This window comes from Cellulomonas soli (genome assembly GCF_052036975.1).
GTDB lineage: Bacteria > Actinomycetota > Actinomycetes > Actinomycetales > Cellulomonadaceae > Cellulomonas > Cellulomonas soli_A.
Genome location: NZ_JBQIAR010000001.1, coordinates 341,803 through 397,868 on the forward strand (window position 1 = coordinate 341,803; position 56,066 = coordinate 397,868).

The 56,066-nt window shown below is 73.5% G+C and carries 56 protein-coding genes and 1 riboswitch (2 of these 57 only partly in view); of the genes, 36 read left to right on the forward strand and 20 right to left on the reverse strand.

All coding sequences use genetic code 11. From position 1 onward, the window contains the following. Together ACTHAM_RS01605 and ACTHAM_RS01610 are read left to right on the forward strand one after the other, a co-directional pair. On the forward strand, positions 1–682 hold the 3' portion of the coding sequence (locus ACTHAM_RS01605; protein WP_440684011.1) for a glycerophosphodiester phosphodiesterase. Its footprint begins 80 nt before the window's first position; only the last 682 of its 762 coding nucleotides appear in the window; the start codon falls outside the window, past its left edge; it ends in the stop codon at positions 680–682. A gap of 162 nt (positions 683–844) precedes the next feature. Continuing rightward, the gene (locus tag ACTHAM_RS01610; protein WP_440684012.1) at positions 845–2,083 is read left to right on the forward strand and encodes an EAL and HDOD domain-containing protein; all 1,239 of its coding nucleotides are present in this window, start codon (positions 845–847) and stop codon (positions 2,081–2,083) included. A gap of 9 nt (positions 2,084–2,092) precedes the next feature. Here the strand turns inward: ACTHAM_RS01610 and ACTHAM_RS01615 are convergent, their stop codons facing one another. Next, positions 2,093–2,512: a hypothetical protein gene (locus ACTHAM_RS01615; RefSeq protein WP_440684013.1), complete on the reverse strand. Its 420-nt coding sequence runs from the start codon at positions 2,510–2,512 to the stop codon at positions 2,093–2,095. A 152-nt stretch (positions 2,513–2,664) separates the two neighbouring features. On the opposite strand from ACTHAM_RS01615, the gene ACTHAM_RS01620 reads away from it, so the two are divergent. Beyond that, complete coding sequence (locus ACTHAM_RS01620) at positions 2,665–3,348, forward strand: pentapeptide repeat-containing protein (RefSeq protein WP_440684014.1); 684 nt, start codon at positions 2,665–2,667, stop codon at positions 3,346–3,348. Positions 3,349–3,365: 17 nt separating this feature from the next. On the opposite strand, the gene ACTHAM_RS01625 is transcribed toward ACTHAM_RS01620, so the two are convergent. The 4 genes from ACTHAM_RS01625 to ACTHAM_RS01640 form a co-directional block, all read right to left on the reverse strand. Then, positions 3,366–4,007: a histidine phosphatase family protein gene (locus tag ACTHAM_RS01625; protein WP_440684015.1), complete on the reverse strand. Its 642-nt coding sequence runs from the start codon at positions 4,005–4,007 to the stop codon at positions 3,366–3,368. Positions 4,008–4,073: 66 nt separating this feature from the next. Beyond that, on the reverse strand, positions 4,074–4,487 hold the full coding sequence (locus ACTHAM_RS01630; RefSeq protein ID WP_440684016.1) for a superinfection immunity protein: 414 nt from the start codon (positions 4,485–4,487) through the stop codon (positions 4,074–4,076). Between the two features lie 109 nt (positions 4,488–4,596). Next, a complete protein-coding gene (locus tag ACTHAM_RS01635) occupies positions 4,597–7,932 on the reverse strand; it encodes a fibronectin type III domain-containing protein (RefSeq protein WP_440684017.1) in 3,336 nt (1,111 codons plus the stop codon). A gap of 138 nt (positions 7,933–8,070) precedes the next feature. Continuing rightward, complete coding sequence (locus tag ACTHAM_RS01640; RefSeq protein WP_440684018.1) at positions 8,071–9,636, reverse strand: helix-turn-helix domain-containing protein; 1,566 nt, start codon at positions 9,634–9,636, stop codon at positions 8,071–8,073. Between the two features lie 163 nt (positions 9,637–9,799). Here ACTHAM_RS01640 and aceA point away from each other — a divergent pair, with 163 nt between their 5' ends. From aceA to ACTHAM_RS01655, 3 genes are all read left to right on the forward strand, one after another. Continuing rightward, positions 9,800–11,113, forward strand: coding sequence for an isocitrate lyase (gene aceA, locus ACTHAM_RS01645; RefSeq protein WP_440684019.1), 1,314 nt, complete (start codon positions 9,800–9,802; stop codon positions 11,111–11,113). A gap of 80 nt (positions 11,114–11,193) precedes the next feature. Continuing rightward, positions 11,194–12,870, forward strand: a complete 1,677-nt coding sequence (aceB, locus tag ACTHAM_RS01650; RefSeq protein ID WP_440684184.1) for a malate synthase A — start codon at positions 11,194–11,196, stop codon at positions 12,868–12,870. 92 nt (positions 12,871–12,962) lie between these two features. Then, positions 12,963–13,574 (forward strand): GNAT family N-acetyltransferase, encoded by a 612-nt coding sequence (locus tag ACTHAM_RS01655; RefSeq protein ID WP_440684020.1) that lies wholly within the window; start codon positions 12,963–12,965, stop codon positions 13,572–13,574. Between the two features lie 67 nt (positions 13,575–13,641). Here the strand turns inward: ACTHAM_RS01655 and ACTHAM_RS01660 are convergent, their stop codons facing one another. Beyond that, positions 13,642–14,403, reverse strand: coding sequence for an IclR family transcriptional regulator (locus ACTHAM_RS01660; RefSeq protein WP_440684021.1), 762 nt, complete (start codon positions 14,401–14,403; stop codon positions 13,642–13,644). 155 nt (positions 14,404–14,558) lie between these two features. On the opposite strand from ACTHAM_RS01660, the gene hutH reads away from it, so the two are divergent. From hutH to ACTHAM_RS01690, 6 genes are all read left to right on the forward strand, one after another. Continuing rightward, positions 14,559–16,115 (forward strand): histidine ammonia-lyase, encoded by a 1,557-nt coding sequence (hutH, locus tag ACTHAM_RS01665; RefSeq protein WP_440684022.1) that lies wholly within the window; start codon positions 14,559–14,561, stop codon positions 16,113–16,115. Positions 16,116–16,203: 88 nt separating this feature from the next. Beyond that, the gene (hutU, locus tag ACTHAM_RS01670) at positions 16,204–17,865 is read left to right on the forward strand and encodes a urocanate hydratase (protein ID WP_440684023.1); all 1,662 of its coding nucleotides are present in this window, start codon (positions 16,204–16,206) and stop codon (positions 17,863–17,865) included. Then, entirely contained in the window at positions 17,862–19,082 is a 1,221-nt protein-coding gene (locus tag ACTHAM_RS01675; protein WP_440684024.1) for an allantoate amidohydrolase, read from the forward strand. The genes hutU and ACTHAM_RS01675 overlap by 4 nt, the downstream gene beginning before the upstream one ends. After that, a complete protein-coding gene (locus tag ACTHAM_RS01680; RefSeq protein ID WP_440684025.1) occupies positions 19,079–20,461 on the forward strand; it encodes a formimidoylglutamate deiminase in 1,383 nt (460 codons plus the stop codon). Before ACTHAM_RS01675 ends, ACTHAM_RS01680 begins: the two co-directional genes overlap by 4 nt. After that, positions 20,458–21,651 carry an imidazolonepropionase gene (hutI, locus tag ACTHAM_RS01685; protein ID WP_440684026.1) on the forward strand — a complete coding sequence of 398 codons (1,194 nt, stop codon included), beginning with the start codon at positions 20,458–20,460 and terminating at the stop codon, positions 21,649–21,651. Before ACTHAM_RS01680 ends, hutI begins: the two co-directional genes overlap by 4 nt. 61 nt (positions 21,652–21,712) lie before the next feature. After that, positions 21,713–22,552 (forward strand): SDR family oxidoreductase, encoded by an 840-nt coding sequence (locus ACTHAM_RS01690; protein ID WP_440684027.1) that lies wholly within the window; start codon positions 21,713–21,715, stop codon positions 22,550–22,552. A 408-nt stretch (positions 22,553–22,960) separates the two neighbouring features. On the opposite strand, the gene ACTHAM_RS01695 is transcribed toward ACTHAM_RS01690, so the two are convergent. Continuing rightward, positions 22,961–25,519: a hypothetical protein gene (locus ACTHAM_RS01695; protein WP_440684028.1), complete on the reverse strand. Its 2,559-nt coding sequence runs from the start codon at positions 25,517–25,519 to the stop codon at positions 22,961–22,963. 453 nt (positions 25,520–25,972) lie between these two features. Here ACTHAM_RS01695 and ACTHAM_RS01700 point away from each other — a divergent pair, with 453 nt between their 5' ends. From ACTHAM_RS01700 to ACTHAM_RS01715, 4 genes are all read left to right on the forward strand, one after another. Then, the gene (locus ACTHAM_RS01700; RefSeq protein WP_440684029.1) at positions 25,973–26,968 is read left to right on the forward strand and encodes an endo alpha-1,4 polygalactosaminidase; all 996 of its coding nucleotides are present in this window, start codon (positions 25,973–25,975) and stop codon (positions 26,966–26,968) included. A 13-nt stretch (positions 26,969–26,981) separates the two neighbouring features. Then, a complete protein-coding gene (gene map, locus ACTHAM_RS01705) occupies positions 26,982–27,743 on the forward strand; it encodes a type I methionyl aminopeptidase (protein ID WP_440684030.1) in 762 nt (253 codons plus the stop codon). 55 nt (positions 27,744–27,798) lie between these two features. Continuing rightward, positions 27,799–28,683, forward strand: coding sequence for a metallophosphoesterase family protein (locus ACTHAM_RS01710; protein ID WP_440684031.1), 885 nt, complete (start codon positions 27,799–27,801; stop codon positions 28,681–28,683). 93 nt (positions 28,684–28,776) lie between these two features. Next, complete coding sequence (locus ACTHAM_RS01715) at positions 28,777–30,189, forward strand: lactate/malate family dehydrogenase (RefSeq protein WP_440684032.1); 1,413 nt, start codon at positions 28,777–28,779, stop codon at positions 30,187–30,189. A gap of 90 nt (positions 30,190–30,279) precedes the next feature. Here the strand turns inward: ACTHAM_RS01715 and ACTHAM_RS01720 are convergent, their stop codons facing one another. The 3 genes from ACTHAM_RS01720 to ACTHAM_RS01730 all read right to left on the reverse strand — a co-directional run bounded on the left by ACTHAM_RS01720 (position 30,280) and on the right by ACTHAM_RS01730 (position 32,044). After that, positions 30,280–30,609 carry a hypothetical protein gene (locus ACTHAM_RS01720; RefSeq protein WP_440684033.1) on the reverse strand — a complete coding sequence of 110 codons (330 nt, stop codon included), beginning with the start codon at positions 30,607–30,609 and terminating at the stop codon, positions 30,280–30,282. 247 nt (positions 30,610–30,856) lie between these two features. Continuing rightward, entirely contained in the window at positions 30,857–31,030 is a 174-nt protein-coding gene (locus ACTHAM_RS01725; RefSeq protein ID WP_440684034.1) for a hypothetical protein, read from the reverse strand. Between the two features lie 651 nt (positions 31,031–31,681). Beyond that, positions 31,682–32,044 (reverse strand): hypothetical protein, encoded by a 363-nt coding sequence (locus ACTHAM_RS01730; protein ID WP_440684035.1) that lies wholly within the window; start codon positions 32,042–32,044, stop codon positions 31,682–31,684. A gap of 347 nt (positions 32,045–32,391) precedes the next feature. Between ACTHAM_RS01730 and ACTHAM_RS01735 the strand changes: the two genes are divergently transcribed. The 3 genes from ACTHAM_RS01735 to ACTHAM_RS01745 are packed head-to-tail and all read left to right on the forward strand — an operon-like array spanning position 32,392 to position 33,238. Beyond that, on the forward strand, positions 32,392–32,685 hold the full coding sequence (locus ACTHAM_RS01735; protein WP_440684036.1) for a hypothetical protein: 294 nt from the start codon (positions 32,392–32,394) through the stop codon (positions 32,683–32,685). Then, on the forward strand, positions 32,682–32,924 hold the full coding sequence (locus ACTHAM_RS01740) for a hypothetical protein (RefSeq protein WP_440684037.1): 243 nt from the start codon (positions 32,682–32,684) through the stop codon (positions 32,922–32,924). The genes ACTHAM_RS01735 and ACTHAM_RS01740 overlap by 4 nt, the downstream gene beginning before the upstream one ends. Before the next feature lie 56 nt (positions 32,925–32,980). After that, entirely contained in the window at positions 32,981–33,238 is a 258-nt protein-coding gene (locus tag ACTHAM_RS01745) for a polymorphic toxin type 50 domain-containing protein (protein WP_440684038.1), read from the forward strand. A gap of 231 nt (positions 33,239–33,469) precedes the next feature. Here ACTHAM_RS01745 and ACTHAM_RS01750 read toward each other — a convergent pair whose 3' ends face one another. Both ACTHAM_RS01750 and ACTHAM_RS01755 read right to left on the reverse strand, forming a co-directional pair. After that, positions 33,470–33,622, reverse strand: coding sequence for a hypothetical protein (locus tag ACTHAM_RS01750; RefSeq protein ID WP_440684039.1), 153 nt, complete (start codon positions 33,620–33,622; stop codon positions 33,470–33,472). Between the two features lie 381 nt (positions 33,623–34,003). Then, positions 34,004–34,525: a hypothetical protein gene (locus ACTHAM_RS01755; RefSeq protein ID WP_440684040.1), complete on the reverse strand. Its 522-nt coding sequence runs from the start codon at positions 34,523–34,525 to the stop codon at positions 34,004–34,006. 94 nt (positions 34,526–34,619) lie between these two features. On the opposite strand from ACTHAM_RS01755, the gene ACTHAM_RS01760 reads away from it, so the two are divergent. From ACTHAM_RS01760 to ACTHAM_RS01780, 5 genes are all read left to right on the forward strand, one after another. Next, complete coding sequence (locus ACTHAM_RS01760) at positions 34,620–35,141, forward strand: N-acetyltransferase family protein (protein WP_440684185.1); 522 nt, start codon at positions 34,620–34,622, stop codon at positions 35,139–35,141. Further along, on the forward strand, positions 35,138–35,656 hold the full coding sequence (locus ACTHAM_RS01765; protein WP_440684041.1) for a low molecular weight protein-tyrosine-phosphatase: 519 nt from the start codon (positions 35,138–35,140) through the stop codon (positions 35,654–35,656). Before ACTHAM_RS01760 ends, ACTHAM_RS01765 begins: the two co-directional genes overlap by 4 nt. 155 nt (positions 35,657–35,811) lie before the next feature. Beyond that, positions 35,812–36,093, forward strand: a complete 282-nt coding sequence (locus ACTHAM_RS01770; RefSeq protein ID WP_440684042.1) for a hypothetical protein — start codon at positions 35,812–35,814, stop codon at positions 36,091–36,093. 128 nt (positions 36,094–36,221) lie between these two features. Continuing rightward, on the forward strand, positions 36,222–36,395 hold the full coding sequence (locus tag ACTHAM_RS01775) for a YegP family protein (RefSeq protein ID WP_440684043.1): 174 nt from the start codon (positions 36,222–36,224) through the stop codon (positions 36,393–36,395). A gap of 93 nt (positions 36,396–36,488) precedes the next feature. Beyond that, the gene (locus tag ACTHAM_RS01780) at positions 36,489–37,664 is read left to right on the forward strand and encodes a pyridoxal phosphate-dependent aminotransferase (RefSeq protein WP_440684044.1); all 1,176 of its coding nucleotides are present in this window, start codon (positions 36,489–36,491) and stop codon (positions 37,662–37,664) included. A 13-nt stretch (positions 37,665–37,677) separates the two neighbouring features. Here the strand turns inward: ACTHAM_RS01780 and ACTHAM_RS01785 are convergent, their stop codons facing one another. Then, complete coding sequence (locus ACTHAM_RS01785; protein ID WP_440684045.1) at positions 37,678–38,013, reverse strand: hypothetical protein; 336 nt, start codon at positions 38,011–38,013, stop codon at positions 37,678–37,680. 180 nt (positions 38,014–38,193) lie between these two features. On the opposite strand from ACTHAM_RS01785, the gene ACTHAM_RS01790 reads away from it, so the two are divergent. The 5 genes from ACTHAM_RS01790 to ACTHAM_RS01810 all read left to right on the forward strand — a co-directional run bounded on the left by ACTHAM_RS01790 (position 38,194) and on the right by ACTHAM_RS01810 (position 41,047). Beyond that, complete coding sequence (locus ACTHAM_RS01790; protein WP_440684046.1) at positions 38,194–39,423, forward strand: molybdopterin molybdotransferase MoeA; 1,230 nt, start codon at positions 38,194–38,196, stop codon at positions 39,421–39,423. Further along, a complete protein-coding gene (gene mobA, locus ACTHAM_RS01795) occupies positions 39,420–40,079 on the forward strand; it encodes a molybdenum cofactor guanylyltransferase (RefSeq protein ID WP_440684047.1) in 660 nt (219 codons plus the stop codon). Before ACTHAM_RS01790 ends, mobA begins: the two co-directional genes overlap by 4 nt. After that, complete coding sequence (locus ACTHAM_RS01800; RefSeq protein WP_440684048.1) at positions 40,076–40,369, forward strand: DUF6457 domain-containing protein; 294 nt, start codon at positions 40,076–40,078, stop codon at positions 40,367–40,369. The genes mobA and ACTHAM_RS01800 overlap by 4 nt, the downstream gene beginning before the upstream one ends. Beyond that, positions 40,366–40,602 (forward strand): MoaD/ThiS family protein, encoded by a 237-nt coding sequence (locus tag ACTHAM_RS01805; protein ID WP_440684049.1) that lies wholly within the window; start codon positions 40,366–40,368, stop codon positions 40,600–40,602. Before ACTHAM_RS01800 ends, ACTHAM_RS01805 begins: the two co-directional genes overlap by 4 nt. Positions 40,603–40,717: 115 nt before the next feature. After that, the gene (locus ACTHAM_RS01810; protein ID WP_440684050.1) at positions 40,718–41,047 is read left to right on the forward strand and encodes a zf-TFIIB domain-containing protein; all 330 of its coding nucleotides are present in this window, start codon (positions 40,718–40,720) and stop codon (positions 41,045–41,047) included. Between the two features lie 26 nt (positions 41,048–41,073). Here the strand turns inward: ACTHAM_RS01810 and moaA are convergent, their stop codons facing one another. From moaA to ACTHAM_RS01825, 3 genes are read right to left on the reverse strand one after another with little or no spacing between them, the layout of a single operon-like run. Continuing rightward, the gene (gene moaA / locus ACTHAM_RS01815) at positions 41,074–42,105 is read right to left on the reverse strand and encodes a GTP 3',8-cyclase MoaA (RefSeq protein WP_440684051.1); all 1,032 of its coding nucleotides are present in this window, start codon (positions 42,103–42,105) and stop codon (positions 41,074–41,076) included. Continuing rightward, positions 42,102–42,521 (reverse strand): molybdenum cofactor biosynthesis protein MoaE, encoded by a 420-nt coding sequence (locus ACTHAM_RS01820; RefSeq protein WP_440684052.1) that lies wholly within the window; start codon positions 42,519–42,521, stop codon positions 42,102–42,104. The genes moaA and ACTHAM_RS01820 overlap by 4 nt, the downstream gene beginning before the upstream one ends. Continuing rightward, on the reverse strand, positions 42,518–43,093 hold the full coding sequence (locus ACTHAM_RS01825; protein WP_440684053.1) for a MogA/MoaB family molybdenum cofactor biosynthesis protein: 576 nt from the start codon (positions 43,091–43,093) through the stop codon (positions 42,518–42,520). Before ACTHAM_RS01825 ends, ACTHAM_RS01820 begins: the two co-directional genes overlap by 4 nt. 152 nt (positions 43,094–43,245) lie before the next feature. Next, positions 43,246–43,347, forward strand: a riboswitch (glycine riboswitch). 191 nt (positions 43,348–43,538) lie between these two features. Here ACTHAM_RS01825 and gcvP point away from each other — a divergent pair. The 4 genes from gcvP (at position 43,539) to ACTHAM_RS01845 (ending at position 48,850) form a co-directional block, all read left to right on the forward strand. After that, the gene (gcvP, locus tag ACTHAM_RS01830) at positions 43,539–46,496 is read left to right on the forward strand and encodes an aminomethyl-transferring glycine dehydrogenase (protein WP_440684054.1); all 2,958 of its coding nucleotides are present in this window, start codon (positions 43,539–43,541) and stop codon (positions 46,494–46,496) included. Positions 46,497–46,579: 83 nt separating this feature from the next. Further along, entirely contained in the window at positions 46,580–47,734 is a 1,155-nt protein-coding gene (gene gcvT / locus ACTHAM_RS01835; protein ID WP_440684055.1) for a glycine cleavage system aminomethyltransferase GcvT, read from the forward strand. Between the two features lie 67 nt (positions 47,735–47,801). Next, entirely contained in the window at positions 47,802–48,176 is a 375-nt protein-coding gene (gcvH, locus tag ACTHAM_RS01840) for a glycine cleavage system protein GcvH (protein WP_440684056.1), read from the forward strand. A gap of 440 nt (positions 48,177–48,616) precedes the next feature. After that, a complete protein-coding gene (locus tag ACTHAM_RS01845; RefSeq protein ID WP_440684057.1) occupies positions 48,617–48,850 on the forward strand; it encodes a LuxR C-terminal-related transcriptional regulator in 234 nt (77 codons plus the stop codon). 14 nt (positions 48,851–48,864) lie between these two features. On the opposite strand, the gene ACTHAM_RS01850 is transcribed toward ACTHAM_RS01845, so the two are convergent. After that, positions 48,865–49,824 (reverse strand): LysR family transcriptional regulator, encoded by a 960-nt coding sequence (locus ACTHAM_RS01850; protein ID WP_440684058.1) that lies wholly within the window; start codon positions 49,822–49,824, stop codon positions 48,865–48,867. A gap of 70 nt (positions 49,825–49,894) precedes the next feature. Between ACTHAM_RS01850 and ACTHAM_RS01855 the strand changes: the two genes are divergently transcribed. From ACTHAM_RS01855 to ACTHAM_RS01865, 3 genes are all read left to right on the forward strand, one after another. Beyond that, positions 49,895–51,055 carry a YeiH family protein gene (locus ACTHAM_RS01855; protein WP_440684059.1) on the forward strand — a complete coding sequence of 387 codons (1,161 nt, stop codon included), beginning with the start codon at positions 49,895–49,897 and terminating at the stop codon, positions 51,053–51,055. A gap of 56 nt (positions 51,056–51,111) precedes the next feature. Continuing rightward, positions 51,112–51,561 carry a (deoxy)nucleoside triphosphate pyrophosphohydrolase gene (locus ACTHAM_RS01860; RefSeq protein WP_440684060.1) on the forward strand — a complete coding sequence of 150 codons (450 nt, stop codon included), beginning with the start codon at positions 51,112–51,114 and terminating at the stop codon, positions 51,559–51,561. Positions 51,562–51,718: 157 nt separating this feature from the next. Beyond that, positions 51,719–52,156 carry an Hsp20/alpha crystallin family protein gene (locus tag ACTHAM_RS01865; protein WP_440684061.1) on the forward strand — a complete coding sequence of 146 codons (438 nt, stop codon included), beginning with the start codon at positions 51,719–51,721 and terminating at the stop codon, positions 52,154–52,156. Positions 52,157–52,279: 123 nt separating this feature from the next. Here the strand turns inward: ACTHAM_RS01865 and ACTHAM_RS01870 are convergent, their stop codons facing one another. The 3 genes in view from ACTHAM_RS01870 to ACTHAM_RS01880 are tightly spaced (at most 20 nt apart) and all read right to left on the reverse strand, a layout consistent with a single transcriptional unit that may run on beyond the window. After that, a complete protein-coding gene (locus ACTHAM_RS01870; RefSeq protein WP_440684062.1) occupies positions 52,280–53,482 on the reverse strand; it encodes a MalY/PatB family protein in 1,203 nt (400 codons plus the stop codon). A 20-nt stretch (positions 53,483–53,502) separates the two neighbouring features. Then, positions 53,503–54,084, reverse strand: a complete 582-nt coding sequence (locus ACTHAM_RS01875) for a hypothetical protein (protein WP_440684063.1) — start codon at positions 54,082–54,084, stop codon at positions 53,503–53,505. After that, positions 54,081–56,066 carry the 3' end of an FtsK/SpoIIIE domain-containing protein gene (locus tag ACTHAM_RS01880; protein ID WP_440684064.1) on the reverse strand. The gene runs 2,451 nt beyond the window's last position, so the window shows 1,986 of its 4,437 coding nt (coding positions 2,452–4,437); the start codon falls outside the window, past its right edge; the stop codon is at positions 54,081–54,083. Before ACTHAM_RS01880 ends, ACTHAM_RS01875 begins: the two co-directional genes overlap by 4 nt.

Here is a 56,066-nt window from a genome sequence, read left to right on the forward strand (position 1 = left end):
GGCGGGTGCCGACATGATCGAGCTCGACGTGCAGCTCACGGCCGACGGGGCCGTGGTCGTGATCCACGACGACGACCTCGACGCCACGACCGACGGCACCGGACGCGTCGGCGACCACACCCTGGAGCAGGTGCGCGAGCTGGACGCCGGCTCGTGGTTCTCCCCCGCGTTCGTCGGCACCCGCGTCCCGACGTTCGACGAGGTCGTCCAGCTCCTGCTCACCCGGCCCGGCACGGACCTGCTGTGCGAGCTGAAGGGCGAGTGGACAGTCGAGCAGGCCCGGAAGGTGACCGGGCCGATCGTCGAGGCAGGGCTCGAGGAGCGGGTGATCGTGCAGAGCTTCTGGCCGGGCACCGTGGCCGCGCTGCGCGAGGCCGCCCCCCAGCTGCGGCGGGGCCTGCTGCTGCTCGAAGCCCCTGAGGACGTCGTCGACCGGTGCCAGGAGCTCGGCGTCATGACGTGCAACCCGCACGGCATGCTGCTCGTGCAGCACCCCGACCTGCTCGGCCGGCTGCACGAGGCGGGCCTGCAGGTCATGGTCTGGACCCTGGACGAGACGGCGCACTGGGCGGCGGCGGTCGCAGTCGGGGTCGACGCGATCATCACCAACCGTCCCGACCGGTTGGCCGGGTGGCTCGCCGCCCGGCAGACGGACAGCGCCACCGCCCCGGCCGGGGTCTGAGCCGGGTCGACCTTCCGGTCATCGCGGGCTCATTCGCCCGAGGGGCTGGGCACCAGCACCCGTTGCGCGATAGGCAGGCGGGTGGAGTTGGTCGTGAGGCCTCTCCCCCCGCCTGCTCACGGACCTACTGTGAGGGGACCAGGACGGCGCCGGAGGTGACCTGTGCGGGCTCGATACATCGCACGCCAACCCATCTTCGACCGTGACCTGGCGGTGGTCGGCTACGAGCTGCTCTACCGCGCGCAGGCGCAGGGCCCGGCGGGTGTGGGCGACGACGGCACCGCCGCCACGTTCTCCGTGCTGTTCGAGGCGTTCGTCGAGCTCGGCCTGGACGCCACCGTGCAGGGCGTGCCGGCGTGGGTGAACGTGGAGCCGGCCGCACTCGCCAGCGGCGCCCACCTGGTGACCGACCCGGCGCGTGTGGTGCTCGAGCTGCTGGAGACCACCGAGGTCACCGCGGCGGTCGTCACGCAGGTCGGGGAGCTGCGCGAGCAGGGGTACACGATCGCGCTCGACGACTTCGTGCCCGACGACCCGCGCACGGTGCTGCTCGACCTCGTGCAGATCGTCAAGCTCGAGCTGCCGGCCATCGCACCCGGGCAGCTGGCCGCGCAGGTCGCCGCCGTCCGCAGGCCCGGTCTGACCGTGCTCGTGGAGAAGATCGAGACGCCGGAGCAGCACGCCGAGGCCCTCGAGTCCGGCGCCGACCTGTTCCAGGGGTACTTCTTCACGCGGCCCCAGGTGCTGTCCATGCAGTCGGTGACCGTCGGCACCCCGGCGGTGCTGGCCGTGCTGTCGCAGGTGGGGCGCTCGGACGTGAGCATGCAGGAGCTCAGCGACCTCGTCGGCTCCGACGTCACCCTGTCGCAGAAGGTGCTGCAGGCCGTGAACTCCGGGTTCGCGGGCATCCGGCGACGCGTCGACTCGATCCACCAGGCCGTGGTGCTGCTCGGGCTGGAACGCATGCGTCAGCTGGTCACGCTCGTCGTCCTGGCCGGGGCCACCGGCAAGCCCCACGAGCTGGGGCGCGAGTCGCTGGTGCGGGCGTCGATGATGGTCGCCCTGCTGCGCAGCCGCGAGCCGCAGGCCCCGCGTGAGGTGCGGGACGCCGCCTACACCGTCGGGCTCATGTCGACGCTCGACGCCTACACGGACACGGACATCGCCACGGTGGCCGAGCGCCTGTCGCTCACCCCGACGGTGCGCGACGCCATCGTGCACCACGACGGTGTGCTCGGTGGACTGCTGGCCACGGTGCTGGCCTACGAGGAGGACCGGCTGCCGGATGCCGACGCCGCGTGCGCCGCGGCGGCGTACCTCGACGCCGTGCGGGAGGCCGACACCCGGTGGGCGGCGCTGGAGCTCGACACCGTGCCGGGCCGTGAGCCCGTCGGGACCTGACCGCGGGCGTCACCCGTCGACGAGCGTGACCTTGCCGATGTCGGCCGCGTCGAGACCGTCCGGCACCTGCACGACCGTGGTGGTCGGCACCAGGTCGGCGGTGCACGGGGTGTCCTCCGGGAGTCCCGTCGCGACGGTGATCACCACGTCGACGCCGTTCACCTCGTACGTCTGAGGCACCAGCGGGCACGTCGACGAACCGCTCGTGTACACGAGGATCTGGGCCGGGTCGACGGACACGACCGCCCCGCGGTCGGCGGCGCCCTCCTCGACACCCGGCGGCAGGCCCGTGTACTGGTCCAGGACGGTGACCTCCTGCGCGGAGTCGTCGCCGAGCAGGAACGAGGCCCGGGTCAGCCACAGGACCACGGCAGCGATCGCCACGAGCACGACACCACCGACCAGCACCCACCTGCGTCGAGCGTCCATGGCCACCGTTCCCCCTCGCCGTCGCGTGGCACCACCCTGGCAGGCCGTGGCGTGCGCCGCGCGTCGAGGGATGACTGCGGCGACCAGCGTCGGGAAGCCCTGACCAGGGCGCGCGCGTCGACGTGTCGGGTGCAGGTGGCACGATGCTCCGCGTGGCCAAGCCCAGGACGTCCGCCCGCACCCCCCGCCTCGACCCCATCGTGCACACCTCGCTCGATGCGGGGTTCGCGGGTGACCTGGAACCCGACGTCACCCTCGAAGGGCTGACCTTCGACGACCTGACGCTGGACGAGCTCGACCTCGGCGGCACGACGCTGCTCGGCTGCCGGCTCACGGGCGTGTCCGCCGGCACGGCCGACCTCAAGGCCACCCGGCTGCGCGAGTCCGTGCTGGAACGGCTCGACGTGCCGGTGATCCGCGGCGCGCGCGGCACCTGGAAGGACGTCCGCCTCGAAGGCGCCCGGATCGGCTCCGCCGAGCTCTACGAGTCGGTGTGGGACCAGGTGCACGTGGTCGGCTGCAAGCTGTCGTTCGTCAACCTGCGCGGGGCGCGCCTGCGGGACGTGATCTTCACCGACTGCGTGATCGAGGAGCTCGACCTGGTGCAGGCCTCGGCGACCCGCGTGGCCCTGGTGGGCACGAAGGTCGGGCGGCTCGACGTGCAGCACAGCACGTTCGAGCACGTCGACCTGCGCGGGGCGGACATCGACGAGGTCGCGGGCATCTCGGCGCTCGGCGGCGCGGTGATCAGCCCGCTGCAGCTGCAGCTGCTCGCGCCCGCCCTGGCCTCGGCCCTGGGTGTGGTGGTGGACGAGTCGACCGACACCCTGCTGTAGCGGCGGCTCCCCCGCCGTCAGCCCTCGGCGGCGGCCGCGCTCGGGGCGTCCGGGACGCCCTGGTCGGCGATGTCCAGGCCGATCGCGACGACCTCACGCGAGCCGTCAGGGTGCACGTGCACGGTCGACACGCTCGCATTGGCCAGCGGGGTCACGGGCCCCGGGTCGATCATCGTCAGGTACGCCAGCAGGGTCACCCCGTGGCTCACCACGAGCACGTCGCCGTGCGGGTGGGCCTGCTCGATGCGGTCGAACGCGCTGCGGACGCGGCGCAGGTAGCTGGGCGAGTCCTCGCCGCCGGGCAGACCCGGGAACGTGCCGGCCAGCACCGCGGGGAACATCTCGAACGGGTCGACCGTCGACCACAGGTCCGCCTCGGGCGTCGCCTCGAGGTCGCCGAAGCTGTACTCGCGCAGGTCGGGGTCGGTCACCAGAGGCACGTGCGGGTGGTGCGCGAGGATCTCACCGGCGGTCGCCACGGTGCGGCCCAGGGGGCTGGCGTAGGCGGCGACGAACGACCGGTCGGCCAGGTGCGCCGCGGTCACCCGCACGCCGTCCAGGCCGGCGGGCGTCAGCGGCGAGTCGGACCAGCCCTGCAGCAGGTGCTCGGTGTTGTAGACCGTGCGACCGTGCCGCACGAGCGTGAGGGTCAGGGGCACGCGAGCCTCCGTGTGTGTCCGGGTGTGCTCCGTCGAGGGTAGGCCTCGCCGGGCGGGGAGCCTCGATCAGGGGGCGCGGTGGCCCGTCCAGCGCAGGCCGTCCCAGTACTCCTGCCCCCCGGCCGGCGAGGGGTACCACCCGGCCGGTGCCGCCTGGGGGGCTGCGGCGTAGCCGGCGACCGGCACGACCAGGGGCGCGTGCGACTGGCAGGCCATCACCAGGGCGACGATCCACCCGACGAGGCTCCAGCCGAGCAGCAGGTTGAGGATGCCGATGGTGCCCTGGTTGGACCGCCCCCGGCTGGCGGCGATGGCCCACGGCAGCATGTACGCGAACGTGAGGATGGCGCTGATCCACGCGAGGGCCACGACGGCGCCACCCGGGTCGCGCTGGTCGGTGACGACGGTCGGCTGGACCCAGGCCACGGCCACCTGCGGCTGCTGGTAGGTCGGCTGGTCGTCGAGCCGGGCGTCACTCACGTAGGGGTCCCCCTCCAGGTCTCCGGCGCACGGTGCGCCGCCCCGATGATCCCGCGGTGCGGGTGCCCTCACCCAGGACCTGGGGCCGGACCGACGGGCGTGCCCGCGGTCAGCGGGGGTGGCGGACCCTCCGTGTGCGCGAGACGACGACCGCGCCGGTGCCGGCCAGCGCGAGCAACAGCGCCAGGAAGGCCACGTCGCGTGCGTTCGCACCGGTGGCCGCCAGGGCGCGCCCGGCCGGTGCGGACGCCGCGGGTGCCGTGACCGCCGCGGCCGCCCCGGGGGCGGGCGCGCCGACTGCCACCGCCGTGTCGACCGGTGCGCCGCCGGCCAGGGAGGCCACGAGGGTGTGGCTGCCCGTAACGCCGGCGGGCAGCGTCACGGTCAGCCGGTAGGTCCCGTCGGCCGCGACGACCGTGGTGCCCAGCAGGATCGGGGTGGAGTGCAGCTCGAGGACGATCGTCGCCCCCGGGGTGGCGCCCGAGCCCGTCATCGTGATGACCGTGCCGGCCGTCAGCGACCCCAGGTTCAGCGGGGCCCCGTCAGCCGTGGTGAAGCCAGGGGCGAACCGGAACGGGATCGCGGTGGTCGTGGCCGATGCGGGACCGGACCCTGCGTCGTTGATCGCGACGACCCGGAACTCGTACGTCTGCGCGTTGGTCAGGCCGGTGACGGTGGTCGTGGTCGAGGTGGCTGCGAGGGTCGCACCTGCCGTCCAGCTGGGCGAGCCGGTGGCCTTGTGGTCGACGCGGTAGCCGGTGATCGCGCTGCCGCCGTCGTCCGCGGGGGTCTGCCAGGTGACGGTCACCTGGCCGTCGCCGGGGGTGGCGGTCCCGACGGCCGGGGCCCCCGGGGCGGCGGCGGGGGTCACGGTCACGGTGTCCGCCGTGCCGACGACGCACGGGTCGCCGACGGCGAGCTGCGTGCAGGCCGCCACGGTGAAGGTGTAGGTGGTGCCGTTGGTCAGACCGGTCACGGTGGCCGAGCTCGCGGTCGAGGGGAGGTTCTCGGTGGTGACCGGTCCGCCGGAGGTCCGCGTGATCACGTGACTGGTGACGGGGAACCCGCCGGTGGACGTCGCCCACGACAACGTGGCGGACCCGTCGGCCGGGTGGGCGGTGAGCGTCGAGACGACGGAGGCGATCCACACGGGTCCCGTCGCCGTGGCGGCCGAGCCGCTGATCCCGGAGGCGTTCGTCGCGGTGATCTCCACGTCGTACGTGCCGCCGACGGGCAGGGCGGTGACGGTGGCCGACGTCGCGGTCGTCGGCGCGAGGGCCGTCCAGGAGCCGCCCGGTGCGCGGTACCGCACCGTGTACTGCAGGGCGCCGGGCGCACCGGCGTCGGTCGGGGCGGACCAGCTGACGTGCAGCTCGCCGGGCTGCGACGTGTCACCGGACACGACGGGGGCGTTCACGGGGCCCGGTGCGGCCGCTTGCACGGCGAGTGTCGGGGTGATCGTCACCGACCCGCCAGCACCCGTCACGGTGACGGTGAGCGGGTAGCTCCCGACGCTGGTGGGGGTGCCGCTGACGGTGCCGTCGGCGGACCACGACAGGCCGGTCGGCAGGCCCGACACCGCGGCGACGACCGTGCTCGTGCCGCCCAGGGTGATGCTCGAGGTGTACGGCTGCTGGTAGGTCGCCGGCGCGGGGGTCCACGTGGCCGTGGGCGCGAGGACGATCGTCACGGTGGCGGTCACCTGCGCGGTGCTGCCCACGACCCGCAGGGTGACCGTGTGCATCCCGACGGCCGCGTCGGCCGGCAGGGTGCCTCCGAGCGTCACCTGACCGACCAGGTCGGCGACGGCGTCGTCGAGGACGACCTCGTCGGAGGTCCCTGCGGCGTAGACCAGCTCGACGCTCCGCCCGGTGGGGATGCCGCTGGCCTGCGCGTCGACGGGGGCACCGGCGACCCGCGGTGTGGTGTCCAGGGAGGTGTTGGCGGAGGTGATGGTCCCGGCCAGGCGGAACGGGGTGAACAGGCCGTCCGCGGCGGCGCTGTCACCGATCGCGTTGTGGGTGGTCAGGCTGAACTCGTGCTCCGCGCGGTTCGTGAGGCCGGTGATCGTGCGGGTGCCCGTGGTGCCGGTCAGCGCGAAGGTGTCGGTGGTCCACGTCGGCGCGCCGACGGCGCGGTAGCGCAGGGTGGCGGAGTCGATCGCGGTGCCGCCGTCGGCGGCGGTCCAGCGGATCGTCGCCCCGCCGTCGGTCTCGACGACGGTCACGCCGCTGATCGACGGGGTGTCGGGCAGGACCATCGGCGTGCTGGTGGTCCACGGGGAGGCACCGGCACCGTTGGTGGCCCGCACCCGGACCGCGTACTGCGTGCCGGGGGTCAGGCTGCCGATCGTCGCCGTGCGCGACGACGTGCTGCCGGCCGTGGTCCACCCGGGGTCGCCGTCCGCCTGGTACTCGACGTCGTACGTGACGGCCGCACCGCCCGTGCTGGTCGGTGCCGGCCAGGTGGCGGTGACGGAGTGGTCTCCTGGCGTGACGGTCACCGAGGCGGGCGCGCCGGGTGCCGAGGCGCCGACCGTGAGCGCGAGTGACTGGGACGCGGGCGACCCGTACCCGTTGCTGGCGGTCACGGTGAAGGTGAAGGTGCCGACATCGGTGGGGGTGCCCGACAGGACGCCGGTCGCGGTGTTGAAGGACATGCCGGCGGGCAGGGTCCCGGACACCGCCAGGCCCGGGGCGGGGGTACCGGTGGCGAGGACCGTGGTGCTGTAGGCCTGGCCGTACGACGCGGAGGGCAGTGTGGTCGTGGTGACGGCGGGGGCCGCGGGCGTGCTGTAGGTCAGCGACAGCGGCAGGTCGGCGTAGATCCCGTAGTCGCCGTCATTTCCCCAGAGCACGTTCATGCTGCCGGAGGAGTTCTCGTACCCGAAGAGCATGCTGCCGTTCATGTAGTTCGCGGTCTCGCTGAGCTGCAGCGAGAGGTAGGAGAAGTAGGCGTAGGCGTTGCCGTCGGGCGTCCGGGCGCGGACGAGGACCGCCGAGCTGACATTCTGCTGGAGCAGGCGGGGGACGGCGAAGGTCCCGTTGACGACGCCCCCGCTGACCGTCGTGGAGTCCGCCGCGGTGCAGTTCGTGGGCGAGACGGGATAGCTGCCGGGCAGGGTGCAGATCGACAGCTGGACGGTGGCGCCGGTGAGGCCCTGCAGAGTCAGGGACGCGGACCGGACGGCCATGTCGTTCGGGGGCAGGAAGGACTGACCGAAGCCCAGCGCGCCCGTGCCGTCGAACGGGAGGCTCGGCGAGGTTGCGGGGACGATCTGCACGGTGGTGTCCTCGGCCTGGACTGCCGTCGCCGGCACGACGAGCGCGGCCATGGTGCCGACCGCGATCGCTGCGGCGATCCGGCGCAGGCGCGTCCGCCGACCCCCACCCGGGGTGCGGTGGTCGGGGTGCCGCGTGGTGCTGTGCAGAGCGGTAGTACGCATGGCCGTCACGTGATCCTTGCCCGAGGTCGAGATCGGTCGCCGTCGCGCTGCCGCACGTCATGGGAGCGCTCCCCCTCACGCTGGGCAGACGTGGTCATATCGGCAGGGAACGACCACTCCTTGAGGCCCGACCTGCGCTCACGTGCGCGGTGCGTGCCGTTCCAGGAACTCGTACACCTCGGTGGTGTCCACGCCCGGGAACACGCCCACGGGCAGGGCGGCCAGCAGGCTCGCGTGCGGGCGGGCGCTCGGCCAGGCCTGGTCGGCCCAGCGCTCGGCGAGTGCGGCGGGTGGCTGCCGGCAGCACGACGGGTCGGGGCAGCGCGAGACCGACCGTTCGGTCGTCTCTCTCCCCCGGAACCAGCGCACGTGCGCGAACGGCACGCCGACGCTCACCGAGAACGCCCCCTGCGACGAGGGCTGCACGCGCGACGTGCACCAGAACGTGCCCGAGGACGTGTCGGTGTACTGGTAGTACGGGCTGAACCGGTCGGGCAGCGTGAACACCACCCGGGCCGTCCACTGCCGGCACACAGGCTGCCCCTCGATGGCGCCGAGCGGGTCGGAGGGGAACGTGACGCCGTCGTTCTCGTACGCCTTGTGCAGGGTGCCGCCCTCGTGGACCTTCATGAAGTGCACGGGGATGCCCAGGTGCCGGGTGGCGAGGTTGGTGAACCGGTGGGCCGCCGTCTCGTAGGGCACCGCGAACGCGTCGCGCAGGTCCTCCACGGACAGCCGACGGTCGGCCTTCGCCTCCTGCAGGAACCCCACCGCACCGTCCTCGGGCAGCATGAGCGCCGCTGCGAGGTAGTTGGCCTCGACGCGCTGGCGCAGGAAGTCGCCGTAGTCCTTCGGCTCGGCGTGCCCGAGCACGTGGCTGGCGACCGCCTGCAGCAACGGTGAGCGCGCGTCGGCGACCCCCGGGTTGCCCTGCGGCAGGTAGATGCGCCCGTTGGCCAGGTCGGTCACGGTGCGCGTCGAGTTGGGCAGGTCCGGCACGTAGTGCAGGGAGAAGCCCAGGTGCGCGGCGATGTCGGCGGTCGCGCGCTGCGACAGCGGACCGCCGGGGTGCTCGATCGCCTTCAGCAGTGTGCGGGCGTGCTCCTCGAGCGCCGGGAAGTAGTTGTCCTTGGCGCGCATCTCGGCCCGCAGGTCGGCGTTGGCGCGGCGGGCCTCCTCGGGGGTGGCTGCGTTCTCGGTGAGCAGGTGCTGCACCTCGCCCTGCAGCTTGACGAGCGCCTCGAGCGCGTCGGTCGGCAGCGACTTGGCGACCTTGACCGGCGGGATGCCGAGCGAGGCGAACAGCGGACCGCGCTGCGCGCGCTCGAGCTCGACCTCGAGGGCGGCCCGGCGACTCGGGGCCTCGGTGCGCAGCAGCTCGGTGAGGGGCACGCCGAGCGCCTCGGCGACCTGCGCGAGCAGGGACAGCTTCGGTTCGCGGTGCCCGTTCTCCAGCATCGACACCTGCGAGGGTGCCCGGCCGATCGCGGCGCCGAGGTCGTCGAGGGTCATGTTCCGGGCCGTGCGCAGGTGACGGATCCGGCGGCCCAGCACGAGCGTGTCGATGGCCCCGGAGGCGACCGCGGACGGCGGGACGGGGCGGCCGGCGGGCGTGGCCGGGCTGCCCGCGCGGGCAGGCGTGCGGTCCGCCGTCGGGGTGCGGCCGGGCGTGCGGGTGGTCGGGGACGTCGTCGTCGAGGCCATGCTCCACCGTGACCCACATCACACCCTTCTGTCGAGGAGAAGGAACGCCGATCTTCTGCTCCACCGACCGGTGAAACCAGGTCCCGCTTCGCACAACCTGGGTGCAGGGCACCTCGAGGACGAGGCAGACCCGAGAAGAACGACCACCAACGGAGGCGGGACGATGACCACGACGACCGAGCGACGGACGCTCCCCGGCGACCAGACCCAGACCGCGGAGGAGCTCGAGGCCCGCTGGGCCACCGACCCCCGCTGGGCCGGCCTCACCCGGACCCACTCGGCCGCCGACGTCGTCGCCCTGCGGGGCTCCGTCCGCGAGGAGGCCACGCTCGCCCGCAGGGGGGCCGAGCGGCTGTGGCGGCTGCTGCACTCCCGCACGCACGTGCCCGCGCTCGGCGCACTGACCGGCAACCAGGCCGTGCAGCAGGTCCGCGCCGGCCTCGAGGCCATCTACCTGTCCGGCTGGCAGGTCGCCGCCGACGCGAACCTGTCGGGGCAGACCTATCCCGACCAGTCGCTGTACCCGGCGAACTCGGTGCCCGCGGTCGTCCGGCGCATCAACAACGCGCTGCTGCGTGCCGACCAGGTCGAGGTCGCCGAGAACGGCCGTGCGTCCCGCGAGTGGCTCGCCCCCGTCGTCGCCGACGCCGAGGCCGGGTTCGGCGGGCCGCTCAACGCCTACGAGCTCATGCACGCAATGATCGCCGCCGGTGCCGCCGGCGTGCACTGGGAGGACCAGCTCGCTGCCGAGAAGAAGTGCGGCCACCTGGGCGGAAAGGTGCTCATCCCCACCTCGCAGCACGTGCGGACCCTCTCGGCGGCGCGGCTCGCGGCCGACGTGGCCGACGTGCCCACGATCATCGTGGCGCGCACCGACGCGCTCGGCGCCGACCTGCTCACCTCGGACGTCGACGAGCGCGACCAGCCGTTCCTCACGGGGGAGCGGACCAGCGAGGGGTACTTCCGGGTGCAGCCGGGCCTCGACGCGGTCGTCGCCCGGCAGGCCGCATACGCGCCGTTCGCCGACCTGCTCTGGGTCGAGACCGCGACGCCCGACCTGGGCCTGGCCATCGAGTTCGCCGAGCGGATCCACGCGCAGTTCCCCGGCAAGCTGCTGGCCTACAACTGCTCGCCGTCGTTCAACTGGCGCTCCGCGCTCGACGACACGCAGATCGCCCGGTTCCAGCGCGAGCTGGCCGGCCACGGGTACGCGTTCCAGTTCATCACCCTGGCCGGCTTCCACGCCCTCAACCACTCGATGTTCGAGCTCGCCCGTGGGTACTCCCAGCGCGGCATGAGCGCGTACGTCGAGCTGCAGGAGGCCGAGTTCGCGTCCGAGGCCGACGGGTACACCGCCACCCGGCACCAGCGCGAGGTCGGCACCGGCTACTTCGACCGCGTCGCCACCGCGATCAGCCCCGACAGCGCCACCCTCGCGCTCGCGGGCTCCACCGAGACGGCACAGTTCACCCACTGACGCCGCAGCCGCCCACACCCCCACCCTCTCGTTCGACGTCCCCGCCGGCCCCGGCGGAGGAGGAGAGCAGTGCCATGTCCATGACGACGATCGCGTCCTCGCGACCCCGACCCGAACCCCTGCCCGACCCGCGCCGGCCCTCGCTGACCATCACCGGCCCGCGCACCGACACCCTCGACCACGTCCTCACCGACGAGGCCATGACGTTCCTCACCGAGCTGCACACGCGGTTCTCCGGGCGACGGCACGACCTGCTGCTCGCCCGGCAGCACCGCCGCGACCGGATCTCCAACGGCGCCGACCCCGACTTCCTGCCGCTCACCGCGCACATCCGCGCGGACACCTCGTGGCGCGTCGCCGGTCCCGGGCCGGGCCTGGAGGACCGCCGGGTCGAGATCACCGGCCCCACCGACCGCAAGATGACCGTCAACGCGCTCAACTCCGGCGCGAAGGTCTGGCTCGCGGACCACGAGGACGCCATGAGCCCCACCTGGGAGAACGTGCTCGGCGGGCAGCAGAACCTGCACGACGCGATCCGCGGCACGATCGACTTCACCAGCCCCGAGGGCAAGGAGTACCGGGTCGGCTCGCAGACGCCGACCATCGTCTTCCGGCCCCGCGGGTGGCATCTGACCGAGAAGCACCTGCAGTTCACCGACCGCGCCGGCCAGCAGTGCGCGTCGTCCGCGAGCCTCGTCGACGCCGGGCTGTACCTGTTCCACAACGCCGTCGAGCTCGTCGAACGCGGCAGCGGGCCCTACCTGTACCTGCCCAAGCTCGAAGGGCACCTCGAGGCGCGGCTGTGGGACGAGGTCTTCCGCTTCACCGAGACCTACCTGGGTCTGCGGTACGGCACCATCCGCGCCACCGTCCTCATCGAGACCATCACCGCCGCGTTCGAGATGGACGAGATCCTCTACGAGCTGCGCGACCACTGCGCGGGGCTCAACGCCGGACGCTGGGACTACATCTTCAGCGTCATCAAGAACTTCCGGAACCGCGGACCTCGCTGGGTGCTGCCGGACCGCGCCGACGTCAAGATGACCGTCCCGTTCATGCAGGCCTACACCGAGCTGCTCGTCGCGACCTGTCACCGCCGCGGCGCGCAGGCCATCGGCGGCATGAGCGCGTTCATCCCCAACCGGCGACGCCCCGAGGTCACCGAGCGCGCGCTCGCGCAGGTCACCGCCGACAAGCAGCGCGAGGTCGGCCAAGGGTTCGACGGCACGTGGGTCGCGCACCCCGACCTGGTGCCCGTGGCCCGCGCCGTGTTCGACGAGGCGCTCGGCGAGCGCACCGACCAGCGGCACCGCCTGCGTGAGGACGTGCAGGTCACCGCCGCACAACTGCTCGACATCCCCTCCGCGGGCGGCGGCGAACCCGGAGCCGTCACCGACGCGGGCGTGCGCGCCAACATCTCCGTCGGCGTCCGCTACCTCGAGGCGTGGCTGCGTGGCTCCGGCGCCGTCGCCCTCGACGACCTCATGGAGGACGCCGCCACCGCCGAGATCTCCCGCTCGCAGATCTGGCAGTGGGTCGCCCAGGGGACCGTCACCGCCGAGGGGACGCGCCTGACCCGGGCGCGGATCCTCCAGGTGCTCGACGAGGTCGTCGCCGGGCTGCCGCGCGACCCGCAGGACCGTGTTGAGGACGCCGTGGACCTGTTCACGCAGGTCGCGCTCGCGGACCAGTTCCCGACGTTCCTGACCGTGCCCGCCTACACGCAGTACCTGGTGGAGCGGGGCGACGAGGGCTGACCCGAACGGTCTGCGGACGTGGGCCCCGCGCGACGGCGACGTGTCGCGCGGGGCCCACGCGCGTCCTGGGCGGGCGCGCGTAGGTTGCTCGCGTGGGGAGCACCAGCGGGCCTGGGGTCACGTTCCGGCGGTACCGGTCGCCGGGGGATGCCGCCGCGACGTTCGAGGTCTTCCAGTCCGCCATCCGGCAGACCGCGGCGACTGTCTACGCACCTGAGCAGATCGAGGCCTGGGCCGGTCCGCCCGATGTCGACCTGACCGGCTGGGATGCCCGGCGGCGCCAGGCGTTCACCGTGGTGGCGCAGGACGGTGAGGGCGTCGTGGGGTTCGCCGACCTGGTGGGTGACGGCCTCGTCGACATGCTCTTCGTGCATCCCCGCGTCGGCGGGCAGGGCGTGGCGCGCGCCCTGGTCGCCGCGATCACCGACGAGGCGTGGGCCCGTGGACTGCCGGAGCTGCGCACCTTCGCGAGCCGCAGCGCCCGGCCGGCGTTCGAGCGGCTGGGGTTCGTCGTGGTGGCCGAGCGACCCGACAACGCGGTCCGCGGGGTCGTCGTGCCCAACTGGCAGATGCGGTGCCGCCTGGAAGATGGTGCCGAGCACCGCGAGACCGCCGGCGACCTGCCGTTCCGCGGGGACCTCGCCGACGACCAGTTCGGTCGTCCTCGCACTCGTGGGCTACCAGGTCTGGGACGGCTTCCGTGACGTCCGTGAGCTCGTCTGAGCAGCGTTCCCCTGCGGAGGCCGGGGAGTATGCCGCATGCCGTGCCTTCTACCGCGGGCTGCCGCCGACGCGGCGGGTGAGCTCGGCGGCCGCGCGAGCTGTCGCCTCCGCGAGCCGGGGCCAGACCTCTTCGGGGACGTCCGCGCGAGCGAAGGTGACTGCGAGGCCGGCGATCGGGTGGCCGGTGTGGTCGGTGACCGCGCTGGCGACGGAGGCGAACCCGGGGGTGACGTCGCCGTCCTCGGAGGCCCAGCCGGTGCGGCGGGCGTCGACGAGCAGGGTGCGCAGCTCGCTGAGCCGGTGAGGGCCCTTGCCGGTGCGGTCGACGAACGCGTCGGCGTCGGGGAACAGGGCCCTGACCTGGGCGGACGGCAGCGCGGCGAGGATGGCGCGGCCGCTGGCGGTCAGGTGCGCGGGCAGGCGGACGCCGACGTCGGTGACGAGCGGGGCGCGGCGGGGCGCACGTTCCTCGAGGACGTAGAGGACCTCGTTGCCGTGCAGCACGGCCAGGTGGGCGCTCTGGCCGACCTGGTCGACGAGTCGGGCCAGGACGGGACGGGCGGCGCGGGCCAGGGGCGCCTGGCGGGAGTAGGCGGTGCCGAGCTCGAACGCCGTGACACCGAGGCCGTACAGTCGTTCTTCACGCAGATGTACGACGAATCCGTGCTCAGCCAGGACGGTCAGCAGATGATACGTCGTCGAGCGGGGCAGGCCGAGCGCGGTGGCCAGCGCGGCGGCCGGCAGCGGGCCGGTACGGGACAGGTGACGCAGCAGCCGGGCGGTGGCATCGGCGGCGGGGACGTCGGACACCGCGCCTCCTCTCGCCGCTCAGCGTGCGCGCCAGGCCTCCGTGCACCACCCCCAGGTGTGGTGTGTGTGACGACCGCATGACGCGTCTGGTATCCCAGACACTACCTGCGCGTGACCGGTGGCAGCCGTGCCCCGGGGCGGGGTGTCATCGAGGTATGAGCCTGAGCACCACACCCCGCACGGTCGTCGTCGGCGCCGGCCCGGTGGCCCCCAAGGACGTCGTCGCCGTCGCCCGGCACGGAGCCGGCGTGCGCCTCGACGAGGCCGCACTGGCCGGGATCGCCGCGAGCCGCGCGGTCGTCGAGGCGGCCGCCGCCGACCCGGTCCCGCACTACGGGGTGTCGACCGGGTTCGGTGCCCTGGCCACGCGGCACATCGAGCCGTCGAAGCGCGCCCAGCTGCAGCGCAGCCTGGTCCGCTCGCACGCGGCCGGCACGGGCGCCGAGGTCGAGCGCGAGGTGGTCCGGGCGCTCATGCTGCTGCGCCTGTCGACGCTGGCCACCGGGCGGACCGGTGTCCGGCCGTCGACCGCGACCGCCTACGCGGCGATGCTCGACGCGGGGATCACGCCCGTCGTCCGCGAGTACGGCTCGCTGGGCTGCTCGGGCGACCTCGCGCCGCTCGCGCACTGCGCGTTGGCCCTGCTCGGCGAGGGCGAGGTCCGTGACGCGTCGGGGACCCTCATGTCGGCAGGGGAGGCGCTGGCGACGGCGGGCATCGAACCGGTGGTGCTCGCCGAGAAGGAGGGTCTGGCGCTGATCAACGGCACGGACGGCATGCTCGGGCAGCTGGTGCTCGCCTTGTACGACCTGGACATGTTGATCCGTACAGCTGACGTCGCGGCGGCGATGAGCGTCGAGGCCCTGCTCGGCACCGACGCCGTGTTCGCCGCCGACCTCCAGGCGCTGCGCCCGCACCCCGGGCAGGCGGCGTCCGCGGCGAACCTGGTCGCGCTGCTGCACGGCTCGGCGATCATGGCCAGCCACCGCGGCCCGGAGTGCACCCGGGTGCAGGACGCGTACTCGCTGCGCTGCGCGCCGCAGGTGCACGGAGCCGCACGGGACACCGTCGAGCACGCCCGCGCGGTCGCCGGGCGCGAGCTGGGCTCGGCGGTCGACAACCCGGTGATCACGCCCGACGGGCGCATCGAGTCGAACGGCAACTTCCACGGCGCACCCGTCGCGTACGTGCTCGACTTCCTGGCGATCGCGGCCGCCGACGTGGCGAGCATGTCCGAGCGGCGCACCGACCGGTTCCTCGACGTGGCCCGCAACCACGGGCTGCCGGCGTTCCTTGCCGACGACCCCGGCATCGACTCCGGGCTGATGATCGCGCAGTACACGGCCGCCGGGATGGTCTCGGAGATGAAGCGCCTGGCCGTGCCGGCGAGCGTCGACTCGATCCCGTCGTCCGCCATGCAGGAGGACCACGTGTCGATGGGCTGGGCGGCGGCCCGGAAGCTGCGCCGCGCGGTCGATGCGCTGGGCCGTGTGCTGGCCATCGAGGTGTTGACCGCTGCGCGCGCGATCGACCTGCGTGCTCCGCTCGTCCCCGCACGGGCGACGGGGGCCGTGCGGGACCTGGTGCGGGCGCACGGCGTGCCCGGGCCTGGTGCCGACGCGTGGCTGTCGCCGCACCTCGAGATCGTCGCCGACCTGGTGGCCTCCGGTGCCGTGGACGCCACAGCCCGCGAGGTCGTCCCGCTTCGCTGACCACCTCACCGTCGTTGCGCACCCCGCACCCGGCCCGTACCCCGCCCCGCACCCGCCTCGATCCCACCCCGACCCCCGGAGGACCCCGATGTCCGGACCTCGCCCCGTCCGCGCCCCGCGCGGCACGCAGCTCACCGCCCGCTCCTGGCAGACCGAGGCGCCCCTGCGGATGTTGATGAACAACCTGGACCCGGAGGTCGCCGAACGACCCGACGACCTGGTCGTCTACGGCGGCACCGGCCGCGCCGCCCGGTCCTGGGACGCGTACGACGCGATCGTGCGCACCCTCACCACGCTCGGCGACGACGAGACGCTGCTGGTGCAGTCCGGCAAGCCCGTCGGCGTGCTCACCACGCACGAGTGGGCGCCGCGCGTGCTGCTGGCCAACTCGAACCTGGTGGGGGACTGGGCGACGTGGCCCGAGTTCCGCCGCCTCGAGCAGCTCGGCCTGACCATGTACGGGCAGATGACCGCCGGCTCGTGGATCTACATCGGCGCGCAGGGCATCCTGCAGGGCACGTACGAGACGTTGGCCGCGGTCGCCGCCAAGCGGTTCGGCGGCACGTTGGCGGGCACGCTCACCGTGACGGGCGGGTGCGGTGGCATGGGCGGTGCGCAGCCGCTGGCGGTCACGCTCAACGGCGGCGTGTGCCTGGTGGTCGACGTCGACGCCGCACGCCTGCACCGACGGCAGCGCGAGCAGTACCTGGACGTCGTGGCCGACGACCTGGATGCTGCCCTCGCCCTGGTCGAGGTCGCGCGGACCGAGCGACGGGCGCTGTCGGTCGGCCTGACGGGCAACTGCGCCGCCGTGCTGCCCGAGCTGCTGCGGCGCGGTGTCGAGGTCGACGTCGTCACCGACCAGACCTCCGCGCACGACCCGCTGTCGTACCTGCCGCTCGGCGTCGAGGTCGACGACTGGGCCGACTACGCCCGGCGCGCCCCGGAGGAGTTCACCGACCGGGCGCGTGCGTCGATGGCCGTGCACGTCGAGGCGATGGTCGGCTACCTGGACGCCGGCGCGGAGGTCTTCGACTACGGCAACTCGATCCGCGCCGAGGCGCAGCGCGGCGGGTACGAGCGCGCGTTCGACTTCCCGGGGTTCGTGCCGGCGTACATCCGGCCGCTGTTCGCGCAGGGCAAGGGGCCGTTCCGCTGGGCGGCGCTCTCGGGCGACCCGGCCGACATCGCCGCGACCGACCGCGCCGTGCTCGACCTGTTCGAGGACGACCACCTGCACCGCTGGATCCGTGCCGCGCAGGACAAGGTCGCGTTCCAGGGCCTCCCGGCACGCATCTGCTGGCTGGGGCACGGCGAGAGGGACCGCGCCGGGCTGCGGTTCAACGAGCTCGTCGCCTCCGGCGAGGTCAGCGCGCCGATCGTCATCGGCCGCGACCACCTCGACTCCGGGTCCGTCGCCTCGCCGTACCGGGAGACCGAGGCGATGGCCGACGGGTCGGACGCGATCGCCGACTGGCCGCTGCTCAACGCGCTCGTCTCGGCCTCGTCCGGCGCGACGTGGGTGTCGATCCACCACGGCGGCGGCGTCGGCATGGGCCGCTCGATCCACGCCGGGCAGGTCAGCGTCGCCGACGGCACCGAGCTCGCGGCCCGCAAGCTCGCCCGCGTGCTGGCCAACGACCCGGCCACCGGGGTGCTGCGGCACGTGGACGCCGGGTACGCCCAGGCCGAGCAGGTCGCCCGTGACCACGGGCTGCGCGTGCCGATGACCGAAGGGAACCTCGCATGAGCACGGCCCTCGCCCCCGAGACGGCTGCCGCGTTCCGGGCGGCCTGGCGTGATCTGGCCCCGGTGGGACGCGCCACGACCGGCGGCTACCAGCGACTGGCGTGGACGCCCGACGACCTGACCCTGCGGGAGTGGTTCGCCGCGCAGGTCGTCGCCCGCGGCCTGGACCTGGTGGAGGACCGCGCCGGCAACCAGTGGGCGTGGTGGGGTGACCCGGACGCCGACGGTCCCGGAGTGGTGACCGGCAGCCACCTCGACTCCGTGCCCGGCGGCGGCGCGTTCGACGGCCCGCTCGGGGTGGTCAGCGCCCTGGCCGTAGTCGACGAGCTCCGTGCGCGCGGTGTCCGCCCCGCCCGCCCGCTCGGCGTCGTGTGCTTCACCGAGGAGGAAGGCGGCCGGTTCGGCGTCGCGTGCGCCGGTTCGCGTGTGCTCACCGGGGTCATGAGCCCGGACCGGGCGCTCGGACTGCGCGACACCGGCGGCACGACCCTGGCCGACGCGCTGCGCGCCGCCGGACGCGACCCGTCGACGCTCGGCCCCGACCCGCAGGCCCTCGCCCGCGTCGGCTCGTTCGTCGAGCTGCACGTCGAGCAGGGCCGCGCCCTGGTGCACACCGGCGACCCCGTCGGCGTCGGGCGGGCCATCTGGCCGCACGGCCGGTGGCGCGTCGACCTGCACGGCCGCGGCGACCACGCCGGCACGACACCGCTGGCCGACCGGGACGACCCGATGCTGGCGTTGGCCGCCCTCGTGCAGGAGGTCCGGATCGCCGCGCTCGAGGCCGGTGCGCTGGCCACCGTCGGCAAGGTCGTCGTCGAGCCGAACGGCGTCAACGCGATCCCGTCGCTGGTGCGCGCCTGGCTCGACGTGCGCGCCGACGAGGAGCCCCGCGTGCGGCAGGTGCTCGACCAGCTACGCGGGTACACGCCCGTCGAGGAGTCGTGGACCGGGCCGACCGTGCTCGACGCCGACCTGTCCGACACGGTGGCTGCCGCCCTCGGTGACGCCGGGCTGACACCCCCGACGATGAGCACAGGAGCCGGGCACGACGCCGGGATCCTCGCCGCGGCCGGTGTGCCGACCACGATGCTGTTCGTGCGCAACCCCACGGGCGTCTCGCACGACCCCGCCGAGGACGCCGACGAGGCCGACTGCCTGGTGGGTGTCGGTGCGCTCGCGGCGGCGCTGACCCGGCTGGTGGGGGACCGGTCGGCGTGAGCGGGCAGTCGGCCGACGCGGCGGCGGGCACCACCTACTGGTGCCCGGCCGCCTGGCTGCCGCACGGGCTCGCGCACCGCGTCCGCGTCGAGGTCACCGGCGACCGGATCACCGCCGTCACCCCCGATGTCGACGCCGCGCCGCAGGACGTCCGGCTGCCCGGCGTCGTGCTGCCCGGTCTGGCGAACACCCACTCGCACGCGTTCCACCGGGCGTTGCGCGGGCGCACGCACGGCGACGGCGGCACGTTCTGGACCTGGCGTGAACGCATGTACGCGCTGGCCGGCACGCTCACCCCCGAGACGTACCTCGACCTGGCGCGCGCCACGTACGCCGAGATGGCGCTGGCGGGTGCCACCGCGGTGGGGGAGTTCCACTACCTGCACCACGCGCCCGACGGTCGCTCGTACGCCGAGCCGAACGTCATGGCCGAGGCGCTGCGCGAGGCAGCCCGGGACGCCGGGGTGCGGGTCACCCTGCTCGACACCTGCTACCTGGCCGGGGGAGTCGAGCCCGGGACGGGCGCGCCCCGGCCGCTAGTCGGCGCGCAGCGCCGGTTCGCCGACGCGGACGTCGAGGCGTGGGCCGCGCGCAGCGGCACGATCAGAGCAGACGCGCACCTGCGGCCGGCCGCCGCCGTGCACTCCGTGCGGGCCGTCACCCGCCGCGACCTGGTGGCCGTGGCCGACGTCGTCCGCGACCGGGGCGTCCCGCTGCACGTGCACGTCTCCGAGCAGCCGGCCGAGAACACCGAGTGCCTGGCCGCGCACGGCACGACCCCCACGGGGCTGCTGGCCGAGACCGGCGCGCTCGGACCGGCCACCACCGCCGTGCACGCCGTACACCTCACCGCCGACGACATCGCCCTGCTGGGCTCCGCCCGTGCCGCTGTCAGCGTCTGCCCGAGCACCGAGCAGGACCTCGGCGACGGCCTCGCACCGGTCGCGCGCCTGCATGCCGCCGGTGTGCGCCTGTCCGTCGGCAGCGACCAGCACGTGCTCACCGACCTGCTCGGCGAGGCCCGGCTCGTCGAGATGCACGCGCGCCTGGCCGACGGCACCCGCGGGTTGCTCAGCCCCGCCGACCTGACGGTGCTGCTCACGGCCGACGGGCACACCACGCTCGGTGACGCCGGCGCCGGGCGCATCGAGGTCGGGGCACGGGCTGACCTGGTCGCCGTGCGGACCGACACCCCTCGCACGGCCGGGGCGTCACCCGGGCAGATCGTGCTGGTGGCCGGTTCGTCGGACGTCGACACGGTGATCAGCGGCGGCGCCGTGGTGGTCAGCGGCGGCGTGCACCGGCTCGGGGACGTCGGCAGGCTGATGGGTCAGGCCGTCGACGCGGCATGGTCCGCAGCAGACGGGGGAGGGCGATGACGGCGCACCTGGTCACGGGCATCGGCGAGCTCGTCACGTTCGACCCCCGGTACGAGGGCCCGCTCGGCCTCGTCGAGGACGCCGCCCTCGTCATCGCCGACGGGCGCATCGCGTGGACCGGTCGGTCCGCCACGGCCCCCGCCGCCGACACCCGGCAGGACCTCCACGGCGCCGCCGTGCTGCCCGGGTTCGTCGACTCGCACACCCACCTGGTCTTCGCCGGCGACCGCTCCGCCGAGTTCGAGGCCCGCGCGGCCGGTCGGCGGTACACCGGCGGCGGCATCGCCACCACGGTCGCCGCCACACGTGCCGCCAGCACCGAGCAGCTCACCGCCGACGCCCGCGCCCTCGCCGCCGAGGCCCGCCGTCAGGGCACCACGACCCTGGAGATCAAGAGCGGGTACGGCCTGGACATCCCCACCGAGGAACGCCTGCTGCGCGTGGCCGGCACCCTGACCACCGAGACGACGTACCTCGGTGCGCACGTGGTCCCCGCCGGTGTCGACCGCACCGACTACCTCGCCCTGGTCACCGGCCCCATGCTCGCCGCGTGCGCACCCCTGGCCCGCTGGGCCGACGTGTTCTGCGAACCCGGATCACCCGTCGCGTTCGACGAGGACGAGTCCCGCGCGGTGCTCACCGCCGCCGCCGCAGCCGGCCTCGGTCTGCGCGTGCACGGCAACCAGCTCGGCCCCGGCCCCGGAGCACGCCTGGCCGTCGAGCTGGGCGCCGCCAGCGTCGACCACTGCACCCACCTGAGCGACGCCGACGTCACAGCGCTCGCGGACACCGCCCCGCACGGTGGACCGGTCGCCACGCTGCTGCCCGGCGTCGAGCTGAGCACCCGGTCGCCGTTCCCGGACGCCCGCCGGCTGCTCGACGCAGGGGTCGAGGTCGCGCTCGCCACCGACTGCAACCCTGGCACCTGCTACTCCACGTCGATGCCGCTGATGATCGCGCTCGCGGTCACCCTCATGGGCATGACCACGGGCGAGGCCGTCCGTGCGGCCACCCTCGCGGGGGCCCGGGCGCTGCGCCGCGACGACATCGGCCACCTGCGGGTCGGTGCCCGTGCCGACCTGTGCGTGCTCGACGCCCCCAGTCACACCCACCTCGCCTACCGCCCCGGCGTGCCCCTGGTGCGGACCCTCGACCTCCCAGCCACCGTCGGGCGGGCCGGAGACCGCTGACCTGCCCTCGTGCCGCAGCCGTGCCGACTCGGCGCCGCCCGCCGCACCCTCGCCGTTCCGCATGCCGACGAGCAGCACCACCACGAAGATGGGCGCCATGGCCACCGTCCCCGTCACGTCGCCGGCCGTCCCGGCACCCGTGCTCGTCACCGGCGGCACCGGCACCCTCGGCCGCGCCGTCGTGCACACGCTGCTCGACCAGGACCAGCCCGTCCGGGTGCTCAGCCGACGGCCCCGGTCCGCCCTTGCGCCAGAGGCAGTCGAGTGGGTGGTCGGTGACCTGCTCACCGGGGAGGGCCTCGACGACGCGGTCGCCGGGGTGCGCGCGATCGTGCACGCCGCGACCGACCCGACTCACCCGCAGGACGACGTCGAGGCGGTCGCCCGCCTGCTGCTGGCTGCCCGCACCGCGCACGTGCCGCACCTGCTGTACCCGTCGATCGTCGGTGCCGACCTGATCCCGTTCCGCTACTACGACGCCAAGGTCGAGGCCGAGCTGCTCGTGGAGCACGGCGGTGTGCCGTGGACGATCCTGCGGGCGACGCAGTTCCACGACCTCGTCGTCTCCATGCTCGGCCCGCTGTGCGCCGGACCGGTGGCCGTCGTCCCGGCGGGCACCTCGGTGCAGCCGGTCGACGTGCGCGACGTCGCCGCCCTGCTCGTGGCCCTCGTCGACGCCGGACCGTCCGGGCGGGTGACCGACCTGGGCGGGCCCGAGGTCATCGACTCGACCGAGCTGGCGGCCATGTACCTCGACGCGCGCGGGCTGCGGCGCAGCGTGCAGGCGGTGCCGTTCCCCGGGTCGATCGCCGCGGCGTACCGGTCCGGTGCCCACCTGACGCCCGAGCACGCCGATGGCATCGGCACGTTCGCGGAGCACCTGGCGCATCGCCGCTGGTGAACCGCGGTGCTGCGACGCCCACAGCGGGACTCAGCCGATTCCCAGCGAAAAACCCCTTGGCGGCCGCGCAGGCCCGTCGTAGCGTCGTCCGCACACGGGAAGGAGGTGGTCCAGGACATGAAGTACTCCAGGACGCGTGAGGTGACTGTCCGCTAGTCGCCCGAGCACTCGGACGGACTCGTCTGATCCGCCCGTGGCCCCGCCGGTGATCCGGCCGGGCGACGAGCGAGTACAGGCAGTCACCGCAGCCCGTGGGAGCCGCGACCTCGTCCTTCGCGGCAGGGCCCCGTCAGGGGTCCGGCCCACGGGCTGTTCCCTGCCCGGGACACGACGGAGGCCGCACGCCGGTCGTGCGCGTGCGGCCCCCGGGGCCAGTCCGTTGCTGGTCGTCAGCCGGTCAGCAGGAACTCACCAGCCCCACTCGCTGACCTCCGTCTGCACGAGCTTCCCGTCGGTCACCGCGTAGGTGATCCAGAAGTCGTAGTCGTCGGTCTCGACCGGCGACTCGGCGGGCCAGTACTCGGCGGCCGGGAGGGTGTAGGACACGGTCGCCTCACCCGAGACGTGCACGAGGATCTCCTCGGGCGACTCGAACGTCGTCTCGAACGTCGGGTCACCATCGAGCGTCCACGTGATGGCGGTGGCCTCGTCCTCGCGGTACTCCCAGATGTCGAGCCCGCACGTCTCGACGGTGAGGGTCCCGGCCCCGATGCAGTCCGCCGTCAGGTACTCGGTGGAGGCCTCCTCGAGCTGCGAGGTGGCCTCGTCCGTGAGGGTGTAAGCCAGCTCCTCGTCGACGTCGAGGTACGACGAGGAGTAGTCGCTCGGCCATTCGACGGTCACGTCGACCGACGAGCTGGTCAGGAGGTCCTCGGAGCCTTCGGGCACGGGCAACGACAGGGTGTACGTGCCGGGCAGCGCCGAGAACACGCTCATGTCACGCAGGTCGGTCTCCACGCCGTTGACCAGCACCGACGTGGCGTCCATCGGCAGCGCCGCGTACACGTCGACGTCGGGGATCGCGGGCGAGACGAGCACCCACCGGTCGAACAGCAGGAACGCGTGGCCCTGCCGCGTCAGCTGCAGCTCCTGCGTGACGGTCGCGCCGTCCTGCTTCGACTCCACGGTGACCCAGGCGTCGTCGCCGCTGGTCCGCACGTCGGTCACGTGACCGCCGGTCGGGCGGTTCTCGACGGCGCCGTAGACGTCGTCCGTCAGCAGGGTGCGCTGGTCGGTCGGCAGGTCCGGGTCGGCCAGCGCCAAGGCGTCCGAGGCCCGACCGTCCTGGATGGCCTCGACGTACGCCATGGCGGGCGCCTCCGGGCTGAAGAACACCGACGAGACGACGGCGCGTGCACCGAGCAGACCGCCCAGCACCACGACCGCACCGAGGATGCTGAGCGTGACGATCCGTGCGGTGCGCTGGTCACCGGTCGGCGCCTCGGCGGGTGCCTGCTGGGCGTCGGCGGCATCGCGTCCGGTGGCGCGTGCGTACAGGCCCGGCAGTGCCGGGACCAGGCTGACGACGGCAGGGGCCACGACACGTTCGGCGGCCTCGATGACCAGACCCCAGAACGCGGCCAGAAGGATGGTCAGGAAGCTGATGTGCACGGCACCGCTGTCGGTGTCCACCAGGTCGCCCCCGGTCGACAGCCGCACGGAGGTGACGATCGCCGCCAGACCGGTGACGGCGACCAGCACGGCGGGCGTGACCCACGCGTCGCCCCAGCCGCGCCGACCCGAGGCGAGGAACCCCCGCACGGCCGCGACCAGCACGGCGACGAGGACGAGCGCGACGCAGGCCCACAGACCGGCCGGGGTGCCGTCGGAGAACAGCGAAGCCGTGTGCTCGCCGCCGTCGGCGATGCTGCCGCTGGACGTGAGGCCACCGAACGCGCCGAGGGACAGGGCGTAGAGCGTCGCGTTGGGCAGCAGGGTGAGCAGCAACGCGATCGTCGTGGTGACACCGAGCTTGATGACGCCGACGACGCCGCCGACGACCGCGACCAGCACCGTGCTGACGGCACCCGCGGTGAGCAGGTTGCCCAGCGTGGCGCTCACCGCACGGGGCACGGCGAACCCGAGGCGTCGGCTGTCCGGGCCGCGGCGCGTCGTGGCCGAACCGAGCGCAGAACCGAGCGTGCCGATGAGGAACCCGCCGAGGAGCGTCCCGACGGGTGCGGCACCGATCTTCAGGTCCGCGGTGACGAACACCGCGTCGACCGACCAGGTCAGCCGCACGAGCGCGGCGAGGAAGGCCCCGCCGACGCCCAGGATCGCCCCGGTGACGAGCGCGTCACGCCACCGTTCCTTGGCGGTCCGGTCAGCGCGTCCGCGCAGCCGCGTCCAGACGGCGACCGCGGCCAGCGCGACGAGGGTCAGCGTGAGCGGGACGACCGTGAGCTGCAGCGACATCGCCTCGTAGCCGTAGGCGGAACCGCTCGAGTGCAGAGGCCCGAGCAGGGCCGCGCCGGCCAGCACGAACGGCAGGCTGAGCAGAGCGCCGTCGGGCAGCGCGCTGCTGCCGGAGACAGCGGCGACGAGTGCGATCGAGGCGACGAACGCGACGATCAGCGTGGCGGCGTACGCGAGACCGGCTGCGGCGGCGGGCAGGGCCAGCACGCCGAGACCCGGGCCGCCGGCGCTGACGGGAGGCGGCACGGCCCCGGGGTGGCCGTTCGGCGGGACCGGGCCGTACTGCTGGCCGGTCGGCGGGACGGGCCCGTACTGCTCGCCGGTCGGCGGGACCGGGCCGTACTGCTGGGCGGTCGGCGGCACAGGGCCGAACTGCGGTGCGGGCGGAACCGGCCCGTACGCGGGTGCCGGCGGCGCAGAAGGAGCGGGTGCCGGCGGTGCCGCGACGTCGGCCGGGGCGGTGGCCTCGGCTGCTGCCTGCGGGACGCCCCGGGCGGGTGTGGTCACCGCGGCCTCGGTGGGCGGTGTCGCGTCCGGTTCCGGCATGGTCATCAAGAATCTCCTCGGTGGTGTCGGTGGCCCCACCCGCAGGCAGAGAGCCGGCCATGTATATCGCATCTGGCGAGGCTCCCGAGGGGCGCCTGTGCATGACGTGCTGCCCGGCCGAATATCTCCGGAAGGTGCACGGGGTGCGACATCGGACGCATTTCCTCGCAGCATTGTGTTCGTGCTGGTCGGGGCGCGATCGCCGCCTGGCGGACCTGCTGCTCCGCCAGGCCTCGAGGTCGCTGACGGGCGGTTTCACACGGCGTCACCAGGGCTCGGCTGCCTGTGCACAACTCGAGCGCGCGAGGCGCACCGTGTGGTAATGCCGCCAATGATGGAGGGTCCCGATTCACCCGATCACGCATTGCGCTGTGCGCGGGATCACACCACCCCGACTATTCTCCGAGGCCTCGTAGGACGAGCAGACCGCACGTCCGCGCGAGCCACTATCGTGCGCGGATGACGTTCCCGCGCATTCTTCGACCGGTCCGCCGCACGGCCCTCGGACCGGTCGTGGGGACCCTGGCGTCGACGGTGGCGCTCACCGCCTGCGGGCCGGCGGCAGACCCGGCGCCGAGCGCCACCACCCCCACCGCATCCTCCGGCAGGACCTCGAGCACACCCACGGCGGCAACCACGACCACCCCCACGGTCGCCCCGTCCGAGGCGCCACCCACGGCACCTGCCGCAGCCCCGACGGACCCTGCCGGGTTGCCCGCCGGCGGCACCGCCGACTACCAGCTCGGCGGCGCGTACCCGCCGCCCCCCGGCACCACGATCGTCGCCCGCGACTCCACCGAGTCACCCGCCGCCGGCACCTACGGCATCTGCTACGTCAACGGCTTCCAGTCGCAGCCCGGCGACAGCGACCGGTGGGCCGCCCGCGGCCTCCTGCTGCTCGACGACACCGGCGAGCCCGTGGTCGACGACGGGTGGCCCGACGAGATGCTGCTCGACACCTCGACCGAGCACACCAGGGCCGGCATCGCCGACGAGTTGTCCACCGAGCTGGCCCGCTGCGCCGCCGCAGGGTTCGACGCCGTCGAGTACGACAACCTCGACTCGTGGACCCGGGCCGACGGCCGGCTCACGCAGGACGACGCCGTCGCCCTCGCCACGCTGCTCGTCCGCGCCGCGCACGACCTCGGTCTGGCCGCCGCGCAGAAGAACACCCCGCAGCTCGGAACCGCCGGCCGGGACACCATCGGGTTCGACCTGGTCGTCGCCGAGGAGTGCCTGACCTACGACGAGTGCGCCGCCTACACGGACGTCTACGGCCAGGACGTCATCGACATCGAGTACGTCGACGCGGGGCAGGACGCCGCCGACCTCGCCGCCCAGGTGTGTGCCGCCCCCGGGCGCCCGGCCCGCCTCGTCATCCGCGACCACGACCTGGCACCCGCTGGCTCGGCGGGTCACGCGTACGCGGCCTGCCCGTCCACATCCGGAAGATGACAGGCTGACCCCCGTGAGCCTCAAGACCCCCGCCGAGATCGACGCCATGCGCCCTGCCGGCAAGTTCGTCGCCGGCGTCCTGACATCCCTGCGCGAGATCGCCCGACCCGGCCTGACCCTCAAGGACCTCGATGCGCACGCGCACCGGATGATCCGTGACGCCGGGGCGCACTCCGTGTACCTCGGGTACCACCCGTCGTTCGGCGCCATCCCGTACCCGGGGGTGCTGTGCACCTCGGTCAACGACGCCGCGCTGCACGGCCTGCCCTCGGACCACGTGCTGGCCGACGGCGACGTGCTGAGCATCGACTTCGCCGCGCAGGTCCACGGCTGGGTGGCCGACTCCGCGCTCACGTTCCAGATCGGCACGCAGACCCCCGACGCCCGCCGCCTCATCGAGACCACCGAGAAGGCCCTCGCCGCCGGGATCGCCGCCGCCCGACCGGGTAACAAGATGGGCGACATCTCCGCCGCGATCGGCGCCGTGGGCCGCGCCGCCGGGTACGGCATCAACGCCGACTTCGGCGGGCACGGCGTGGGTCGCACCATGCACGAGGACCCGCACGTGCCCAACTTGGGCCGCCCCGGCTCCGGCCTGAAGCTCAAGCCCGGCCTGGTCATCGCCATCGAGCCGTGGTTCATGGCCGGTGGCGACGGCTACGTCATCGACCCCGACGGCTGGACCATCCGCACCGCCGACGGCTCCTTGGCCGCGCACGCTGAGCACACCATCGCCATCACCAAGGACGGACCGGTCGTCCTGACGGCCCGGTAGCGATCAGGCTCTCGTCGGGGCCCGCAGTCCAGGGCGAACCCGTAAGGTCGCGGGCGTGAGCACCGACGGCGAGCAGATCCACGTGGTCAGCGACCTCCACCTGGAGGTGCCGGAGGTCGACTGCCCCACGGAGCGAGCGTCGACGATGCTCGCCGACCTCAACCAGCTCACGGATCGCGCCGACGTGGGCGCCTGGTGCTGCACCGGCGACACGACGACCTACTCGAGCCCCGCCGAGCACGCCGCCTTCATCGACTGGTGGCGTGCTCTCGAGAAGGGCACGGCGGGGTCGGCGATCGTTCCCGGCAACCACGAGCTGCTCGGCAACGGTCGGGAAGTCGACCCCCTGGTCGACCTGGTGACGCCCGCGCAGTGGGCCGCCGCCTACGCGGGGATCGGTGTCCTGGCCGAGAACTACGTCGTCGACGTCGGCTCCCGGCTGCGGCTGCTGTGCCTCTCGCCGTCGCCCGGCGCGTCCGGGTCGCAGCACCGCCTCACGGTGGACGCCTCGACGCTGGCGTGGTGCGACGAACGGATCGACGAGACGTCCCGTTGGTGCGCGGTGCTGTTCCACGCCCCGCTGGTGCACTCGGTGAACCCGAGCCCCGCCGACGACCGGTACCTGTCCTCGTCCGAGCCCGACTGGCACGCCCACGACGACGGTGACTCCACGATCGCAGCGATGATCGCCCGCCACCCGAACTTCCGGGCGTGGATCAGCGGCCACACCCATTCGCCGGTCGGTGCGCCCGATGTCGTGAAGCGGATGACATACGGCCAGGTGAGCTTCGCGGCGATCTCGGCCGGAAGCGCGCACCCGATCGGGCCGGGGCCGTCGAGCTCGGTGCGGGTCAGCTTCTTCGCCGACCGGGTCGACGTGCGGCACCGGGACCACGAGGCTCGTCGGTGGGGCGCGCCGGTCCAGGTCACCCTGCCCTGACCAGCTCGCCGCGGGCTCGGCCGGGTCGCGCTGCATCGACGGCCGACGGCACCCGTCATCTGCCGGTCACACGCGCCGCCTACGCTCGCTCCCGTGGACGTGGCGGTGCTGGGTGCGACAGGGGACGTCGGCCGACAGGTGGTGACGCGGCTCGTCGACAGCCGTGTGCTGCCGACCAGCTCACGGTTGCAGCTGGTCGGGCGGCCGGACGGTTCGTCGGGGCGTGCGGTGCACGGGCTGCGCGCCGACCTCATGGACGCGTACGACGAGCACGCACCGCTGCTCGACGTGGCGCTGCGACCGCAGGACGTCGTGGCCGACATCGTCGTCATGGCCGCCGGCCGCACCAACCCGGCCCGCCCGGGCGTCACGCACGACCGGTCCGCGCTCGCCGAGGCCAACGTGCCCGTGTTCCGCGCGTACGCCGAGGCGCTGGCCGAGCACGGGTCCGGGCACGAGGTCGTCGTCGTGGTCACCAACCCCGTCGAGCTGGCCGTCGGGGTGCTCGCCGAGACGCTCGGCCGGCACCGCGTCATCGGCATGGGCGCGTGGCTCGACACCCTGCGGTTCCGCCGGGAGGTCGCCGTGCAGCTGGGCGTGCGCCGGCACCGGGTCGGCGGGTTCGTCGCCGGGCAGCACGGCGAGGACATCGTGCCGTTGTGGTCGAGCGTGCGGATCAGCGGGCTCGACGTCGACGAACGCCGACGGGCTGTCGCGCGGCTGCGCGGCGGGCGCACCCTCGACACGTTCCCCACCGAGATCGCCGACGCCAAGTCACGGCTCGCCGCCCTCGCCGAGCACGACATCGGTGCAGCGTTCGCCCTCATCGACACGTGGCCCGCCGACCTGCAGACCGCGGCACGCCCCTGGATGACGCACCAGTCCGGCGCGAAGACCCCCGCCGGCACCGCCGCCGCCACGGCCGACCTGGTCGCGACGATCCTCGACGGTCGCGACATCGTCGTGGCCGGTCAGGTCGCCCTCGACGGTGAGGTCGCCGTGGGTGGCCGTCCGGTGCACGGGGTCCTCGGGGTGCCCGTCGTGCTCGGGTCGGAGGGGTGGACCCGGGTGCTGCTCGATGAGCTCGCCCCCGACGAGGACGCCCGGCTGACCGGCGTCGTCGAGCGGATCGCCGCCGGCGTCGACCCGTACCTGCGCGGCGAGACCCGACCGACGGTGGCCCCGACGGCCGACGCATCCGCGGTGCCCGCCGCGCCGGACCCGACGCCGGACCTCGCGCCGGGCACCGACCCCGACGACACCCGCTGGGTTGCACGCATCGACACCGACCACCGCACCGGGGCCATCGCAGCGCTCGCGGCCGTGTTCGCCACCCGCGGCGTCAACGTCGACTCCCTGCGCACGGATGACACGGCGGACGGTGCGGAGGCCGGCACGGTCGTCGTGGCGTTCCGGGCCGACGAACGCAGATGCCGGGTGCTGGTGCGTTCGCTCGAGCGACTCGCCGTGGTCCGCACGGTCGACGTGCGGGTTGCCGACGCGTGACCGTGGCCCGCGCTGTCCGACCCCGGTCGGCATCCGCGGGATCTGGTCCCGCGTGATGACAGGCGCACCGAACGGTCCACCTCACGCCCGCTACTTGGCGGGGAGGTTCGCGACGTTCACGAAGTACACCCGGTCCAGGCCTGCTTCTTCGCCACCAAATGAGTACCGGCGTTCGTCGCGCAGCAACTCCTCAGCCAGCGCGCGGGGTGCAGGGCTCGGGTCCTCCGACCACTGCCCGAACCACACCTGAATCCGACGCTGCACCAAGAGGTCCACCAGAGCGCGAGATACGAGACCGACCGCCGCGCCTTCCTCGACGAGTGGGCGCACCTCCGGAGTGTCGAGTATCTCGGGAAGTGGTATCCAGTCTTCGAGCCCGAGCGCCAACAGGGCGTCGTGCAGTGACGTCAGGTTGACCATGGTGCCTCTAGGGGGATTCGCAGGCCAGTGTTCGGTCCACCGAAGAAGCGACGAAACTCGGGTGGATACGGTTTCGGCACGGTCCGACACTTCTCTCTGGAGAAGCCGAACCGCCAGATCCGAGTTGGTAACCGAGTCGTAGGGCAGGTCAGAGTGTCAACCGGCCCCGCAGCGGTCCCAACGTCGCGGCCACCGCCGCCCAAGAATCCCCAGAGGGCAGCATCAGGAACTAGAAGTGGATCAGAGTTCAGGACTCGCCCAGAAGCCGGAGAAGATCGATCGCTTCACCCGACCCGACCTCGCCATCGATCAGATCGCCGATCTCGTCCAATCTCGAGACTGCGTCTGATATCGCGTCCTCCCAGGCATCCTCGAACTCGATCTCGATCGGCGAGATGGGGCCGCTTGCAGTGCTGGCCACGTACCCGCGCCGCATCAAGGACGCCCAAGCCCGAGCAGCCGAGGGTGAGACTCGACCGTCGATAAGGCCGCGCAGGACACTAGCCAGAGCGGCTCTCCGAACCACCAGTGGCGCGTCGATCGCAGCTCCCGCTACAAGCAGCGACCTGTGATCGGCAGTCGAGATCTCGGCGATTGCCGTCACGTCTCCGCTCAAAGCGCGTCGCAGTGCGCTTGTCAAATCAGAACTCACCGAGCACCCACTTCCTTTCGATCAGCCCATGTGGGCCCAACGTGTCCTTCCACTCGCGCAGTACCCGCCCTGCGGCATCGATCTCCTGGACGTAGAGCTTGCCGTAACCTGGGTTGTTCGCTGGTGAGAAGAACTGCATCCGGTAGCCGCCATCCGCGATCCTAACCGCCTGAAAGTCCTGACTCTTTGAGGTCGCGCCACGGAAGAACCGGTTGCCGACGCTGGCTACCCCGGATCTTTCATGGGCCGCGGGCGGCTTGTGTCCCGCGTCAAGCAACCCAGGGCGATTCAATTCCGGGAACGGAGGCTGACCCGGTTTCCCGGACCTACGAGAAGCACCAGGCCGCTACCCTCGGCCAGGCCGCGTCATCACCGACGAGCGTGTCCAAGATCTCGGGGCAAGACTCAGGGGGTGGGATCTCAGCCCTCGCGGTAGGTGTCGTAGATCTCGCCACCCGGCCAATCGTCGGCGTACACCTCCAGAACCCGCTGCGCCGCCTGGCGAGCACGCCAGTCCTGCCCCGGCGCGTCAATGGCGACCATCGCCCGTCGGACCTCGGGCCAGCGAAGCTCGCGCATCGAGAACTCAAGAATCTCCACAACTCCTGGTCGCGAGAGTTGGGGCCCCTCCGGTCCGGGCGAGGTCAACGCGAGGAGCGCCTCCACGAACTCCCGGCGCCGATCGGGCGACGAACCCAGCAGGTACCGCAACTCCACCAGAGGCGGCTCAACCGCCCGCGTGTCGAAGGACGCTTCGGCCGCGTCCAGCACCCTGGCGATCACTCTCAGTAGATCATCCGACACTGTCACCCTCCCTAGTGCGCGACCGTCTGCCACGCGTCTCCGCGTACCACGAGCCCGGTCTGTTGCTCGAAGGCGGTGCGGGCGACCCCCGCGATCTTGTGAGTTGGCTGACGCCGCGCGTCGGGCTGGTCTGCCCTTCCTGGCGAACGTCGATGAGTACGATGACACGGTCTTCAACAGGATGCAGGCTTCTGTCATCGCTGACGAACTACGTGCGTTGTCTCACCGAGGTCTGGGAGGTCCGGTCGCCGATGAGGTGCTTCGGATGATCAGGCGGACTCAGGAGCGGCCTCACCGGTATCTGGTGTTCAACGGCGACTGACGCCGTGAACTCCAGCCATCCCGTAGTGGCGAGCGGGCGGCGATCAGAGCCGACGAGTTCAGGGCCTGAGGCTGACCTGGGATTCGGGTCGATCGAGGAAATGGGCAGCCATATCGACGATTTGATGGGCGCGAGCGCAGGGCGCCTTCGCGACGACGGCACCCGATTCTGGATTGACTACGCCAACTCCGCGATTGTCTTCCGCGGCCCGAACGCGGCGATCCCGGGCACATTCTATCGCCCGGACAACTTCCTGAGAGCTGTTCAGCAGAATTTGGACAGGACGGTGATCCCATGATGGCGAACTTCCGCCGCGACGGTGTCGACATCGAGCTCGACAAGAACGAGTACATCTTCATATGTCTCACGTTGTCCTACGTGCTCGACGGCGTCTCCTTGGCCGATCACGACTTCGCCAATATCCTCGGGATGGGCCGTAAGGCCGCCGAGGCATTCCGCGACGCGCTCGTGGAGGCTGAGCGCGCAGCCAAGGCTCAAGGAAACCACTGGAGTCGACGGGCGTCGTCCAGCGAGTGAACTGACGCAGGCGTCAGCTGGTCTACGCGAGAAGACGGGCCTGCTGTCGTAGGAGTGTGCCTTCGATCTTCTTGCAGGGCAGGAGCACGCTGACGGCCGACCCGAGGGGTCTTGTTGAGAGCGCGGGGTCTGGGACGCCGATCGGCAATGTCGCGCGGGGTGAGCCGGGGTTCAAGGAGAGAATCGACTTTGGAGAGATGATCGGGCAGTTCTCTGATCGCGGAACGGGCGATCTGGTCCCGACCTCGGTGGGCATTCTCCATTACGGCTTGCGCGCTGCCCCTGGGAGGGGACGATTGGTGGGCGTGCTTTGAGCTGGTTGGACGATGACCTCGAGGACCAGTGCTGGGATCTCGTCGGTGAAGACCTGGTCGCACTGCGGCGGGACGGCCCAGTCGTCGCGTTCGAGTTCTCGGCCGCGACGCTGATCGCAACTGCGGATGCCGACGTGGATCCTTGGGTGCTTCAGCTACCCGGTGGTCTCGTGGTCGGGGGGATGGAGTGAGGCACCTGTCGGGGCGGCCGCGATCCTGAATCGCACTGGACTATGGGATCGCGGCCGGGTGCTGATTGCTCCCGTAGGTAGCGTAGAGAGTCGTCTGGTACTCGGTCGGCGGGATGTCCTCGCGATAGCCGTGCAGGCGCGCGTCGTTGTGCCAGTGGCCCCGGTCGAGGGTCGCCAGCTCCTCGGCGTTCACGCCTCTACCGGACGCGCCCGGGGGTTCCCGATTCGTACCTCGAAGTGTTTCGTGTGCGAAACGGGGGCGGATACGGCCTCGGCATGAGACATCCTCTCGGACGAGCAGCCGCGACCACCCCACCCGCGAGTCCGTCGAACGGGTCAAGACCAAACTGTCCGGGAAACCAGGTCAGGCTCCCTTGAGCCCACAGCGGCCTATGTCGCCGAGGACCGCGAACCCCGACTTGTTGCACGGACGTTCGCCGACTTCATCGACTGCTTGGCGTAGATGTGGGACCTGTGTGATGCGGCGTTGGAGTCGTTGCGGAATGCCGCGGCTTGCGGCGCCTGGCCCGAGAGCGCCCGGGACGCGTCTCGCTTGGACCTGCGCGAGCGCGCCTCAGGTCGTGCGGGCGATGGCGGGCGTCCGCGCACGAGCGATCCAGGTGACCACCGGCGCGGCGATGACGACCGTGATGCACAGGGACAGGACGAGGCCCTGGAACGCCGGGTACCAGTCGGGTTCGCCGAGCCCGGTCACGACGGTGAGCGGCGACCGCATCGGCCCGATGTCCCCGGCGTCGGCGACGACGAACGCGGCGAGCACCCAGGCCCCGCCCCAGGCCCAGGCGAGGGCGCGGTAGAGCGGCGGCACCTGGCCGTGCGCGGCACGGACGCGGCTGCGGCGCCGGAACGTCGAGGTGAAGGTCACCAGGCCCGAGACGAGCAGGGCCAGCACGATCGGCGACCCGATCACCAGGAACAACAGCACCCAGCCGGGGACGGCGACCTTGAGGACGACGGCGAGCAGCGGCAGCGCCCACACGGCTCCCAGCGCGGCGCGGTCGGCGGTGCTCGGGACCGTCTGGGGGACCCGGGGCTTGGGGGGTGCGGCGGGCCCGGCGTGCGTCGAGTTCGTCATGGTCGGGAGTATCGCGGCGCCGGATGACGCGCGGGTGACGCCGCGCTGACGTGGTCCTGGCGGGATCCCGCCGGACAATGGGTCGGTGACCTCGATGTTCGCGCCCTTCGCCCCGCAGGTGCACGGGTCGTCCGACCCTCGGGCCCTGGTGCGGTCGGCGCGCCTCGAGGACGTCGCCGCGATCGTGCAGGTCGCCGCCTCGCGGGGTGCGGTGCCCGACGGGTTCGAGCGCCGGCTCGTGGCGGCGGTCGGCGACCCGGGTCGGTGCGTGCTCGTCGGTCACGTCGGGCCTGCCGTGGTGGGATGGACGTCGGTGTCGAGGTGGTCGGGTCACGACGACGTGCCCGACGGGTACGCGGTCTCGGGGCTGACGGTCGCACCGGACTGGCGGCGTCGGTACGTCGGTGACCGGCTGCTCGGCGCCGTGCTCGACTGGTCGTGGGAGCGGGCGACGGTGGTGCGCAGCGTGGTCAACGCCCGCAACACCCCGTCGATCGCCCTGCACGAGCGGCACGGGTTCACGCAGGTCGCGCGGGCGGCACAGCTCGCGGGCATCACGTTCGAGGGAGGGACGGGGATCCTCATGCAGGTCGACCGTGGGCAGGTGCGCGCATGAGCGAGCCGTACCGGGTGATGACGGTGTGCACGGGCAACATCTGCCGGTCGCCGATGGCCGAGGTGGTGCTGCGGGACCGCTTCGAGGCGGCAGGTCTGGGCGACCAGGTCGTGGTCGACTCCACGGGCGTCAGCAACGAGGAGCACGGGCACCCGATCGACCGGCGGGCACGTGCGGTGCTCGTGGCGCACGGCTACCCGGCGGGGGAGGGTCACCGTGCCCGGCAGGTGCGGGCCACCGAGCTGCCGGCGCGTGACCTGGTGCTGGCGATGACTGCCGCGCACGCGCGGGCGCTCCGGCGCCTGGCGGACCCCGGGGTCGCCTCGCGGATCGTCATGTTCCGCTCGTTCGACCCGGCCGCGCCGCACGTCGCACCGGGCGAGCCGGAGCACGTGCTCGACGTGGACGACCCCTGGTACGGGGGGCCGGAGGACTTCGAGGACTGCCTGGCGCAGGTCGAGGCCGCCGCCGACGGGATCGTGGAGGCGGTGCGGGCGGCGCTCGCTCGGCGCTGACGCCTCCCGCCGCCCGCCCGGGCGCTGCGGCGCACGGACACGCAGCCGCCTCACGCTGTTCACCGGCTCGACCAGCGGCGCTCACGGGCGCCCGGCACGCTTCGTGGCACACGTCGAGCCGCCCGTGCGGCCGAGACCCGAAGGAGTCGGCCCCGATGCTGCACACGCCCTCCCTCCGGCGCACCGTCGCGCCGGGCCGAGTCGCCGGTCCGGGCCTGCGCCCGACGGAGACGCGTCGACGGGGTGCCCGTGCCCTCGCGGCACTGGCGCTGCTCGTGGTGCTCGCGGGTGGGTTCGGTGCGTTGCTGCAGGTCGTGCCCCCTGCGGTCGCGAACGCGCTGCTGGTCGTCGGCGTCACCTGCGTGGCGACGCTCGCGGGCGCAGGTGCCGTCGTCCTGGTCCGCCGCGGACGCAAGGACGGCGGCCCGCGCGCCTGATCGGGTCGCCCCGCCCGGTCCGGCGGCCGATCGGCCCGGCAGTGCCCCGGTTGCAGGCGCGGGGTCGCTCGCCACACTGGGAGCGGTGTCATCGACGCCCCGCCGGTGACCTGGACAAGGGGGTCCTCGTGAAGTTCGAGATCTACAAGGACAAGGCCGGCGAGTTCCGGTTCCGGATCCGCGCCACGAACGGCAACGTCCTGGCCAGCAGCGAGGGGTACAGCGCGAAGGCGTCGGCGCAGAACGCGATCGACCGCATCAAGTCCGACGCGGCGGGCGCCGACGTCGACGACCAGACCTGACCGCACCTGACTGCACCTGATCCGATCCGTGCGGGCCGCGGGCGCCGTGGACTTCCCAGCGCCCGGGGCCCGCGCGTCGGCCACGATGGGGGCATGAAGGTCTCGCGCCGGTCCCAGGTCCCGCCGTTCGCCGTGATGGAGATCCTCGCAGCGGCCAACGCCCGACGCGCCGCCGGGGAGCGCGTGCTCAACCTGTGCGCCGGCGAGCCGTCCACCGGCGCCTCGGACGTGGTGCGCACCCGCGCCATCGAGCTGCTGACCAGCGGTGACCTCGGCTACACCGAGTCGTTGGGTGCGCCCGGGCTGCGCGCCGCGATCGCCCACCACTACGCCGACTGGTACGGCCTGGACGTCGACCCCGCCCGCGTGGCCGTCACCACCGGGTCGTCCGGCGGGTTCCTGCTGGCGTTCCTCGCCGCGTTCGACGTCGGCGACCGTGTCGCCCTGGCCCGCCCCGGGTACCCGGCGTACACGAACATCCTCGCTGCGCTCGGCTGCGAGGTCGTCGAGCTGCCCTGCGGTGCGCAGACCCGCTACCAGCCGACCGTCGCCCAGCTCGACGCCCTCGACACGCCCATCGACGGGCTCGTCGTGGCCAGCCCCGCGAACCCGACGGGCACGATGATCGACCCCGACGAGCTCGCCGCGCTCGCGGCCTGGTGCGCCGAGCACGGCGTGCGGCTGATCAGCGACGAGATCTACCACGGCATCACCTACCCGGACTCGGCCGGTCACGCGCCCGGCACTGCCACAGCCGCGCAGTACCTGGACCGTGGCGCCGTCGTCGTGAACTCGTTCTCCAAGTACTGGGCGATGACCGGGTGGCGGCTCGGCTGGCTGGTGCTGCCGGACGACCTGGTCAGCGCGGTCGACGCCCTGGCCGGCAACGTGGCCCTGTGCCCGCCTGCCCTCGCGCAGCACGCCGGTGTCGCGGCCTTCAGCTCGGCGGGGTACGCCGCGGCCCGCGAGAACGTCGACAGGTACGCCGACGCCCGAGCCCACCTGCTGGGTCGGCTCGACGAGCTCGGCTGGGCGCACGTGGCCCCCGCGGACGGCGCGTTCTACCTGTACGGCGACGTGTCGGCCTCGGGCCTGGACTCGGTGACGTGGTGCGCGCGGCTGCTCGACGAGGCCGGCGTCGCCCTCACGCCGGGCACCGACTTCGACCCGGTCGACGGGCACCGGTTCGTGCGGCTGTCGTTCGCGTCGTCGCTGGACGTCGTGCGCGAGGCCGTCGACCGCATCGTCGCCTGGCAGGCGACGCTCTGAGCTCGGTGCGGCCCTAGACCTGCAGCTCGTGCCCACCGAGCGCTGGACGGCCGTCGTCCGGCTCGGTGGGGAGAGGCGCGGTGGGGGCGTCGTCAGCTCCTGACGCAACCGACGGCTCGACCGGGCCGGTCTGCTGCAGCGATGCGAGCACGAACGACCCGCCGATGAACACCGCGCCCACGACGATCGCCACCTCGGTGAGGCTTGCGACGAGGGACCACAGCGTCAGCAAGGACGGGAACTCGTTGTAGATCTGCTGTGCGAACAGGCTCGCGCCCAGCACCCACCGGATCAGCCCGGCGACTGTCGCGACCACCACACCCGTCCACAGCATCGGACGAGGACGCATCGGGACCGGCACGGGACCTCCCAGGGAGAACGGGCCCCTTCGACCCGCGGTCCGCTCACCATAGGGCGCCGCGCTCACCCCCCGCAGGCGATCGGGCGCCTTGTCGACGGCCGGTCCACCCCACGCCCCGAGCGGGCGGCGTGACAGGATCGCGGCAGCGACGAGGAGGAGGCGACCGACGTGCGCACATGGATCGAGCACCGGGACGCGACGCTCGCGCTCGTCGCACCGCTGCCGGTCGTCGAGGTCGGGCTGGCCGACGCCCTGGGTGCGGTGCTCGCGCAGGACGTCGTCACCGACACGCCGATGCCGCGCTGGGACAACTCGGCGATGGACGGGTACGCGGTGCGGCACGCCGACATCGCCAGTGCGACGGCGGCCACCCCCGTGGTGCTGCCCGTGGTCGCCGACCTTCCCGCCGGCACGGCCGAACGGCCGTTCCTGGCCCCGGGGAACGCCGCCCGGATCATGACGGGCGCGCCCGTGCCCGACGGTGCGGACACGATCGTGCCCGTCGAGCTGACCGACGCCGGGACGGTCCGCGTCCGCATCGACGACGCACCCCCCGCCGGGCGGCACGTGCGGCACGCCGGGGGCGACGCCGCGGCGGGCGACCTGGTGGTCGCCGCGGGCACGCTGCTCGGGCCGGCGCAGGTCGCGGCCGTCGCGTCGGTCGGGCGCTCGCGGGTGCCGGTGCACCGTCGACCGCGTGTCGCGGTGGTGTCGACCGGTGACGAGCTCGTCGCGCCCGGTGAACCCGTCCGGTACGGGACGCTGCCCGACTCGAACTCGTGGCTGCTGGCCGCCGCCGTGCAGGAGGCCGGGGGAGAGGCGCTGCGCCTCGGCCCCACGAGCGACGACCCGCAGGCCCTGCTCGCCCTGCTGCACGGGCTCGACGACGGCGCCCTGCACGGCCCGGTCGACCTGGTCGTCACCTCGGGTGGTGTGAGCGTCGGCGCGTTCGACGTGGTCAAGGCGGCGCTGCGTGACGAGCCCGACGTCGAGTTCGTGCCCGTGGCCGTGCAGCCTGGCAAACCGCAAGGGCTGGGTCGCCTGCGGGGCGGGACCCCGCTGTGCGCGCTGCCCGGCAACCCGGTGAGCTCGTTCGTGTCCTTCGAGCTGTTCGTGCGGCCCGCGGTGCTGCGCTTGCGGGGCCTGGCCGACGTGCACCGGCCGACGGTGACGGCCGTGGTCGAGGACGGCTGGCGGACTCCGCCTGGCCGCGCGCAGGTGATGCCCGTCCGGTTCGGCACCGGCGAGCAGCCGCGCGTGCGCCGGGCCACCCCGGGCGGGTCCGGGTCGCACCTGGTGGCGCGCCTCGCGCTGGCCGACGGACTGGCCCTGGTCCCGGCCGAGGTGGACGAGGTGGAACCGGGCGACCGGCTGACGGTGATGCGGCTGCGCGCATGACCGACTTCGACGCGGTCGTCCTCGCAGGAGGCCGCGCCCGACGGCTGGGCGGGGCGTCGAAGCCCGAGATCCCGGTCGGGGGTCGCGCGCTCGTCGACCACGTGCTCGAGGCGACGGTTGGTGCGCGCCGCGTGGTGCTCGTGGCCCCGGAGCACCTGGTGCGCCCCGGCGTGGTCACGGTGCTCGAGGACCCGCCCGACGGGGGTCCGTGCGCGGGGATCGCCGCCGGGCTGGACGCCCTGGGGTCCGACCCGGCCGGGCTGGTCCTCGTGCTCGCCTGCGACGTGCCGCTCGCCGCCCAGGTGGTCCCGGCGCTGCTCGCGGCGGTGGGTGGGGCTGAGCCGGGAGTCGACGGTGCCCGGGTGACCGACCAGGACGGGCGGCCCCAGCACCTCCTGGCCGTCTACCGCCGCCGTGCGCTCGACGACGCCGTGCGCCGGCACGGGGGGCCGGAGGGCGTCCGAGGCCTGCCGGTGCGCATCCTGCTCGGGGGCCTGCGGCTGGTCGACCTCGTCGACCCGCACGGCGCCGCGGACGCGGACACCTGGGACGACGTCCACCGGCTGGACGCCCTGCTGCGCGGTGCCGGAGCCGACGATGGCACGATCGACCGGTCGGGACACCGACCGACGCCCGACGACGAGGAGCGATCATGAGCGAGGACCCGAGGCGCGCACCGGGCGCCGACCTGCACGTCTGGACCGCCGCACTCGCCGAGGCGCTCGGGGTGGACCCTGCCGTGGTGGACGTCGCCGAGGTGCTGGACGTCGCCGGCGACGTCGCGCATCAGGTCGCGCGGCCGGCCGCACCCTTGTCGTTGTTCGTCGCGGGCATCGCCGTGGGGGCCGCCGGCGGCGACGAGGCGGCCGTCGCGGACGTGCTGGCCCGGGTGCGTGCGGCCGCCGCGTCGTGGGCCGCCGACGACACCGGGTCGCCGACGCCGTGATCACGGTCCGGTACTTCGCCGCCGCAGCCGAGGCGGCGGGCGTCGAGCAGGAGCAGGTGCCCGCTGGCCCGCTGGCCGGGGTGCTCGACGACCTCGTCGCACGGCACGGCGCCGAGCTGGGGCGCGTGCTGGGCCGGTGCGCACTGCTGGCCGACGGTGTGCGCGTCGAGGGTGCCGAACCGGTGCCGGCGGGTGCCACGCTGGACGTCCTGCCCCCGTTCGCAGGCGGCTGACGCCCCGCCCTGCAGGCTGCCGGAGGGGGTTCCGCGGGCCCGGGCACCGATCCGGCCGCTCGGGCGTTGACCCGCCAGAGGCGATGGAGGTCATCGCGACGACGGAGGTGCGCCCATGCTGTGTCCGGTGGATCAGGCCCGGCTGGTGATGGCCGACCGCCAGGGTGTCGAGATCGACTACTGCCCGGTGTGCCGCGGCGTGTGGCTGGACCGCGGCGAGCTCGACAAGATCCTCGAGCGGTCCGGCGGTGGAGCGGCAGCCGCTCCGCCTGCCCCGGTTCCCGGTTACGGGCAGCCCGCCCCGGGCGGCTACGACCCTCGACGTGACGACCGCAGGGACGACCGCCGCGGGTACGACGACCGCGCCGCCCACGACTCCCGCGGCTACGACCCTCGGCGGAAGAAGAAGCGCGAGTCCTGGCTCGAGGACCTGTTCGACTTCTGACGCTGGTCGCGCTCGGCGGCGGGCGCTCAGCCGCCGATCGCGCTCATCGGTCGGTTCGGCTGCAGGAAGGTCGGGTCGTCGATGTCGTGACCGGCCTTCTTGCCGGCCAGGCACCGCCGGTAGGCGTCGCCGAGCAGGGCGTCGACGTCGGCGGCGGGTCCGTCGGTCCGGACGAGCGCTCGCACGTCGGTCTCCGTCTGCGAGAACAGGCAGGCGCGCAGCTGCCCGTCGGCGGTGAGGCGCAGCCGGTCGCACGCACCGCAGAACGGTGCGGACACCGAGGCGATGACGCCGACGGTCGCCGGCCCGCCGTCGACGTACCAGAGCTCGGCCGGTGCGGCGCCGCGTCCGGGCACCTCGGTGAGCGTGAACGCCGAGGTCAGGCGTTCGAGGATCTCCGCCTGGGTGACCATGGTGACGCGGTCCCAGGTGTGCCCGCCGTCGAGCGGCATCTGCTCGATGAACCGCATCTGGTACCCGCGGTCGACGGCCCAGCGGGTGAGCGCGACGACCTCGTCGTCGTTGACGCCGCGCATGGCCACGGCGTTGATCTTGATCGGCGACAGGCCGGCGGCTTCGGCGGCGGCGACCCCGGCGAGGGTCTCGACGAGCCGGTCGCGGCGGGTGAGCTGCTGGAACCGGGCGCGGTCGAGCGTGTCGAGGCTGATGTTGACGCGTTCCAGCCCGGCGTCCCGCAGGGGTGCGGCGAGGCCGGGCAGGCGCAGCGCGTTGGTGGTCAGCGACACCTCGGGGCTGCCCTCGGGGCCCGTCAGGGCGGTGAGCCGGCGGACGACGTCGACCACGTCGGTGCGCAGCAGCGGTTCGCCACCGGTGAGCCGGATCTCGGTGATGCCCAGCTCGACGCCGACGCGGGCGACCCGGACGATCTCCTCGGTGCTGAGCATGGTGTCGCGCGCGAGCCACGGCACGCCCTCGGCGGGCATGCAGTACGTGCAGCGCAGCGAGCAACGGTCCGTCAGCGAGATCCGCAGGTCGCGGTGCACCCGCCCGAACCGGTCGACGAGCGCCCCGGGCGTGTGCCCGTGCGGCCTCGTCACAGCCCCACCCACACGTGTGAGCCGTCGGCCAGGATCTCGCGCTTCCACACGGGCAGCTCGGCCTTGACCGTCTCGACCAGCACGCGGCACGCGTCGAACGCCTCGGCCCGGTGGGCGGAGGTGACGACCGCGACGAGGGCCGGTTCGCCCACGCCCAGGTGGCCGATCCGATGGCTCACCGCCACACCCAGGACCCCGTCGCGCCGCGCGGTCTCGTGCGCGATCCGGTCGAGCACGGCGGGGGCGTCCGGGTGCGCGCTGTACTCCAGTGCGACGACCTCCCCGACGACGGACGGGTCGTGGTCACGGACGACGCCGAGGAACGTGGCCACGGCGCCCACGGTCGGCCCGGCCAGATGTTCCACGTGAAACCCCAGGTCGAGGGGGGTGTCGGACACCCGGGCCAGCACCGTCATCCGTGGTCACCCCCGTGCACCTGGTCGAGCAGGTGGTCCAGCAGGGGCAGCAGCACGTCGAGCCCGTCGACCACCCCGCCCGGCGAGCCCGGCAGGTTGACCACCACGGCCCCCTCGGACGTGACGCCCGCCAGGCCGCGCGAGAGGGCAGCGGTCGGCACCGTGCGCGCTCCCTCGCGGCGCAGCAGCTCCGGAATCCCGGGCAGCTCGAGCGCGAGCACCGGCCGGGTGCCTTCGGGGGTCCGGTCACGCGGACCGACCCCTGTGCCGCCGGAGGTGACGACCAGGCGGGCGCCTGCGACGAGAGCCTGTCGCAGCCCGTTTTCCACGGAGAGTGCGCCGTCCGGGACCACCAGCACGTCGATCACGTCGTACCCGGCGGCCGTGAGGCGTGCGGCCGCGGCGGGGCCCGAGGTGTCCACCCGCTCACCCGACGCGCAGCGGTCCGAGGCGACGAGCACGAACGCCGTGGGCCGCACCGCAGCGGTCACGTGCGCCGACTCGTCGCCGCCAGCCGGCTCAGCGGACGGCTGGGGGGTCGAGTGGTGCGTCCCGGGCGCGGGGGGCGTCATCCGGTCAGGGTAACCAGGCGCGTCCACGCCGGTCGCGGTGGACCGCCGTGGATTTGCCACGGTCCCCGCCGCCCCGGGCCGGTTCCTCCTGGGACCACCCGCTGGCGCACCGGACCGGGGGGTACCCTGGCGCCACAACTCAACACGCTGCTCGAACCATGGCGGGAGAGCTCCCGACGGCCACGGCCGGTCGGGACGCCGAAGGAGCAACCCTCCCCGGGAATCTCTCAGGCCCCCTGTACCGCCACGGCGAGGCAACTCTGGAAAGCGGTCGTGCCCTCCGGGCCCGACCCACCGACGGTGCAAGTCGGCGCGCCCCGGGCCCACAGGCCACGGCGGACCGGCAAAACTCTCAGGTCGCGTACCCCCGGGCGCGCGGATGACAGAGCGGGGAGCCCACCTTGCCGTCCCGGCGTCCGCCGGGCGAACCCCTGTGGAGCAGCCCGTGACCGAGCTCGACCTGACCACCCCTGCGCCCGCCGCGCACCCCGCGGCCGTGTCGCCCGCTGCCGTCGACTTCTCCGACCGGCACATCGGTCCGCGGGGCACCGAGACGGACCGCATGCTCGCCGTCGTCGGCTACGACAGCCTCGACGCGCTGGTCGACGCCGCCGTCCCGGCGGCCATCCGCACGGACCGCCCGCTCGACCTGCCCCCGGCCCGTTCCGAGGAGCAGGTGCTGGCTGACCTGCGGGCGATCGCGGGCCGCAACCGCGTGATGACCTCGATGATCGGCCAGGGCTACTCCGACACGGTGACGCCCGCGGTGATCCGCCGCAACGTGCTCGAGTCGCCCGCCTGGTACACCGCGTACACGCCGTACCAGCCGGAGATCTCGCAGGGCCGGCTCGAGGCGCTGCTGAACTTCCAGACCATGGTCGCGGATCTGACCGGCCTGGAGATCGCGAACGCGTCCCTGCTGGACGAGGCGACGGCCGTCGCGGAGGCCGTGGCGCTCATGTGGCGCGCGTCGAAGGCGAAGGCCGGCACGGTGGTGCTCGACGCCGAGCTGTTCGGCCAGTCGCGCGAGGTCACGCTCGGCCGCGCCGAGGCGATCGGGCTGCCGGTCGTGGTCGCGGACCTCACGGACGGCCTGCCCGAGGTCGAGGGCGCGCTGGTCGGCGTCGTGCTGCAGCAGGTCGGGGCGTCCGGCGTCGTGCGTGACCTGGCCCCGCTGGTCGCGGCGGCCAAGGAGCGCGGCGCGCTGGTGACGATCGCGGCGGACCTGCTCGCCCTGACCCTGCTGCGGACACCGGGCGAGCTCGGCGCGGACGTGTCGGTCGGCTCGGCGCAGCGGTTCGGTGTGCCGCTGTTCGGCGGCGGCCCGCACGCGGCGTTCATGGCCGTGCGCCCGGGCCTGGAGCGCATGCTGCCGGGTCGGCTCGTCGGGGTGTCGATCGACGCCGACGGTGCCGCGGCCTACCGGCTGGCGCTGCAGACGCGTGAGCAGCACATCCGTCGCGAGAAGGCGACGAGCAACATCTGCACGGCGCAGGCGCTGCTGGCGATCGTGGCGTCGATGTACGCGGTCTACCACGGGCCCGACGGGCTGCGGGCGATCGCGGAGCGCGTGCACGGGTTCGCGGGGGCGGTCGCCGCCGTGCTGGGTGAGCAGGGTGTGCCGATCGAGCACGAGGTCTACTTCGACACCGTGCGGGCGCACGTGCCGGGGCTGGCCCGCGCGGTGGTCGCGGCGGCTTCCCGGCACGGGCTGAACCTGTGGGCCCCGGACGACGACCACGTGCAGATCGCGTGCGACGAGACGACGGGCCCGGACGACGTGACGGCCGTCCTGTCGGCGTTCGTCGAGGCGCGAGCCACGGACGCCGACCCCGAGGCGGAGGAGGTGCGCTGGTTCTCGTTCGCCGCCGGGAGCGGCACGCCGCTGCCGGCCTGGGCCACGAGGTCGACCCCGTACCTGACGCACCCGGTGTTCCACCTGCACCGCTCCGAGACGGCGATGCTGCGCTACCTGCGCCGCCTGTCCGACAAGGACCTGGCGCTGGACCGCACGATGATCCCGTTGGGCTCGTGCACGATGAAGCTGAACGCGACGGCCGAGATGGAGCCGATCTCCTGGCCGGAGTTCGCCTCGATCCACCCGTACGCCCCGGCGGACCAGACGGTCGGGTACGCCGAGCTGGTCACGCAGCTGCAGGACTGGCTGGCGGAGATCACCGGCTACGCCGCGGTGTCGGTGCAGCCGAACGCCGGGTCCCAGGGTGAGCTGGCCGGTCTGCTGGCGATCCGCGGCTACCACGCGGCCCGGCACACGGACGGCGACCCGGTGCGTGACGTGTGCCTGATCCCGGCGTCCGCGCACGGCACGAACGCGGCGTCGGCGGCGTTGGCCGGCATGCGCGTCGTGGTCGTGGCGACGGCCACGGATGGTTCGGTGGACCTCGACGACCTGCGGGCCAAGCTCGCGCAGCACGGTTCGCAGGTGGCCGCGATCATGATCACGTACCCCTCCACGCACGGTGTCTACGAGGAGGGTGTCCGCACGGTCGCCGACCTTGTACACGAGGTGGGTGGTCAGGTGTACATCGACGGCGCGAACCTCAACGCGCTCGTCGGCCTGGCCCGGCCGGGCGAGATCGGTGGTGACGTCAGCCACCTCAACCTGCACAAGACGTTCTGCATCCCGCACGGCGGCGGCGGACCCGGTGTCGGCCCGGTCGCGGTCGCCGCGCACCTGGCCCCGTACCTGCCCGGCAACCCCACGCCGCTGAACGGGCAGGGCACGCCGGGCGCGGGCGTCGTCGCGCCCGTCTCCGCGGCGCCGTGGGGTTCGGCCGGCATCCTGCCGATCTCGTGGGCGTACGTGGCCCTGATGGGTGGCGACGGCCTGCGTCGCGCCACCGAGGTCGCCGTGCTGGCCGCGAACTACCTGGCCACGCGCCTGCGCGACGCCTACCCGGTGCTCTACACCGGCCCCGGCGGGCTCGTCGCCCACGAGTGCATCCTCGACCTGCGCGAGATCACCAAGCAGACCGGTGTCACCGCCGAGGACGTCGCCAAGCGACTCATGGACTACGGGTTCCACGCGCCCACGCTGTCGTTCCCCGTGGCGGGCACGCTCATGGTCGAGCCCACCGAGTCGGAGGACCTGGCCGAGCTGGACCGGTTCGTCCAGGCGATGCTGGCCATCCGTGCCGAGATCGACGACGTCGCCGCGGGCCGCTGGGCCGTCGAGGACTCGCCGCTGCGGCACGCCCCGCACACCACCGCCTCGGTCACGGCCGACACCTGGGAGCACCCGTACCCGCGCGAGCTCGCGGCGTTCCCCGTGCCCGAGCTGCGGGCCGGCAAGTACTGGCCGCCGGTGCGCCGCATCGACGGCGCCCGCGGCGACCGGCACCTGGTCTGCTCGTGCCCACCCGTCGAGGCGTACGCCGAGTGACCGGCCACCCCGGCCAGCCCGACTCCGCAGGCCCCGCAGACCCCGCCCGCACCGATCCCGCCGCCGCAGTCGAGGAGACCACCATGACGCACACCCCCGAGCAGGACGTCCTGTCCCCGTTGCACGACGAGCACGTCGCGCTGGGTGCCGCCCTGACCTCGTTCGCCGGCTGGCAGATGCCGCTGCGCTACTCCTCGGACATCGCCGAGCACCAGGCTGTCCGCACGGCCGCGGGGTTGTTCGACCTGTCGCACATGGGCGAGCTGTGGATCACCGGACCGCAGGCCGCCGCCGGTCTGGACGCCGCCCTGGTCGGCAACCTGTCGGCGGTGACCGTCGGCCGGGCCCGCTACACGATGATCTGCGCCGAGGACGGGGGCGTCATCGACGACCTGGTCGTCTACCGCCGTGGCCCCGAGACGTTCCTGATCGTGGCCAACGCGTCGAACGTGCACGTGGTCCGTGACGCCCTCCGCGAGCGGCTCGCCGGGTTCGACGCGACGCTCGCCGACGAGTCGCTCACCACGGCGCTGATCGCCGTGCAGGGCCCGCGCGCCGAGCAGATCCTCACCGGTCTGACCGCCGCGGACGATGTCGAGACCGTCCGGTCCATGCCGTACTACGCCGCCGCGGAGGCGACCGTCGACGGCCGTGCGGCGCTGGTGGCCCGCACCGGGTACACGGGCGAGGACGGCTTCGAGCTGTTCGTGCCTGCGGCGCAGGCCCCGGCCCTGTGGCGCGCACTGCTGGCTGCGGGGACGCCGCTCGGCCTGGTCCCTGCGGGTCTGTCGGCCCGCGACAGCCTGCGGCTCGAGGCCGGCATGCCGCTGTACGGCAACGAGCTGGACCGCACGACCACCCCGCACGACGCCGGCCTGGGTCGCGTCGTCAAGCTCGACAAGGTCGCCGCCGACGGGTCGCCCCTGCCGTTCGTCGGCCGGGACGCGCTCGAGTCGCGTGCGCACGCCCCGGGTGCGCGCACGCTGGTCGGGCTGATGGGACTCGGCCGCCGCGCGGCGCGCCACGGGTACGAGGTCGTCGCCTCGACCGCGGCGGACGCCCCCACGGTCGGCACGGTCACCTCCGGTGCGCCGTCACCCACGCTCGGCCACCCGATCGCGATGGCCTACGTGACCCCGGAGGTGTCGGCCGAGGGCACCGAGCTCGCGGTCGACGTGCGCGGTCGGCGTGAGCCGGTGCGCGTCGTGGCACTTCCCTTCTACCGTCGTGCCCGGTGACACCGCCGCACGCCGTCCGCCCCGACAGACCCGTTCGACCCGCCCAGCACACCACCGAGGAGCGCCCATGAGCACCGACCTGCCCGCCGACCTGCACTACACCGTCGAGCACGAGTGGCTGAAGGACGGCAGCCCGTCGACCATCGGCATCACGGCGGTCGCGGCCGACGCGCTCGGCGACATCGTCTACCTGGAGCTGCCCTCGGTCGGTGACGAGATCGCCGCCGGTGCGGTGGTCGGCGAGATCGAGTCGACCAAGTCCGTCTCGGAGCTGTTCTCGCCCGTGTCGGGCACCGTGGTGGAGGTCAACCAGGACGCGGTGGACGACCCGTCGGTGGTCAACTCCGACCCGTTCGGCGCCGGGTGGCTGCTGAAGGTCGAGGTCGCCTCGACGGGCCCTCTGCTGACCGCCGAGCAGTACGCCGCGCAGACCGCCGGCTGACCGGATCGGTGCGGCCCCGGGGCCGCACGAGACCCGGCGAGCGCACGGGACACATCGGTCCAGGTGTGACAAACCCGACAAGGGGGCGGATTGTCGCTCCCTTGTCGGTCATGGGCGATCCGACACGCCCAGATGTCCGCCGTTCGGGGCATCCGAGACCTCGGCGAGCCCGGACCGTGACCTCGCCGTGATGCGGGTAGGTCCTTTCCCTCGCCCGAACGGGTGAAAGCCACCGCGCGGACCGCCCCCACGTATCTCCGGCGTGAGAACTCCCTCATTGTGGGACGTACGGCAGGAGCGATTCCCGAGGGCCGTGTGCTACGAGAAGGACCCGCAGAACCCGCGTCATAGTTCGCTGGACTGCCCCTCTCATCCGGTACGCATCCCACGACGGGCGTCGATCCATTCGGCGGCCGTGCAGGACACCCGGAGGACAGACCATGAGCACGTTGGAGACGACCAGGACCATCCGCACCCTCGACGAGGGGCTGACCCGCCGCGAACGGGTCGTGCTGGCGGAGCTGACCGAGGACGTGACCCTCGAGGAGATCGCGACGCGACTCTTCGTCACGCGCAACACCGTCAAGTCCCAGGTTCGCAGTGTCTACCGCAAGATCGGCGTCTCCACGCGCGCCGAGGCGGTCGCGTGGGCCGCGGCCCACGGCATCCGCTGATCGCTCACCACGACTCAGTCCGCAGTGAGCCCGGTCAGGGCCACCCGCGCGAACTCCTCGACCGCCGTCGGCGCCTGCCGGCCGCGTGACCACACCATGCGCAGCACGCGCCGCAGGTCGATCCCGTCGACCTCGACGGTGACGAGCTGGCCGTGCGCGATCTCGTCGCGCACCGTGTGTCCGGAGAGCACCGCGGCGTGGCGCCCGGCGCGCACCAGGCTCTTCACGGCGACCGTCGACCCCAGCTGGTCGGTGTCGCGTGGGGCGGGGGCTCCGGCTGCGGTGAGTGCGCGCTCGAGCGTCGAGCGGGTCCCGGACCCGATCTCGCGCAGCGCCAGTGGAGCCGCGGCGAGCTCGGCGGCGCTGATGGGTCGTCGGCGTCGTGCCCAGGGATGCACGGGCGCGACGACGACGACCAGCTCGTCGGTGCCGACCACCCGCGAGGCCAGCGCCTCGTCGACGTCCGGCCCTTCGACGAACCCGAGCTCGGCGTCCCCGTCGATCACGGCCCGTGCGACGTCGCGGGAGTTCGCGACCAGCAGCTCGACGGAGGCCTGACCCGGTCCCCGTGCGGCGATCCACCCCGGCGCGAGGTGCTCGGCGATCGTCATGCTCGCGGCCACCACGATGCGGCCCGCGTGCTGGGTCCGTTCGGCGGACGCCGCGGCCTCGAACGCCTCCGACGCACGCAGCACTGCCGCCGCGTGGGGCAGGAGCCGGCGGCCCTGCTCGGTCAGCGCCGTGCCCGAGGGTGCCCGCAGCACGAGCGTGACGCCCGTGCTGCGTTCGAGGCGGCGCAGGGCTGCGCTCGCGGACGGCTGGGCGATGCCCAGTGCGCGGGCGGCGGCGGACAGCGACCCGTGGTGCGCGACGGCGACGAAGACCTGCAGCGCACCCAGCGGTGCCCGGTGCGGCACCACGAGCTCCGCGGGGGCGGGCTCTGGGAGGGCGGGCTCTGGGAGCGCGGAGGTCATAGCCTCAGGCTAGACCCCTGCAGGAGAGTCGCCGTTCCGCCCCGCGGCACCGGCAGGCACGCTGAGGTCCGTGACCAGCACGGACGTCCCCACCGACACCGCCACGACCGCCGCACGCGTCGCCGAGCCGGTGACCGGTCCGGCGGACCAGGTGCCGGGTGCCCCCCCGGCGCGTGCAGCGGCACGTCGGCGCACGGTCGGTGCGGTCGTCGTCGGGGTGCTGCTGCTGGTCGGGATCGTCGCACGGGCGGTCGGTGCCGTCGCGCCCGGTGCGCCGACCCTGCTCGTGGCGATCGGACTGGGCGTCACCGTCCGGGCCCTCGGGCTGGTCCCGCCCTCCGCCGACGTCGTCCTGTGCTGGTGCTCGACCTACCTGCTGCGGATCGCGGTGGCCGTGCTGGGCCTGCGGTTGTCGCTGGCCGACCTGGGTTCGATCCGGCCCGCCCAGCTCGCGGTGCTGACGCTGACGGTTGCCACGACCTTCGCCGGGACGCTCGGTGCCGGACGGCTGCTGCGCGTGCCCCGCGACCTGCGTCTGCTGGTCGCGACCGGGTTCTCCATCTGCGGTGCCGCGGCGGTGGCCGGGATGAGCACCGTGCTCCGGCGTCCGCCCGGACGCCCCGCCGCCGCGGTCGAGGCCACGGACGACGTCAGCGGGTCCGACGCGGGGATCGACGACGACGTGGCCCTGGCCGTCGCCCTGGTGACCCTCTACGGCTCCCTCGCGCTCGTCGCACTCCCGCTGCTCGCCACGGTGCTCGACCTGCCCGACCGGACCGCCGGGCTGTGGATCGGCATGTCCGTGCACGAGGTCGCGCAGGTCGTGGCCGCCGGTGCGACGGTGTCGGCCGCAGCCCTGACGATCGCGTTGGTGGCCAAGCTGGCTCGTGTGGTGCTGCTCGCACCGCTGGTGGCCGGTGTCGGGGCGGTCCGTCGACGCACCGCCCCGGTGGCGGGCGGTCGGGGTCCCGCACTCGTGCCCCCGTTCGTGGTGGCGTTCGTGCTGCTGGTGCTCGTGCGCAGCACCGGGGTGCTGCCCGCGGGGGTCATCGCGGCCGCCGACGTCGCCACGACGATCGCGCTCACCGCATCGCTGACGGCACTCGGCACGCAGGTGGACATCGGTCGGCTCGTGCACGGGGGTGCACGGGCGCTGCTGCTCGGGGCGGTGGCCACCGTGCTCGTCGTCGGCACGAGCCTGGGCGGGCTCCTTGCGGTGGGCGGCGTGTGACACGGTGGACGTCCGCGCGCGACGTGCGCGTCACGTGCCCCTGGCAGACTCGCCGCATGGCCTCTCCCGTGCTCGTCGTCGCCGCCGCGATCGTCGACGACCTCGACGACCCCCGTGAGCTGCTCGCTGCCCGACGGGCGACCCCGGCCAGCCTCGCCGGGCGGTGGGAGTTCCCCGGCGGCAAGGTCGACCCGGGCGAGTCGCCCGAGCAGGCCCTGCACCGTGAGCTGCGCGAGGAGCTCGGCGTACGGGTGGGCCTGGGTTCCGAGCTCGTCGGCCCCGACGGGGGTGCGTGGCTCATCTCGGAGACGTACGTCATGCGGCTGTGGCTCGCGGAGGTGGTCAGCGGCACGCCCGAGCCGCTCGTCGAGCACGACGAGCTGCGGTGGTTGCCGGCGGGTCAGTGGATGGACGTGCCGTGGCTCGACGCGGACGTGCGGATCGTCGAGGCGCTGGTCGCGTCGACCGTCGGCGAGGCCCTGAGCAGCGAGGACAGGACCGCCTGAGCGCCCGTGTTCTCCGTGGGAGAACGGCGCCGCCGGGCGCTGGCACTCTCGGGGTCAGAGTGCTAATACTGGAGCCGTAGCCACCTGGTGGCGTCGAGCCACCGGGCATGCCGCGGCTCCGGGAGGTCCGGGGCCCGCTGTCGAGGAGGTGAGGCACATGGCTACCCGTTACGACCCGTTCCAGGAGATGGACCGGCTGTTCGGGCAGATGCTGGCATCCGACCGCGCGTCGGCCGTCATGCCGATGGACCTGTTCCGCTCCGGCGACCACTACGTGCTCAACGTCGATCTCCCGGGTGTCGACCCGGGCACCATCGACGTGAACGTCGAGGACCGCACCCTGACGATCCGCGCGCAGCGCACCTCGCGCACCGAGCAGGACGTCCAGTGGCTCGCCAAGGAGCGCCCCTCGGGCACGTACGCCCGCCAGTTCACCGTCGGACGCGGTCTCGCGCTCGACGCGATGGCCGCCACCTACACCGACGGCGTCCTCACGCTGACGATCCCGGTGGCCGAGGAGGCCAAGCCGCGCCGCATCTCGGTGCAGCACGGCGAGAGCGCCGCCACGATCGAGGCCTCGCACGCCAAGGCCTGACGACGCAACCCACGACGTCCCCGGGCGCGACGACCCGGGGACGTCGTGCGTCATCCTTCAGGAGGCCGCCCTCAGCGAACTTCGACGCTGCAGCTCGCGGGCTGGGCGGCGCCGCTCACGCACTCAGCGGGCGTCGCGCGATGCCACGATCCGGTCGACGATCTCGCGCAGCACGGCGGAGCTCGTCGCGAGGTTGACTCGGACGTGCGTCGGGCTGCCCGGGTCGAACGTGCGCCCGGGGTTCACGGCGAGTCGGCCGCGGTGCAGCAGCGTGTGCGCGGGGTCGTCACCCAGGCCGGCGTCGCCCAGGTCCACCCACGCGAAGTAGGTGGCCTCGGTCGGCTGCCACCGCGCGCCGGGCACGCGGGCGCGCAGGTCGGCGGCGAACGCGTGCTTGTTCCGCTCGATGCCGACCCGCAACGCGTCGAGCCACGGACCGCCGTGGCGCAGGGCGGCGGTCTGGGCGACGAGCGCGAGGTGGCTGACGCCGTCGTGGACGGTCTCCGGCAGCCGGGCCAGGTCGTCGACCGCCCCGGGCCCCGGGACCGCGAGGGCGGCCTTGAGCCCGGCGAGGTTGAACGCCTTCGACGCCGAGACCAGCGCGATCGCGTCGGGGATGACCGTGGCCGCGGGGACGTACGCGGTGCCGGGGCGCGTCAACGGGGCGTGGATCTCGTCCGACACGATCCGCACGCCGTGCGCGCGGGCCAGCTCGCCGAGAGTGGTGAGCTCCTCGCGCGTCGGGGCGGTGCCTGTCGGGTTGTGCGGGTTGCACAGCAGGTACGCGGCGCGGCGACCACCGGCGCGTGCGCGCCCGAACCCGGCGTCCAGCGCCGCGGGGTCGAGCCGTCCGTCGGGTCCGAGGTGCGCCGTCTCGACCTCGAACCCGGCGGCACGGGAGAACGCCGTGAACGGCGGGTACACCGGCGGGCTGATGACCACGGTGTCACCGGGCCGCAGGTGCAGTCGCAGCACCTCGGTGGCGCCGATCATCACGTCGGGCACCGGGTGCACGGTGGGGACGTCGACGGCCCAGTCCCACCGGTCGGCGGCGAACGCGGCGAACGCCTCCGCGGTCGCGGTGCCGTGCGGGTAGCCGGTGTCGCCGGCCACCAGCGCCGCGGTGACGGCGTCGACCACCGGCTGCGGCGGGGTCACATCCATCTCGGCCACCCAGGCGGGCAGCACGTCCGGCGGGTACTCGCGCCACTTCACGGACGTGCGCGTGCGCAGCGTGGCCAGGTCGAGCGCGTCGAGCGGCGTGGCCAGGTGCTGGGCGGCGGGAAGGGCGTCCGGACCGGGGGTGGGCGTGGCGGGCGGGGTCACCGTCCGACAGTACGGTCGGCTCAGCTCACGTCGCGCACGGCACGCAGCGTGTGCACCAGTGCGTCGACCGCGGCGGCCGAGGCCGGCAGCAGGCCGCCGTCGGGCTTGGCGGTCGGCACCAGCACCAGCTGGGCGCCGGCCGTGGTCGAGACCGCGACGGCCGGGCGCACGGCACCGCCGGACAGGCCGGTCGTCGGGGTGATCGCGGCGATCTCGGGCCACGACAGGCCGAGCAGCACGTCGGCCTTGCGCCACAGCTCGATGCCCTCGCCCGACCACGCCAAGGTCAGGCGCGTGCCGCCGCCGGGGCGCAGTCGCTCGATGTACCAGCCCTGCGCGAGCAGGGCGTCGCGCAGCCCGGCCTCGGACCACACGGCCTGCGTCGACCAGCCGGGGCGGGCGGTCGCGGCGGCGCGGCGGCGCCCGCTGTCGCGGCGTGCGGCCAGCACGATCCCGGCGACGATCAGCACGACGATCAGCAGCGAGACCAGCACGATGAGCACCGGGTCGCCGTCCGAGGTGGCCAGCCGTCGCCAGGCGTTCGCCGACAACGCGATCACGCCGAGCGTCGAGAGCAGCAGCCCCCACCGTTGCCGCGTCATGCACCCACTCCGTTCGTCGTCGCGCGCTGCGCAGTGGTGAGCTCCGGCCAGGCGGCCGCATCGGCGACCGGTACCTGCACGCGCCGGATCCGACCGGACTCCACGACCACACCCCGTCCGGGCGGGAACTCCGCCCGGGCCATGCGCGGGAACGGGGTGCGGAACAGCGAGTCGCCGTCCAGGTGGTCCGGCTGCAGCACCAGGCCACGGCGACCGTTGCGCACCTCGGCGACCAGCGGCCACGCCGAGCCCCAGGTGGACGTCTCGGACTCCGCCACCACCAGGTGGTCGTTGCGACGGGCGGTCTTGACCGCCTCGGCCAGCGCCTGCTCGGCCGGTCCGCCCAGCAGGTCGGTGATCGACTCGATGACCAGCACGATGCCGAGGTCACCCGTGGCCGGTTCCGCCAGCTCGGGCAGCAGACGACGGGCCAGCGCGGCGGCGTCCTCGGCGGACACGGCCGTCTCCGTCCATACCGGTGCGGCGTGCACGGGGGAACGCCGGTTGCCCACGTAGTAGAGCCGTCCCTGCGGTGCGTACCGCCGCAGGGACGTCGCGATCGAGGCGAGCACCGTGGTGCGTCCCGAGCCGGGCAGGCCGGCGACCAGGAACGTCCCACGCGGCTCGAAGCCCAGCGGGGCCAGCGTGTCGTCGGCGACGCCCAGCACCGGCAGGCCGTCGGCGGAGGCCGGCAGGCTCGACAGGGTGACGAACGACGGCAGCCGCCGCACCGCCGGGGCGTCGGTCACACCCGCCGCCCGCAGCCGCCCGGCGAGCCCCTCGATCCAGGAACCCTGCTCGGCGGGGTCCGACGTGCCACCGGGGACGGCGAGCTGCAGCTCGTGCGACGTGCCGGCCGGCACGGCCCGTCCGGGAGGCGAGGCCGCGGAGAGCACGTCGGTGGGCACGTCGAGCACGCCGTAGGCGTTGTCGTCGGCCTGCCGCAGGACGATCCGCCGCGGGACGCTGCCCGCCAGCGCCGTCGGCAGCGCGCCGGGGCGTTCGGCCGCCATGACCACGTGCACGCCCAGCGGGCGACCCTCGCTGACGATCCGGCGGAACGCCGCGAACGTCGCCGAACGCCCGGGCTCCGACTCCCACGCGTCACGGAACGCGGACAGGCCGTCGAGCAGCAGCAGGATCCGCGGCTCCTGCGGCTGCGCGGCCAGGGTGCGGTACTGCGTGATGGAGCCGGCGCGCACCTGCGCGTACCGGGCGGAGCGCTCCTCGACGGTGGCCAGCAGCGTCCGCAGCAGGCGGGTCACCCGTTCCACGTCGGTGCCCTCCACGACCGAGCCGACGTGCGGCAGCGAGTCGAGCATCGCCAGGCCACCGGCACCCAGGTCGAGGCCGTACACCTGCACGGGGAACCCGGCCGCGCACGCCTGCCCGGCACCCACGGCGAGCGTGCGCAGCGCCGTCGAGGTACCCGAACCGCCCGTGCCGAACAGGGCGAGCGCGCCGTCGTCCGGGCGGTACGTGAACGGCGCCTGACGCTGGTCCTCGGGCAGGTCGACCACACCCAGCGGCAGCTCGGTGTCGTCCGCGACGGGCAGGTCCGCGAGGTCGTACACGGCAGCCAGGTCGGGCAGCCACGGCCGGCGCGGCGGCCGGATCCCTGCGGTGCGGGCGGCCAGCGCCACGGTCCGCACCACACGCGAGATGTCCGTCGGCCCGTCCTCGGCCGAGTCGTCCGCCTGGGTGGTGGGCAGGGTCCACCGTTCGCCGGGGCCGAACGCCAACGACTCGATCTCGACGTTCCCATCAGCCGTCGCGGCGCCCGACCGACCGCCCGCGTACGCGGTCTGGAACAGCGCGATCCGCCCCGGACCCGTACGCACGGCACCACGTCCCGGGACACCGGGGTCGAAGTGCGCGGACATGGGCGAACCCAGCACGTCGGTCGAGTCGTGCTCGTCGGCGGTGCGCAGCGCCACACGCAGGTTCGTGTTGGCGCGCAGGTTGTCCTTGATGACACCGGC

Excerpts from the sequence above, each read along its gene's own strand:
- ACTHAM_RS01810 (WP_440684050.1), top strand. The coding sequence starts at position 40,718 with ATGCTGTGTCCGGTGGATCAGGCCCGGCTGGTGATGGCCGACCGCCAG.
- ACTHAM_RS01820 (WP_440684052.1), bottom strand. The coding sequence starts at position 42,521 with ATGACGGTGCTGGCCCGGGTGTCCGACACCCCCCTCGACCTGGGGTTT.
- ACTHAM_RS01690 (WP_440684027.1), top strand. The coding sequence starts at position 21,713 with ATGCCGACGAGCAGCACCACCACGAAGATGGGCGCCATGGCCACCGTC.
- ACTHAM_RS01850 (WP_440684058.1), bottom strand. The coding sequence starts at position 49,824 with ATGACCTCCGCGCTCCCAGAGCCCGCCCTCCCAGAGCCCGCCCCCGCG.
- ACTHAM_RS01740 (WP_440684037.1), top strand. The coding sequence starts at position 32,682 with ATGATGGCGAACTTCCGCCGCGACGGTGTCGACATCGAGCTCGACAAG.
- gcvH (WP_440684056.1), top strand. The coding sequence starts at position 47,802 with ATGAGCACCGACCTGCCCGCCGACCTGCACTACACCGTCGAGCACGAG.
- ACTHAM_RS01800 (WP_440684048.1), top strand. The coding sequence starts at position 40,076 with ATGAGCGAGGACCCGAGGCGCGCACCGGGCGCCGACCTGCACGTCTGG.
- ACTHAM_RS01635 (WP_440684017.1), bottom strand. The coding sequence starts at position 7,932 with ATGCGTACTACCGCTCTGCACAGCACCACGCGGCACCCCGACCACCGC.
- ACTHAM_RS01755 (WP_440684040.1), bottom strand. The coding sequence starts at position 34,525 with ATGACGAACTCGACGCACGCCGGGCCCGCCGCACCCCCCAAGCCCCGG.
- aceA (WP_440684019.1), top strand. The coding sequence starts at position 9,800 with ATGACCACGACGACCGAGCGACGGACGCTCCCCGGCGACCAGACCCAG.
- ACTHAM_RS01760 (WP_440684185.1), top strand. The coding sequence starts at position 34,620 with ATGTTCGCGCCCTTCGCCCCGCAGGTGCACGGGTCGTCCGACCCTCGG.
- ACTHAM_RS01825 (WP_440684053.1), bottom strand. The coding sequence starts at position 43,093 with ATGACGCCCCCCGCGCCCGGGACGCACCACTCGACCCCCCAGCCGTCC.
- ACTHAM_RS01615 (WP_440684013.1), bottom strand. The coding sequence starts at position 2,512 with ATGGACGCTCGACGCAGGTGGGTGCTGGTCGGTGGTGTCGTGCTCGTG.
- ACTHAM_RS01860 (WP_440684060.1), top strand. The coding sequence starts at position 51,112 with ATGGCCTCTCCCGTGCTCGTCGTCGCCGCCGCGATCGTCGACGACCTC.
- gcvT (WP_440684055.1), top strand. The coding sequence starts at position 46,580 with ATGACGCACACCCCCGAGCAGGACGTCCTGTCCCCGTTGCACGACGAG.
- hutI (WP_440684026.1), top strand. The coding sequence starts at position 20,458 with ATGACGGCGCACCTGGTCACGGGCATCGGCGAGCTCGTCACGTTCGAC.
- ACTHAM_RS01675 (WP_440684024.1), top strand. The coding sequence starts at position 17,862 with ATGAGCACGGCCCTCGCCCCCGAGACGGCTGCCGCGTTCCGGGCGGCC.
- ACTHAM_RS01640 (WP_440684018.1), bottom strand. The coding sequence starts at position 9,636 with ATGGCCTCGACGACGACGTCCCCGACCACCCGCACGCCCGGCCGCACC.
- ACTHAM_RS01720 (WP_440684033.1), bottom strand. The coding sequence starts at position 30,609 with ATGGTCAACCTGACGTCACTGCACGACGCCCTGTTGGCGCTCGGGCTC.
- ACTHAM_RS01785 (WP_440684045.1), bottom strand. The coding sequence starts at position 38,013 with ATGCGTCCTCGTCCGATGCTGTGGACGGGTGTGGTGGTCGCGACAGTC.
- ACTHAM_RS01700 (WP_440684029.1), top strand. The coding sequence starts at position 25,973 with ATGACGTTCCCGCGCATTCTTCGACCGGTCCGCCGCACGGCCCTCGGA.
- ACTHAM_RS01695 (WP_440684028.1), bottom strand. The coding sequence starts at position 25,519 with ATGACCATGCCGGAACCGGACGCGACACCGCCCACCGAGGCCGCGGTG.
- ACTHAM_RS01875 (WP_440684063.1), bottom strand. The coding sequence starts at position 54,084 with ATGACGCGGCAACGGTGGGGGCTGCTGCTCTCGACGCTCGGCGTGATC.
- aceB (WP_440684184.1), top strand. The coding sequence starts at position 11,194 with ATGACGACGATCGCGTCCTCGCGACCCCGACCCGAACCCCTGCCCGAC.
- hutU (WP_440684023.1), top strand. The coding sequence starts at position 16,204 with ATGTCCGGACCTCGCCCCGTCCGCGCCCCGCGCGGCACGCAGCTCACC.
- ACTHAM_RS01765 (WP_440684041.1), top strand. The coding sequence starts at position 35,138 with ATGAGCGAGCCGTACCGGGTGATGACGGTGTGCACGGGCAACATCTGC.
- hutH (WP_440684022.1), top strand. The coding sequence starts at position 14,559 with ATGAGCCTGAGCACCACACCCCGCACGGTCGTCGTCGGCGCCGGCCCG.
- ACTHAM_RS01780 (WP_440684044.1), top strand. The coding sequence starts at position 36,489 with ATGAAGGTCTCGCGCCGGTCCCAGGTCCCGCCGTTCGCCGTGATGGAG.
- ACTHAM_RS01770 (WP_440684042.1), top strand. The coding sequence starts at position 35,812 with ATGCTGCACACGCCCTCCCTCCGGCGCACCGTCGCGCCGGGCCGAGTC.
- ACTHAM_RS01845 (WP_440684057.1), top strand. The coding sequence starts at position 48,617 with ATGAGCACGTTGGAGACGACCAGGACCATCCGCACCCTCGACGAGGGG.
- ACTHAM_RS01865 (WP_440684061.1), top strand. The coding sequence starts at position 51,719 with ATGGCTACCCGTTACGACCCGTTCCAGGAGATGGACCGGCTGTTCGGG.
- mobA (WP_440684047.1), top strand. The coding sequence starts at position 39,420 with ATGACCGACTTCGACGCGGTCGTCCTCGCAGGAGGCCGCGCCCGACGG.